The sequence below is a fragment of the Mycolicibacterium psychrotolerans genome, from assembly GCF_010729305.1.
Classification (GTDB): Bacteria; Actinomycetota; Actinomycetes; order Mycobacteriales; family Mycobacteriaceae; genus Mycobacterium; species Mycobacterium psychrotolerans.
In genome coordinates, this window is sequence record NZ_AP022574.1 from 3,226,550 (window position 1) to 3,281,405 (window position 54,856).

Annotated in this window: 59 protein-coding genes, 1 tRNA gene, 5 pseudogenes and 1 other annotated feature (2 of these 66 cut by a window edge); of the genes and pseudogenes, 35 read left to right on the forward strand and 30 right to left on the reverse strand. The window is 66.4% G+C overall.

Going from position 1 to position 54,856, the window contains the following annotated elements:
- The 4 genes from G6N45_RS15710 to G6N45_RS15725 form a co-directional block, all read right to left on the reverse strand.
- Positions 1-23: the start of a cytochrome P450 gene (locus tag G6N45_RS15710; RefSeq protein WP_163723117.1), read on the reverse strand. 1,189 nt of this gene lie to the left of the window's left edge; only the first 23 of its 1,212 coding nucleotides appear in the window; its start codon is at positions 21-23; its stop codon lies off the left edge, out of view.
- Positions 24-142: 119 nt separating this feature from the next.
- A complete protein-coding gene (locus G6N45_RS15715; RefSeq protein WP_163723118.1) occupies positions 143-553 on the reverse strand; it encodes a CBS domain-containing protein in 411 nt (136 codons plus the stop codon).
- Between the two features lie 70 nt (positions 554-623).
- Positions 624-1,289 carry a response regulator gene (locus G6N45_RS15720; protein ID WP_163723119.1) on the reverse strand — a complete coding sequence of 222 codons (666 nt, stop codon included), beginning with the start codon at positions 1,287-1,289 and terminating at the stop codon, positions 624-626.
- Complete coding sequence (locus tag G6N45_RS15725) at positions 1,282-2,838, reverse strand: sensor histidine kinase (RefSeq protein ID WP_246229120.1); 1,557 nt, start codon at positions 2,836-2,838, stop codon at positions 1,282-1,284. Before G6N45_RS15725 ends, G6N45_RS15720 begins: the two co-directional genes overlap by 8 nt.
- Before the next feature lie 145 nt (positions 2,839-2,983).
- Between G6N45_RS15725 and G6N45_RS15730 the strand changes: the two genes are divergently transcribed.
- The 4 genes from G6N45_RS15730 to G6N45_RS15745 are packed head-to-tail and all read left to right on the forward strand — an operon-like array spanning position 2,984 to position 6,425.
- Positions 2,984-3,973, forward strand: coding sequence for a Bug family tripartite tricarboxylate transporter substrate binding protein (locus G6N45_RS15730; protein ID WP_163723121.1), 990 nt, complete (start codon positions 2,984-2,986; stop codon positions 3,971-3,973).
- Positions 3,970-4,494 carry a tripartite tricarboxylate transporter TctB family protein gene (locus G6N45_RS15735; protein WP_163723122.1) on the forward strand — a complete coding sequence of 175 codons (525 nt, stop codon included), beginning with the start codon at positions 3,970-3,972 and terminating at the stop codon, positions 4,492-4,494. Before G6N45_RS15730 ends, G6N45_RS15735 begins: the two co-directional genes overlap by 4 nt.
- Positions 4,495-6,036, forward strand: coding sequence for a tripartite tricarboxylate transporter permease (locus tag G6N45_RS15740; protein ID WP_163723123.1), 1,542 nt, complete (start codon positions 4,495-4,497; stop codon positions 6,034-6,036).
- On the forward strand, positions 6,033-6,425 hold the full coding sequence (locus tag G6N45_RS15745) for a universal stress protein (RefSeq protein ID WP_163723124.1): 393 nt from the start codon (positions 6,033-6,035) through the stop codon (positions 6,423-6,425). The genes G6N45_RS15740 and G6N45_RS15745 overlap by 4 nt, the downstream gene beginning before the upstream one ends.
- On the opposite strand, the gene G6N45_RS15750 is transcribed toward G6N45_RS15745, so the two are convergent.
- The 3 genes and pseudogenes from G6N45_RS15750 to G6N45_RS15760 form a co-directional block, all read right to left on the reverse strand.
- Positions 6,406-6,747, reverse strand: coding sequence for a Rieske (2Fe-2S) protein (locus tag G6N45_RS15750; protein ID WP_163723125.1), 342 nt, complete (start codon positions 6,745-6,747; stop codon positions 6,406-6,408). The two genes, G6N45_RS15745 and G6N45_RS15750, sit on opposite strands and share 20 nt — an antisense overlap.
- Positions 6,744-9,211: pseudogene (gene nirB / locus G6N45_RS15755) on the reverse strand (nitrite reductase large subunit NirB). The gene G6N45_RS15750 and the pseudogene nirB overlap by 4 nt, the downstream one beginning before the upstream one ends.
- A 2-nt stretch (positions 9,212-9,213) precedes the next feature.
- Positions 9,214-9,567: a hypothetical protein gene (locus G6N45_RS15760; RefSeq protein ID WP_057148655.1), complete on the reverse strand. Its 354-nt coding sequence runs from the start codon at positions 9,565-9,567 to the stop codon at positions 9,214-9,216.
- Positions 9,568-9,796: 229 nt separating this feature from the next.
- On the opposite strand from G6N45_RS15760, the gene G6N45_RS15765 reads away from it, so the two are divergent.
- The 9 genes and pseudogenes from G6N45_RS15765 to G6N45_RS15805 all read left to right on the forward strand — a co-directional run bounded on the left by G6N45_RS15765 (position 9,797) and on the right by G6N45_RS15805 (position 21,965).
- Entirely contained in the window at positions 9,797-11,203 is a 1,407-nt protein-coding gene (locus G6N45_RS15765) for a NarK family nitrate/nitrite MFS transporter (protein WP_163723126.1), read from the forward strand.
- Positions 11,200-15,150: a bifunctional nitrate reductase/sulfite reductase flavoprotein subunit alpha gene (locus G6N45_RS15770; RefSeq protein WP_163723127.1), complete on the forward strand. Its 3,951-nt coding sequence runs from the start codon at positions 11,200-11,202 to the stop codon at positions 15,148-15,150. The genes G6N45_RS15765 and G6N45_RS15770 overlap by 4 nt, the downstream gene beginning before the upstream one ends.
- 30 nt (positions 15,151-15,180) lie before the next feature.
- Positions 15,181-16,071, forward strand: a pseudogene (locus G6N45_RS15775) (DUF222 domain-containing protein); the annotation flags it as partial.
- 31 nt (positions 16,072-16,102) lie between these two features.
- Entirely contained in the window at positions 16,103-17,521 is a 1,419-nt protein-coding gene (locus G6N45_RS15780; protein WP_163723129.1) for a recombinase family protein, read from the forward strand.
- Between the two features lie 98 nt (positions 17,522-17,619).
- The gene (locus G6N45_RS15785) at positions 17,620-17,859 is read left to right on the forward strand and encodes a hypothetical protein (RefSeq protein WP_163723130.1); all 240 of its coding nucleotides are present in this window, start codon (positions 17,620-17,622) and stop codon (positions 17,857-17,859) included.
- Complete coding sequence (locus G6N45_RS15790; protein ID WP_163723131.1) at positions 17,856-20,294, forward strand: phage/plasmid primase, P4 family; 2,439 nt, start codon at positions 17,856-17,858, stop codon at positions 20,292-20,294. The genes G6N45_RS15785 and G6N45_RS15790 overlap by 4 nt, the downstream gene beginning before the upstream one ends.
- A gap of 124 nt (positions 20,295-20,418) precedes the next feature.
- Positions 20,419-20,637, forward strand: a complete 219-nt coding sequence (locus tag G6N45_RS15795) for a hypothetical protein (RefSeq protein WP_163723132.1) — start codon at positions 20,419-20,421, stop codon at positions 20,635-20,637.
- A gap of 514 nt (positions 20,638-21,151) precedes the next feature.
- Positions 21,152-21,337 (forward strand): helix-turn-helix domain-containing protein, encoded by a 186-nt coding sequence (locus G6N45_RS28405; protein WP_407664339.1) that lies wholly within the window; start codon positions 21,152-21,154, stop codon positions 21,335-21,337.
- A 16-nt stretch (positions 21,338-21,353) separates the two neighbouring features.
- Positions 21,354-21,965, forward strand: coding sequence for a hypothetical protein (locus G6N45_RS15805; protein ID WP_163723134.1), 612 nt, complete (start codon positions 21,354-21,356; stop codon positions 21,963-21,965).
- A gap of 876 nt (positions 21,966-22,841) precedes the next feature.
- On the opposite strand, the gene G6N45_RS15810 is transcribed toward G6N45_RS15805, so the two are convergent.
- The gene (locus G6N45_RS15810; RefSeq protein ID WP_163723135.1) at positions 22,842-23,228 is read right to left on the reverse strand and encodes a hypothetical protein; all 387 of its coding nucleotides are present in this window, start codon (positions 23,226-23,228) and stop codon (positions 22,842-22,844) included.
- Positions 23,206-23,412 (reverse strand): excalibur calcium-binding domain-containing protein, encoded by a 207-nt coding sequence (locus tag G6N45_RS15815; RefSeq protein WP_163723136.1) that lies wholly within the window; start codon positions 23,410-23,412, stop codon positions 23,206-23,208. Before G6N45_RS15815 ends, G6N45_RS15810 begins: the two co-directional genes overlap by 23 nt.
- Positions 23,413-23,581: 169 nt before the next feature.
- Here G6N45_RS15815 and G6N45_RS15820 point away from each other — a divergent pair.
- From G6N45_RS15820 to G6N45_RS15830, 3 genes and pseudogenes are all read left to right on the forward strand, one after another.
- Positions 23,582-23,865 (forward strand): annotated as a pseudogene (locus G6N45_RS15820) (helix-turn-helix domain-containing protein); the annotation flags it as partial.
- A gap of 184 nt (positions 23,866-24,049) precedes the next feature.
- A complete protein-coding gene (locus G6N45_RS15825) occupies positions 24,050-25,144 on the forward strand; it encodes a hypothetical protein (protein ID WP_163723137.1) in 1,095 nt (364 codons plus the stop codon).
- A gap of 88 nt (positions 25,145-25,232) precedes the next feature.
- Positions 25,233-26,408 carry a hypothetical protein gene (locus G6N45_RS15830; RefSeq protein WP_163723138.1) on the forward strand — a complete coding sequence of 392 codons (1,176 nt, stop codon included), beginning with the start codon at positions 25,233-25,235 and terminating at the stop codon, positions 26,406-26,408.
- A gap of 76 nt (positions 26,409-26,484) precedes the next feature.
- On the opposite strand, the gene G6N45_RS15835 is transcribed toward G6N45_RS15830, so the two are convergent.
- The 4 genes from G6N45_RS15835 to G6N45_RS15850 form a co-directional block, all read right to left on the reverse strand.
- Complete coding sequence (locus G6N45_RS15835) at positions 26,485-26,862, reverse strand: DUF2510 domain-containing protein (protein ID WP_163723139.1); 378 nt, start codon at positions 26,860-26,862, stop codon at positions 26,485-26,487.
- Between the two features lie 719 nt (positions 26,863-27,581).
- Positions 27,582-27,959, reverse strand: coding sequence for a hypothetical protein (locus tag G6N45_RS15840; protein WP_163723140.1), 378 nt, complete (start codon positions 27,957-27,959; stop codon positions 27,582-27,584).
- A gap of 196 nt (positions 27,960-28,155) precedes the next feature.
- Positions 28,156-28,524, reverse strand: a complete 369-nt coding sequence (locus G6N45_RS15845) for a CDGP domain-containing protein (RefSeq protein ID WP_456093950.1) — start codon at positions 28,522-28,524, stop codon at positions 28,156-28,158.
- A gap of 530 nt (positions 28,525-29,054) precedes the next feature.
- Entirely contained in the window at positions 29,055-29,360 is a 306-nt protein-coding gene (locus tag G6N45_RS15850) for a hypothetical protein (protein WP_163723142.1), read from the reverse strand.
- Positions 29,361-29,876: 516 nt separating this feature from the next.
- Here G6N45_RS15850 and G6N45_RS15855 point away from each other — a divergent pair.
- Positions 29,877-30,230, forward strand: a complete 354-nt coding sequence (locus tag G6N45_RS15855) for a hypothetical protein (RefSeq protein WP_163723143.1) — start codon at positions 29,877-29,879, stop codon at positions 30,228-30,230.
- On the forward strand, positions 30,227-30,679 hold the full coding sequence (locus G6N45_RS15860) for a hypothetical protein (RefSeq protein WP_163723144.1): 453 nt from the start codon (positions 30,227-30,229) through the stop codon (positions 30,677-30,679). Before G6N45_RS15855 ends, G6N45_RS15860 begins: the two co-directional genes overlap by 4 nt.
- Before the next feature lie 142 nt (positions 30,680-30,821).
- Here G6N45_RS15860 and G6N45_RS15865 read toward each other — a convergent pair whose 3' ends face one another.
- The gene (locus tag G6N45_RS15865; protein WP_163723145.1) at positions 30,822-31,394 is read right to left on the reverse strand and encodes a hypothetical protein; all 573 of its coding nucleotides are present in this window, start codon (positions 31,392-31,394) and stop codon (positions 30,822-30,824) included.
- Between the two features lie 172 nt (positions 31,395-31,566).
- Here G6N45_RS15865 and G6N45_RS15870 point away from each other — a divergent pair, with 172 nt between their 5' ends.
- The 4 genes and pseudogenes from G6N45_RS15870 to G6N45_RS28410 all read left to right on the forward strand — a co-directional run.
- Positions 31,567-32,061 (forward strand): hypothetical protein, encoded by a 495-nt coding sequence (locus G6N45_RS15870; protein ID WP_163723146.1) that lies wholly within the window; start codon positions 31,567-31,569, stop codon positions 32,059-32,061.
- A gap of 364 nt (positions 32,062-32,425) precedes the next feature.
- Positions 32,426-32,794: pseudogene (locus G6N45_RS15875) on the forward strand (DUF222 domain-containing protein); the annotation flags it as partial.
- 47 nt (positions 32,795-32,841) lie between these two features.
- Positions 32,842-34,082 (forward strand): IS3 family transposase gene (locus G6N45_RS15880; protein ID WP_163723147.1). Its coding sequence is split into 2 segments (ribosomal slippage): positions 32,842-33,124 and positions 33,124-34,082, totalling 1,242 coding nucleotides; the frame shifts between segments, so codons are not numbered across the junction.
- Positions 33,117-33,233: a sequence feature (AL1L pseudoknot), on the forward strand. (Overlaps the previous gene by 117 nt.)
- Positions 34,083-34,106: 24 nt before the next feature.
- Positions 34,107-34,331: pseudogene (locus tag G6N45_RS28410) on the forward strand (HNH endonuclease signature motif containing protein); the annotation flags it as partial.
- 511 nt (positions 34,332-34,842) lie between these two features.
- On the opposite strand, the gene G6N45_RS15885 reads toward G6N45_RS28410, so the two are convergent.
- From G6N45_RS15885 to G6N45_RS15940, 12 genes are all read right to left on the reverse strand, one after another.
- Positions 34,843-35,676 carry a hypothetical protein gene (locus tag G6N45_RS15885; protein ID WP_163723148.1) on the reverse strand — a complete coding sequence of 278 codons (834 nt, stop codon included), beginning with the start codon at positions 35,674-35,676 and terminating at the stop codon, positions 34,843-34,845.
- Positions 35,677-35,685: 9 nt separating this feature from the next.
- Positions 35,686-35,883, reverse strand: coding sequence for a ribosome modulation factor (locus tag G6N45_RS15890; protein WP_163719584.1), 198 nt, complete (start codon positions 35,881-35,883; stop codon positions 35,686-35,688).
- A gap of 108 nt (positions 35,884-35,991) precedes the next feature.
- Positions 35,992-36,471: a hypothetical protein gene (locus tag G6N45_RS15895; RefSeq protein WP_163723149.1), complete on the reverse strand. Its 480-nt coding sequence runs from the start codon at positions 36,469-36,471 to the stop codon at positions 35,992-35,994.
- A 75-nt stretch (positions 36,472-36,546) separates the two neighbouring features.
- Positions 36,547-37,377, reverse strand: a complete 831-nt coding sequence (locus G6N45_RS15900; RefSeq protein ID WP_163723150.1) for a phage major capsid protein — start codon at positions 37,375-37,377, stop codon at positions 36,547-36,549.
- Between the two features lie 138 nt (positions 37,378-37,515).
- The gene (locus G6N45_RS15905) at positions 37,516-38,103 is read right to left on the reverse strand and encodes a hypothetical protein (RefSeq protein ID WP_163723151.1); all 588 of its coding nucleotides are present in this window, start codon (positions 38,101-38,103) and stop codon (positions 37,516-37,518) included.
- Between the two features lie 44 nt (positions 38,104-38,147).
- Entirely contained in the window at positions 38,148-38,414 is a 267-nt protein-coding gene (locus G6N45_RS15910) for a hypothetical protein (protein ID WP_163723152.1), read from the reverse strand.
- Positions 38,415-38,612: 198 nt separating this feature from the next.
- Entirely contained in the window at positions 38,613-38,894 is a 282-nt protein-coding gene (locus G6N45_RS15915) for a DUF7213 family protein (protein ID WP_163723153.1), read from the reverse strand.
- The gene (locus tag G6N45_RS15920) at positions 38,891-39,184 is read right to left on the reverse strand and encodes a hypothetical protein (RefSeq protein ID WP_163723154.1); all 294 of its coding nucleotides are present in this window, start codon (positions 39,182-39,184) and stop codon (positions 38,891-38,893) included. Before G6N45_RS15920 ends, G6N45_RS15915 begins: the two co-directional genes overlap by 4 nt.
- Positions 39,181-39,585: a hypothetical protein gene (locus G6N45_RS15925; protein ID WP_163723155.1), complete on the reverse strand. Its 405-nt coding sequence runs from the start codon at positions 39,583-39,585 to the stop codon at positions 39,181-39,183. Before G6N45_RS15925 ends, G6N45_RS15920 begins: the two co-directional genes overlap by 4 nt.
- A gap of 600 nt (positions 39,586-40,185) precedes the next feature.
- Positions 40,186-40,611 carry a hypothetical protein gene (locus G6N45_RS15930; protein WP_163723156.1) on the reverse strand — a complete coding sequence of 142 codons (426 nt, stop codon included), beginning with the start codon at positions 40,609-40,611 and terminating at the stop codon, positions 40,186-40,188.
- 221 nt (positions 40,612-40,832) lie between these two features.
- Positions 40,833-41,030: a hypothetical protein gene (locus G6N45_RS15935; RefSeq protein ID WP_163723157.1), complete on the reverse strand. Its 198-nt coding sequence runs from the start codon at positions 41,028-41,030 to the stop codon at positions 40,833-40,835.
- Positions 41,027-41,272 (reverse strand): DNA-binding protein, encoded by a 246-nt coding sequence (locus G6N45_RS15940; protein WP_238886465.1) that lies wholly within the window; start codon positions 41,270-41,272, stop codon positions 41,027-41,029. The genes G6N45_RS15935 and G6N45_RS15940 overlap by 4 nt, the downstream gene beginning before the upstream one ends.
- A 145-nt stretch (positions 41,273-41,417) precedes the next feature.
- Here G6N45_RS15940 and G6N45_RS27825 point away from each other — a divergent pair, with 145 nt between their 5' ends.
- Together G6N45_RS27825 and G6N45_RS15950 are read left to right on the forward strand one after the other, a co-directional pair.
- The gene (locus G6N45_RS27825) at positions 41,418-41,978 is read left to right on the forward strand and encodes an XRE family transcriptional regulator (RefSeq protein ID WP_179965185.1); all 561 of its coding nucleotides are present in this window, start codon (positions 41,418-41,420) and stop codon (positions 41,976-41,978) included.
- On the forward strand, positions 41,920-43,113 hold the full coding sequence (locus G6N45_RS15950; RefSeq protein ID WP_308207029.1) for a site-specific integrase: 1,194 nt from the start codon (positions 41,920-41,922) through the stop codon (positions 43,111-43,113). Before G6N45_RS27825 ends, G6N45_RS15950 begins: the two co-directional genes overlap by 59 nt.
- A 26-nt stretch (positions 43,114-43,139) precedes the next feature.
- On the opposite strand, the gene G6N45_RS15955 is transcribed toward G6N45_RS15950, so the two are convergent.
- A tRNA-Leu gene (locus tag G6N45_RS15955) sits at positions 43,140-43,225 on the reverse strand.
- 75 nt (positions 43,226-43,300) lie between these two features.
- On the opposite strand from G6N45_RS15955, the gene G6N45_RS15960 reads away from it, so the two are divergent.
- Together G6N45_RS15960 and G6N45_RS15965 are read left to right on the forward strand one after the other, a co-directional pair.
- Positions 43,301-44,635 (forward strand): M20/M25/M40 family metallo-hydrolase, encoded by a 1,335-nt coding sequence (locus tag G6N45_RS15960; protein ID WP_163723159.1) that lies wholly within the window; start codon positions 43,301-43,303, stop codon positions 44,633-44,635.
- Positions 44,636-44,663: 28 nt separating this feature from the next.
- Positions 44,664-45,203: a YbhB/YbcL family Raf kinase inhibitor-like protein gene (locus tag G6N45_RS15965; RefSeq protein WP_163723160.1), complete on the forward strand. Its 540-nt coding sequence runs from the start codon at positions 44,664-44,666 to the stop codon at positions 45,201-45,203.
- A gap of 1 nt (position 45,204) precedes the next feature.
- Here the strand turns inward: G6N45_RS15965 and G6N45_RS15970 are convergent, their stop codons facing one another.
- Genes G6N45_RS15970 through G6N45_RS15980 form a run of 3 tightly spaced genes read right to left on the reverse strand, consistent with a single transcriptional unit; the run spans position 45,205 to position 47,500 of the window.
- Positions 45,205-46,266 carry a quinone-dependent dihydroorotate dehydrogenase gene (locus G6N45_RS15970; RefSeq protein ID WP_163728530.1) on the reverse strand — a complete coding sequence of 354 codons (1,062 nt, stop codon included), beginning with the start codon at positions 46,264-46,266 and terminating at the stop codon, positions 45,205-45,207.
- A complete protein-coding gene (locus G6N45_RS15975; protein ID WP_170312451.1) occupies positions 46,266-46,529 on the reverse strand; it encodes a DUF5703 family protein in 264 nt (87 codons plus the stop codon). Before G6N45_RS15975 ends, G6N45_RS15970 begins: the two co-directional genes overlap by 1 nt.
- Positions 46,526-47,500, reverse strand: coding sequence for a YncE family protein (locus G6N45_RS15980; protein WP_163723161.1), 975 nt, complete (start codon positions 47,498-47,500; stop codon positions 46,526-46,528). Before G6N45_RS15980 ends, G6N45_RS15975 begins: the two co-directional genes overlap by 4 nt.
- A 183-nt stretch (positions 47,501-47,683) precedes the next feature.
- Here G6N45_RS15980 and G6N45_RS15985 point away from each other — a divergent pair, with 183 nt between their 5' ends.
- The 9 genes from G6N45_RS15985 to G6N45_RS16025 form a co-directional block, all read left to right on the forward strand.
- Entirely contained in the window at positions 47,684-47,995 is a 312-nt protein-coding gene (locus G6N45_RS15985; RefSeq protein ID WP_179965187.1) for a hypothetical protein, read from the forward strand.
- A gap of 45 nt (positions 47,996-48,040) precedes the next feature.
- Positions 48,041-48,871, forward strand: a complete 831-nt coding sequence (locus tag G6N45_RS15990) for an undecaprenyl-diphosphate phosphatase (RefSeq protein ID WP_163728536.1) — start codon at positions 48,041-48,043, stop codon at positions 48,869-48,871.
- On the forward strand, positions 48,868-49,566 hold the full coding sequence (locus G6N45_RS15995) for a histidine phosphatase family protein (RefSeq protein WP_163723162.1): 699 nt from the start codon (positions 48,868-48,870) through the stop codon (positions 49,564-49,566). Before G6N45_RS15990 ends, G6N45_RS15995 begins: the two co-directional genes overlap by 4 nt.
- 27 nt (positions 49,567-49,593) lie before the next feature.
- Positions 49,594-50,181, forward strand: a complete 588-nt coding sequence (locus tag G6N45_RS16000; RefSeq protein WP_048417687.1) for an Rv2134c family protein — start codon at positions 49,594-49,596, stop codon at positions 50,179-50,181.
- Positions 50,165-50,974 carry an Rv2133c family protein gene (locus tag G6N45_RS16005; RefSeq protein WP_163723163.1) on the forward strand — a complete coding sequence of 270 codons (810 nt, stop codon included), beginning with the start codon at positions 50,165-50,167 and terminating at the stop codon, positions 50,972-50,974. Before G6N45_RS16000 ends, G6N45_RS16005 begins: the two co-directional genes overlap by 17 nt.
- 17 nt (positions 50,975-50,991) lie before the next feature.
- Positions 50,992-51,759 (forward strand): 3'(2'),5'-bisphosphate nucleotidase CysQ, encoded by a 768-nt coding sequence (locus G6N45_RS16010; protein ID WP_163723164.1) that lies wholly within the window; start codon positions 50,992-50,994, stop codon positions 51,757-51,759.
- 90 nt (positions 51,760-51,849) lie between these two features.
- The gene (gene mshC / locus G6N45_RS16015; protein WP_163723165.1) at positions 51,850-53,088 is read left to right on the forward strand and encodes a cysteine--1-D-myo-inosityl 2-amino-2-deoxy-alpha-D-glucopyranoside ligase; all 1,239 of its coding nucleotides are present in this window, start codon (positions 51,850-51,852) and stop codon (positions 53,086-53,088) included.
- 28 nt (positions 53,089-53,116) lie between these two features.
- Positions 53,117-53,995, forward strand: a complete 879-nt coding sequence (locus G6N45_RS16020; RefSeq protein ID WP_163723166.1) for an SDR family oxidoreductase — start codon at positions 53,117-53,119, stop codon at positions 53,993-53,995.
- Positions 53,996-54,012: 17 nt separating this feature from the next.
- On the forward strand, positions 54,013-54,856 hold the 5' portion of the coding sequence (locus tag G6N45_RS16025; RefSeq protein WP_163728539.1) for a DUF1254 domain-containing protein. Its footprint extends 581 nt past the window's final position; 844 of the gene's 1,425 nt are visible here — the first part of the coding sequence; it begins with the start codon at positions 54,013-54,015; the stop codon falls past the right edge of the window.

Below are 54,856 nucleotides of genomic sequence, written 5' to 3' on the forward strand. Positions count from 1 at the left end.
CCGGTGTCGATCGCGTTGGTCATGCTGCATCCCCCGCAGTCGGTGGTGAATTCGACGGGATCCACCCTCGATCATCGGGGAGCGCCGCACGTCAGTGGTGCGGTACTGCATTCGATCGGGCGCCGCTACTGCACCGTGTCGGCTACTCTCCGGCGGCGCCCGCTGTGTAGATCCCGAGCAGGTCGCGAGCCGACACCACGCCGACCAGTGCGCCGTCGCGCTCCACCAGCATGTGCCGGATGTAGTGCTCCATCATCCGCTCGGCGACCTCGTCGATGGTGTCGTCGGCACTGGCCCAGACGAGCTTGGTGCTGGCCACCTCCGCGGCCGCGACGTCCGCGGGATCGCGTCCGGCCGCGACGACGCGGACGATGTCCCGCTCACTGAGTACCGCCGACGGGACGTCGCCGTCGCCGAGAACGACCATCCCGACGTCGTGGGTGACCAGGGCCCGCGCCGCGTCGGCGACGGTGGCCCCGACGGGTACGCGGACGACCGGGCCGCCGGTGACCGTCGAGACGTCGAGGGATCCGATGGACTGAATCTCTGTCATGCCCACACGATCACGTCAGCGCCGGCACAGCTCTAGTGACCTCGGACCTCAATCGGGCAGACAACGGTCCTCACCGCACTATCCGGTACCGGCGTTCAGGGCGGCCCACGCCGTACTGCAGCCGCAGTTCGACCGTCCCGGCGCTCAGATAGTGCTCGAGGTAGCGCCGCGCGCTGACCCGCGAGATCCCGACCAGATCGGCGCATTCCGCGGCGGAGACCTCGCCGGCGTTGCGCACGGCGGCGAGCACCAGCTCACCGGTCTCGGCGCCCAGACCCTTGGGCAGCACCTTTGGCGCCGCCGCCGACGGACTGCCGAACAGTGAATCGATCAGCGACTGATCCACCCCGGCTGCGGATTCCAGCGCGTCGGCGCGGGCCGCGAACGCGGTCAGCTTGGCCTGCAGCTGGTCGAATTCAAACGGCTTGATCAGGTAGTCGGCGGCACCACCGTCGAGTGCGCCGCTCACGGTGTCGAGTTCGCGGGCCGCGGTGATCATGATGACCCCGACGCCGTCGCCGTCGGACCGCAGTCGTTGCAACACTTCGAGCCCGGTCATGTCGGGCAGGTACACGTCGAGCAGGATCAGGTCGGGTCGCAGATCCTGCGCGGCGCGCAACGCATCGGTGCCCGTGCGTGCCACCCCGACCGTTCGGAACCCGTCCACCCGGTCGACGAAGCGGCGGTGGATCTCGGCGACCATGAAGTCGTCGTCGACGACGAGCACGTCACGCATGGGTCCTTGCCCCCTGCAGCCGCACCGTGAAGTGCGCTCCGCCGCCGGGGATGTCGGTGACCTCCACGCTGCCGCCGTGCTGCGCGGTCACCAGGCGCACCAGCGCCAGACCGATGCCCCGGCCCCCGGGCACATCGGATTTCGAGGTGACCCCGCGCGCGAAGATCGCCTCGCGCAGATTCTCCGGCACCCCGGGTCCGGAGTCGCGCACTTCGATCCGCAGGCCGTCGCCGTCGTCGATCGCCACCTCGACGCGCCGGCGCGCCGACCCGACCGACACGTCCACCGCGTTGTCGATGAGGTTGCCCAGCACAGTGATCACGTCGGTGGCCAACGCCGGATCCAGCGGGGCGAGGTGCGACTCGGGCGCCAGCTCCAGCGCCACCCCGCTCTCGGCGGCCAGCGAGGTCTTGGCGATCAGCAGCGCAGCCACCGCGGGATCGGAAATCCGTTGTGTCACCGCGTCACTGATCTCGGCGCGACGGCGCGTCAACGCGCCCACCAGATCACGCACCGCATCGTACTCACCCAGCTGGACCAGACCGGAGATGGTGTGCAACTGGTTGGCGAACTCGTGCGTCTGCGCCCGCAGCGTGTCGGTCACGCTCTTGTGCGACGACAGCTGCCCCTGCAGCGCCGCCAGTTCGGTGCTGTCGCGCATCGTGGTGACCGTGCCGATCCGCTCGCCGCCGCTGGTGGCCGCGCGCCGGCTCAGCGCCAGCACCCGCGTCTTCGTCGCGACCACGGTGTCGGTATCGGACCGGCCGGCCTCGCCGGGCGTCAGTAACGCCACCACCGACGGGTCGATGCCCACCGCGTCCACCCGTCTGCCGACCGCGTCGGCGCTCACCCCGAGCAACTCCTGGGCGCTGTCGTTGAGCACGGTGATCTCACCGTCGTTGTTCACCGCGATGACGCCCTCACGAATGCTGTGCAGCAACGCTTCCCGATGATCGGCCAGGCTGGCGATCTCGGCCACCTCCAATCCGCGGGTGTGCCGCTTGATCCGGCGCGACAGCAGGTAGGACGCGACCAGCCCGAGCGCGGCGCCGAGTCCCAGATAGAACAACAGCCGCTCACCGGCCCCGGAGAGCAGCGCCCACACCGACGGATAGCCCTCGCTGACCGACGCGACGGCCAGCACGTCGCCGTCGGTGGACAGGATCGGCACCTGACCCACGAGGCTGTGGGTGCCATCGATGTCGGCGTCGCCGAACCAGGCCCGGCCTTCGTCGGCCCGGCTCGGCCCCAGGTCGACACGCGCCCCGATGCGAGACGGGTCCGAAGAGACCCGCACCGTGCCGTCCGGGGCGAGGATCTCGGCCAGGCTCGCACCCGAGAGCGCGACCGCACGATCGACCTCCGGGGCTAGCGTGCGGCCGATCAACGGGTCGGGCGGTACCTGTTCGATCCGGTCCCGCACGATCGGGGTGGACGCCATGTTCTCCGCGACGGCGATCATCCGCCCGCCGCGCGCCTCACGGAACTCGCTGGTGGACTGTGCCACCGACACCGCGGCGACCGCCACGAGCACCACCGCGACGACCATCAGCTGGAACGCCAGGAACTGCGCGGCCAGGCTGCGGAGCAGCGGGATGTTCTTAATGACCAATACTTCCTTTGCGTTCTTATGGGTGACCTGAGTCACTGCCGGGGTCCAGTATTGCTGAGCATCACAAGTGATTGGGGACGACATGTTCACATCCGGCAGCCGTGGACCGAGCATCGGTCTGCTGCTCGTCGTGGTCGCCGCGCTGCTGCTCTCGGCATGCGGAGTCACTCGCGGCGAGGACACGGGATTGCATCGTCTGCGCATGATGGTGCCCAACAGCCCGGGTGGTGGCTACGACCTCACCGCCCGCACCGCGGTCAAGATCATGGAAGACGACAAGATCACCGGACGCGTCGAGGTCTTCAACGTCATCGGCGCAGGCGGCACGGTCGCCATGGCACGCCTGATGAACGAGAAGGGCAACGGCGACCTCATGATGATGATGGGCCTCGGCGTGGTGGGCGCGACGTTCACCAACGGCTCCAAGGCCCGCGCCTCCGACGCCACTGCCCTGGCCAAGATGGTCGAGGAGCAGGAAGGCATCCTCGTGCCGGCCGATTCGCCGTTCAAGACGGTCGCCGACTTCGTCGCCGCCTGGAAGGCCGACCCCGCCAAGGTCACCCTCGGCGGCGGCTCCAGCCCCGGCGGACCCGACCACCTGTTCCCGATGGAGACCGCCAAGGCGGTCGGCGTCGATCCGACGAAGGTCAACTTCGTGTCCTACGACGGCGGCGGCGACCTGCTGACCGCGCTGCTGGGCAACAAGATCGCCGCAGGCACCTCCGGGCTCGGTGAGTACGTCGACCAGATCGAGTCGGGCCAGGTGCGGGTGCTGGCCGTCTCGGGCGACAAGCGCGTCGAAGGGGTCGACGCCCCGACGCTGAAGGAGGCCGGCATCGACCTGATCTTCACCAACTGGCGCGGAGTGCTTGCGCCGCCGGGTATCTCGGAGGAGGACCGGGCCGCGATGGTCAAGGTGCTCGAGGAACTGCACGCCACCGAGGCGTGGAAGGAGGCGCTGGTGAAGAACGGCTGGAGCGACGCCTTCATGACCGGTCAACCGTTCGAGGAGTTCCTCGAGGCACAGGATCGGCGCGTGGAGACGACGCTGACGGATCTGGGGCTGGTATGAGCGACACACGGGAGACTCAGGGGCCGCGCGCTGCGGTCCGTCCGGACTACGCGCAGTACGTCGTCTGCGCGGTGATGGTGATCGTCGGCGCGTTCCTGATCTACGACGGCGTGTCGATGCCCGGCGGCTACGCCGAGGTGGATCCCGTCGGGCCCCGGCTGTTCCCGATCGCGATCGGCGTCGGGCTGTTGGTGATGGCCGTCGTGCTGGCCGTCGCGATCCCGCGCGGTCTGCGCGGCGAGGCGGACGCGGGGGAGGACATCGACCCCGACATGCCGAGCGACTGGCGCACCGTCGGCCTGCTCGTCGGGTTGTTCGTGCTGCTGATCGTGCTCGTGGAGCCGCTCGGCTGGGCGATCGCCGGCGCCCTGTTCTTCGCCGGCTGCGCCACGGTGCTGGGCAGCCGGCACTACGTCCGCAACATCGCGATCGGCGCCGTACTCGCGCTCGGGACGTTCTATGCGTTCTACTCCGGGCTCGGGATCCCGCTGCCCGCAGGCATTCTGGATGGGATTCTGTAAATGGAGAACTTCGACTGGTTGATGCAGGGGTTCGCCGAGGCCGCCACCCCGATGAACCTGCTCTACGCCGTGATCGGTGTGCTGCTGGGCACCGCGGTCGGCGTCCTGCCGGGCATCGGGCCCGCCATGACCGTGGCGCTGCTGTTGCCGATCACCTACAACGTTAGCCCCAGCGCGGCGTTCATCATGTTCGCGGGCATCTTCTACGGCGGCATGTACGGCGGTTCCACCACGTCGATCCTGCTGAACACCCCGGGTGAGTCCTCGTCGGTGATCACCGCGATCGAGGGCAACAAGATGGCCAAGGCCGGCCGCGCCGCGCAGGCGCTCGCCACCGCGGCCATCGGATCCTTCGTCGCCGGGGCGATCGGCACCGCGCTGCTGGCCGCGTTCGCGCCGGCGATCTCCCGGTTCGCCGTGACACTCGGTGCTCCGTCCTACCTCGCGATCATGCTGTTCGCGCTCGTCGCCGTCACCGCGGTGCTCGGCTCGTCGAAGATGCGCGGGCTGATCTCGCTGCTGCTGGGCCTGGCGATCGGCATCGTCGGCATCGACTCGCTGACCGGTCAGCCGCGCGCCACGTTCGGCATCCCGCTGCTCAGTGACGGCATCGACATCGTCGTGATCGCGGTCGCGGTGTTCGCCGTCGGCGAGGCACTGTGGGTGGCCGCCCACCTGCGCCGCCGGCCGGCCGACGTCATCCCCGTTGGTCGGCCGTGGATGAGCAAGCAGGACTTCCGACGGTCGTGGAAGCCGTGGCTGCGCGGCACCGCATTCGGATTCCCCTTCGGCGCGCTGCCTGCCGGCGGCGCCGAGCTGCCGACGTTCCTCAGCTACATCACCGAGAAGAAGCTGTCCAAGCATCCCGAGGAGTTCGGCAAGGGCGCCATCGAAGGTGTCGCCGGTCCGGAGGCCGCCAACAACGCCTCCGCGGCAGGCACATTGGTGCCCATGCTGTCGCTGGGGCTGCCGACCAACGCCACCGCCGCGGTGATCCTGACCGCGTTCGTGTCCTACGGCATCCAGCCCGGCCCCACGCTGTTCGAGAAGGAACCGCTGCTGATCTGGACGTTGATCGCGAGCCTGTTCATCGGCAACTTCCTGCTGTTGGTGCTGAACCTGCCGTTGGCGCCGCTGTGGGCGAAGCTGCTGCGCACGCCGCGGCCCTACCTGTACGCCGGCATCCTGTTCTTCGCCACGCTCGGTGCGTTCGCGGTGAACCTGCAACCGCTGGACCTGGTGCTGCTGCTGGTGTTCGGCTTGATGGGTCTGATGATGCGGCGCTTCGGGTTACCGGTGCTGCCTCTCATCATCGGGGTGATCCTCGGGCCGCGCATCGAGCGGCAACTGCGCCAGAGCCTGCAGCTCGGGGGCGGTGACTGGAGCAACCTGTTCACCGAGCCGGTCGCGATCGTCACCTACGTGCTGATGGCACTGCTGCTGCTGGCGCCGCTGGTGCTGCGGCTGATGCACCGTAGCGAGGAGACGCTGCTGGTGGTCGAGGACGACAAGGACCAGAGAGAGAAGGCGGCGCACTCGTGATTGTTGTGGGATACACCGCGGATCAGTTCGGCCACGCCGCCCTCGAGCACGGTATCGCCGAGGCGACGCTGCGAGGCACCGATCTCTACGTCATCAACGCGACGTCGGGCGAGTCGTACGTCGACTCCCGCTTCGCCGGACAGGACGAGGTGCACGACGTCGAGGCCCGGCTCGCCGAATGCGGGGTCGCCTACGAACTCGCCCAGCCGGTGGGGGTCGACGCCGCCGAGGAACTGCTGACCGCGATGAACCGTGACGACGCGCAGCTGCTGGTGGTCGGTATCCGGCACCGCAGCCCGGTCGGCAAGCTGCTGCTGGGCAGTGTCGCGCAGAAGCTGATCCTCGAGTGCCCGAAGCCGGTGCTGGCGGTCAAACCGCCGGAGGAGTGACGGGCCAGAACGTGACGCGGATGGCGCCGTCGACCACCTCGACCGGGTAGCTGCGCACCGACAGGTCGGCGCCGGATGTCTCACTGCCGGAAGCCATGTCGAAGGTGTGGCCGTGCAGCGGGCACACCACCACGCAGTCATCGGTCAGCCCGTCGGCGAGCGGTCCGCCTCGGTGCGGGCAGACGGCGTCGATCGCACGCAGCGACCCGTCGCGGAGCCGGAAGACCGCCACCTGAGTGCCGTCCACCGCGAACGTACGGCCCTCGCCGGGGGGCACCAGGTCGACCGGTCCGACGTCGATGCTCACGCCCAGATCGCTCATCGCACCGGCACCCGGGGGAGCGGCAGCAGCGGCAGCGACGACCGGAACTGTCCCGGGGTCCGAGGTTCCGCGCCGTCACGCCACGGATCCCAGTACGCGTCAACCGACTTCTGCATCCGGGCGTCCAGCCCGGCGAGGAAGGCGTCGTCGGCATCGTCGATCAGCACCGCTCGCAGGTGCTCGATCCCGACCCGCGGCACCCACTTGTACGTCCGCTCCAGCCAATTCGCGCTCTCGCGGTAGTACTGCAGGAAGCGGCCGGTCAGCGTGATCACCTCGTCGGCGGAGTCCACCGTGGCCAGCAGATCGCCCTTGCGGATGTGGGCGCCGGCCGCGCCGCCGACGTAGACCTCCCAGCGGCCACCGTCCACCGCGACCACGCCGAGGTCCTTGCACAGCGCCTCGGCACAGTTGCGCGGGCACCCGGTGACGGCCAGCTTCATCTTCGCCGGGCTCGCCAATCCCTGGTAGCGCTCCTCGATCGCGATGCCCAGCGCGGTGGAATCACCGACGCCGTAGCGGCAGAAGTCGCTGCCCACACAGGTTTTCACGGTGCGGAAGCTCTTGCCGTAGCGTAGCCCGACGGCATGTCGAGATCCGCCCACACCGCGGGGAGATCCTCCTTGCGCACCCCGAGCAGGTCGATGCGCTGCCCGCCGGTCAGCTTGATCATCGGGATCTCGTACTTCTCGGCGACGTCGGCGATCTTGCGCAGCTGGGCGGCATCGGTGACGCCGCCCTTCATCTGCGGCACCACCGAGAACGTGCCGTCGCGCTGGATGTTGGCGTGCACCCGGTCGTTGATGAACCGGGCGTCGCGCTCGTCGACGAACTCGTCGGCCCACATCATGTCCAGCAGTGACGCCAAGGCCATCTTCGACCCGGCGTCCTCCCTGCCGTCGGGTGCCAGCGCGGCGAACACCGACGACACCGAATGCAATTCGAGCTCCCGGATGTGGTGCATCAGCGTCGGCTTGTCATAGGGGATGCCAGGCACATACCAGGACGCCGACGGATCCTCGGTGACCGCGCCGCCGGCCGCCCATTCGACCACCTGGCACACCAGCTCCTTGCAGGAGCCGCACCCTTTGCCCGCCTTGGTTTTCGCCATCACACCGGCGACCGACGTCTCGCCGTCCTGCACGCACGCCACCAGCGTGCCCTTGGACACGCCGTTGCAGTTGCACACCTGCGCGTCGTCGGCCAGTTCGCCGACGCCGATCCCGACCTCCGGGGTGCCGATGTCGAACATCAGCGCCACCCGCTCGTCGGGCAGCGGCAGGCCACTGTCGAACGCCTGGGTCAGGAACGACACCTTCGAGACGTCGCCGACGAGGGTGGCGCCCACGAGCTTGCCGTCGCGGATCACCACCGTCTTGTAGACACCGTGCTTGGGTTCGCTGTACTGCACGAACTCGTCGTCGGGATGCTCGGGTGCCTTGACGCCCATCGACGCGACGTCGACACCGGCCACCTTCAGCTTCGTGGCGACCCGGGAACCGTGATAGGACGACGTCAGATCCGCACCGGTGAGGTGGTCGGCCAGCACCTTGGCCTGCTCCCACAGCGGCGCCACCAGTCCGTACACCTGGCCGCGGTGCTGGGCGCATTCACCGACGACGTAGACGTCGTCGTCGTCCACCGAGCGCATGTGGTCGTCGGTGACGATGGCACGCTCGACGGTCAGCCCGGCCCTCTGGGCCAGGCCGACATTGGGCCGGATGCCCGCGGCGATCACCAGCATGTCGCAGTCCAATTGGGAGCCGTCGGAGAACCGGATCCGGCTCAACCGGCCGTCGGTGACGATCACCTCGGTGGTGCGTTTGTCGGTGTGGACGCCGATACCCAAAGACTCCACCGACTTTCGCAGGATGGATCCCGCAGGATCGTCGAGCTGCGCGTTCATCAGCGTGGGGCCGGCATGGACGACGTCGACCGTCAGGCCGCGGTTCTGCAGGCCGCGTGCGGCCTCAAGGCCCAGCAGTCCGCCACCGATGACGACGGCCTTGCTGCGGGTGCCCGCCTCGGCGATCATCGCCGCGGTGTCGTCGAGGGTGCGGAACCCGAACACGCCGTCGGCCAAGGTCTTGTCGTCCGCCCACAGCCCCGTCATCGGGGGGAAGAAGGAGCGGCTGCCGGTGGCGAGGATGAGTTTGTCGTAGTGCAGTGTGCTGCCGTCGTCGGCATGCACCAGATGCGCGAACGTGTCGAGACGGACCACACGCACCCCGGCCCGTAGGTCGATGTCGTTGTCGGCGTACCAGTCCAGCGCGTTGAGGTAGATCTGTGTCGGATCATCCGATCCGGCAAGCACATTCGACAACAAGATGCGGTTGTAGTTGCCGTAGGGCTCGTCGCCGAACACGGTGATCTGAAACTGCTCGCCGCCGCCGCGGGCCAGGATCTCCTCGAGCGCGCGGACACCGGCCATCCCGTTGCCGACGACCACCAGGCGCTGCGCCACGGTCAGACCTCCACCAGGCCGAGATCGACGATCACCGATCCGCTCAGCCCGTCGGGTGCGGCCACGTACAACTCGAGCACGGTGTCGGCGAGCAGATCCTCCACCACCCGCAGCGCGACATGGGTGGCGCCCTTGGCGGCGATCGGGAAGTAGCGCATCGGCGCACCGTCGCGGTAGAGGATCACGCTGATCATCTGCTTGGTCGAGTTGCCGCCGCGAAAGTAGACCGGCTGCGCGGTGGCACCGGCGGGCACCACGTACCGCAGCGCGTCGTCGAGGGGCACCGGTTTGTCGTAGCCGCGGCCGTCGAACGCGAAAGCGCCTTGCAGGAAACGGGGACTGCTTCCGTCGGTCATCACTGCAAGCTAGGAGCAGCGTGTTTCCGGGTCGTTTCACCGCGGAGTCACACGTGGATCTCCCTGATCACACCGGGCATCGCCTCACGGTGAGCCGGCAGGCCGTGTGAGGTCGAGTTTTCAACGCCGACACCATGGCGCAACGGAGGCGGAATGGCCTGGCAGTTGACTTCAGAACAACCGCGAACAGCACCGATGTGAGTCCCGGACCATCCAGCCAGGAGAAATTATGACCGTCACCGACAGCGACTCGACGCAGGCAGTCGCCGTAGCGCCGCCCGATACCGCGCGAACCCACCGGGGCAAGCACTGGATCGACGATTGGCGGCCGGAAGACCCTGAATTCTGGTCGACGGTCGGTAAGCCGATCGCCCGCCGCAATCTGACCTTCTCGATCTTCGCCGAACACATCGGCTTCTCGGTCTGGCTGCTCTGGAGCATCGTCGTCGTTCAGATGACCGCGGGACCGGGCGGCGTCCCCGCCGCGTCGGGCTTCGCGCTGACGACCTCGCAGGCGCTGTGGTTGGTCGCGGTGCCCAGCGGGGTCGGAGCGTTCCTGCGATTGCCGTACACCTTCGCGGTGCCGGTGTTCGGTGGGCGCAACTGGACCGTGGTCTCCGCTCTGCTGCTCGTCATCCCGTGCCTGCTGCTGGCGTGGGCGGTCAGCAACCCGGACATTCCGTACCCGCTGCTTCTGCTCGTCGCCGCGACAGCCGGTTTCGGCGGCGGCAATTTCGCCTCCTCGATGGCCAACATCTCGTTCTTTTACCCGGAGAAGGAAAAGGGCTGGGCGCTGGGGCTGAACGCGGCAGGCGGCAACGTCGGTGTGGCGGTCGCGCAGAAGGTCGTCCCGATCGTCGTGACGATCGGCGCCGGTGTGACGCTGTCGCTGGCGGGTCTGTTCTACGTGCCGTTCGCCGTCGCTGCGGCGGTGTGCGCGTTCCTGTTCATGAACAATCTCAGCGAGGCCAAGGCTGACGTCAGGCCCGTATGGCAGTCCCTGCGCCACGCCGACACCTGGGTGATGTCGCTGCTGTACATCGGCACCTTCGGCTCGTTCATCGGGTACTCCTCGGCGTTTCCGACCTTGCTGAAAGCTGTCTTCGGTCGTGCGGACATCGCGCTGACGTGGGCGTTCATCGGGGCCGGGATCGGCTCGATCGCAAGGCCTTTCGGCGGCTGGCTGTCTGACCGCATCGGCGGCGCACGCATCACGGCGCTGAGCTTCGCGATGCTCGCGGTAGGCGCCGCGATCGCGCTCTGGTCCGTGCAGGCCAAGAACATGCCCGTGTTCTTCATCAGCTTCATGCTGCTGTTCGTCTCCACCGGGATCGGCAACGGTTCGACGTACCGCATGATCTCCAAGATCTTCAAGATCAAGGGTGAGGACGCCGGCGGGTCGCCGGAGACGATGGTGTACATGCGTCGTCAGGCGGCAGGCGCCCTCGGCATCATCTCCTCGGTCGGGGCGTTCGGCGGCTTCATCGTGCCGCTGGCGTACGCGTGGTCGAACTCGCAGTTCGGCAACATCAAGCCGGCGCTGTGGTTCTACGTGATGTTCTTCATCGTGTTGCTCGGCGTCACGTGGTTCTTCTACCTGCGCAAGAGCACCCGGATGGGGCAGGCCGGGGTGTGACCACCCGGACCGCCTGCTCGTACTGCGGGGTCGGGTGCGGGATCTCAGTCCAGACCCGCACCGACCCCGCCACGGGTGCGCCGGTGATCGCCAGGGTCACCGGGGACAAGCTGCACCCCACCAACGCGGGACGGTTGTGCACCAAGGGCGCGACGCACGCGGAGATGATGGCCGCCACCGACGGTCGGTTGACGACGGCACTGCTGCGACCGTCCCGCGACGCCGACCCGGTGGCCGCCGACGTCGACGATGCGCTCGCCGAGGCCGGCCGGCGACTACGTGCCATCGTCGACGAACACGGACCGGACGCGGTGGCACTGTATGTGTCCGGGCAGATGTCGATCGAATCGCAATACCTGGCAACCAAACTCGCCAAGGGTTATCTGCGAACCCTGCACCTGGAATCCAATTCGCGGCTCTGCATGGCCAGTGCGGGCACGGGGTACAAGCAGTCCTTCGGTGCCGACGGACCGCCGGGCTCCTACACCGACTTCGATTGCACGGACCTGTTCTTCGTCATCGGCTCCAACATGGCGGACTGCCACCCCATCCTGTTCCTGCGGATGGCTGACCGGCTCAAGGCCGGGGCCAGACTGATCGTCGTCGACCCCCGCCGCACCACGACCGCGGACAAGGCCGACCTGTACCTGCAGATCCGGCCCGGCACCGATCTGGCGCTGCTCAACGGCATCCTGCATCTGCTCGTCGAGAACGGCGCCATCGACGAGGAGTTCATCGACGAACACACCGAGGGCTGGGAGGTGATGCCGCAGTTCCTGGCCGACTATCCGGCCGACCGGGTCGCCGCGATCACCGGACTCGCGGAAGCCGACATCCGCGCCGCGGCCGCGATGATCGCCGATGCAGGGGAGTGGATGACCCTGTGGACGATGGGGCTCAACCAGAGCACCCACGGCACCTGGAGCACCAACGCGATCTGCAATCTGCACCTGGCCACCGGCGCGATCTGCCGGCCCGGTAGCGGGCCGATGTCGCTGACCGGGCAGCCCAACGCGATGGGCGGTCGCGAGATGGGCTACATGGGCCCCGGCCTGCCGGGGCAGCGGGTGGTGTTCTCAGCCGAGGACCGGTCGTTCGTCGAGGCGCAGTGGGATGTCGAACCCGGCACAGTCCGCAGCGCCGCAGGCCCCGGCACCGTCGAGATGTTCCACCGGCTCGCCGCGGGGGAGATCAAGGCGGTGTGGATCATCTGCACCAATCCGATTGCCAGCATGGCGAATCGGGACACCGTGGTGGCGGGTCTGCGCGCCGCCGAGCTGGTGATCGCCCAGGACGCCTATGCCGACACGGCTACCACCCGCTACGCCGACATCGTCCTGCCCGCCACGCTGTGGGCCGAGGCGGACGCGGTGATGGTCAACTCCGATCGCACGCTCACGCTGCTCGCTCAATCCATCCCGCCGGCAGGCGACGCGCGCCCGGATTGGGAACTGATCTGCGGCGTGGCGCGCCATCTCGGCTTCGGTGACGCCTTCGACTACAAGTCGAGCGAGGAGATCTTCGACGAGATCCGCCGGTTCGCCAACCCGCGCAACGGATACGACCTGCGCGGCATCAGCTACGAGCGACTGCGCGGGGCGCCGGTGCAGTGGCCCTGCCCGCCGCAGGACAGCCTCGTCGGGTCATCCGACCGCAACCCGATCCGCTACCTCAACGACGGTGTCTCCCAGACGCTGTTCACCGACGCCGAAGGGCGCCGGCCGCGGTTGGCGTTCGCCACCCCGTCCCGGCGCGCGGTCTTCCTGCCCCGGCCGCATCTCGACGCGGCCGAACTCCCCGACGACGACTACCCCATGGTCCTCAACACCGGTCGCCTGCAACACCAGTGGCACACGATGACCAAGACCGGAAAGGTGGACAAGCTCAACAAGCTCAACCCCGGTCCGTTCGTCGAGGTCCACCCCGACGACGCCGCGGCGCTCGACATCACCGACGGCCGTGACGTCGAGGTGGTGTCGCGGCGGGGCCGGGTCGTTCTGCCCGCCGTGGTCACCGACCGGGTGCGGCCGGGCAACACCTGGGTGCCGTTCCACTGGAACGACGAACACGGTGAGCATCTGACGGTCAATGCGCTGACCAACGACGCCGTCGACCCCGACTCTCTGCAACCCGAGTTCAAGGTCTGCGCCGTGGCGCTGCGGCCGATGCCGGTCGCCGCCCCTGACCTCACCGAACACGAGAATCTCTATCTGCAGGGCTTTTTCGCCGGCATCGAGCAGGGGCGCCCGGGCGTACCCCTCCTGCCCGCGGACGCGCCGGTGAGTGCGCGCACCCGGGTGTACATGGACGGCCTGCTGGCCGGGCGATACTCGCGCGCCCCCGACGAACCCGCAACGGCGGGCCCGCTGGTGTTGTGGGCGTCGCAGACCGGCACCGCCGAGGAGTTCGCCGCCTCGCTGGGCAGGCGCCTCTCGGCAGGGCGGCTGTCGGCGATGGACGATGTCGATCCCGCCGACCTGGCCACCGCGGGCGACGTGGTGATCGTCACGAGCACATTCGGTGACGGCGGACCACCGGATAACGGCGCCGGCTTCTGGGAGCGGCTGGCGTCACCGAATGCGCCCACGCTGGACGGCGTGCGCTACACGGTGCTCGGCCTCGGCGACCGCTCATACGACAACTTCTGCGGGCACGCCAAATCGCTGGACGCCCGGCTCGCCGACCTGGGGGCGACCCGGGTGCTCGACCGGGCCGACTGCGAGGCCTACGACGACGAACCGATGGCGCGGTGGGCGGATTCGGTCGCCGAGGTGATGGCCACGGCGCCGGCCGATACTGCGCCGGCCGATACCGCTCCGACCGCGCCGGCGATCTTCACCCGGGCGCAGCCGGTTTCGGCTCCGCTGTGCCGCAACGTCCGGCTCACCCCGGGCGACGCGGCCAAAGAGGTACGGCAGTTCGGGTTCGACCTCAGCGCACACGACGTCACGTATGCCGCCGGCGACTCGCTCGGCGTCTTCGTCGCCAATTCCGCCTTCGTCGTCGAGAAGTGGCTGTCGGCAACAGGATTCACGGGCAGCGAGGAAGTCGTCGTCGACGGTCGCCGGATGTCGTTGCGGGAGGCGCTGGTCGGGCACTACGACATCTGCAAGGTGAGCTCGAATCTGGTGAGCTTCGTCGCCGAGCGCTGCCCGGATGCGGCGGCGGTCAGGCGCCTGCGCCGGGACCGCGCCGCGCTGGACAGATGGCTGGTGAACCGCAACGGGCTGGACCTGGTGGCCGAGTTCGGTGTGCGCGCCGACGTGGAGCTGTGGCAGGAGGTGCTGGTGCGGCTGACCCCGCGGCAGTACTCGATCTCGTCGAGCCCGTTGGTGAGCCCGCACGAGGTACAGCTGACCGTGTCGGTGGTGCGCTACCGCGGGGCGGACGGCAGCCCGCGCGGCGGGGTCGGCTCGGCGTATCTGGCCGATCTGCCCGACGGCACCCCGGTGTCGGTGTTCCTGCAGCGCTCGCCGCACTTCCGCCCGCCTCAGGACACGGCGACGCCGATGATCATGGTCGGGCCGGGGACCGGCATCGCGCCGTTCCGAGCCTTTCTCCAGGAGCGCCGGGCGCTGGGCCACACCGGCCCCAACTGGTTGTTCTTCGGCGATCGGCACCGCGCGCAGAATTTCTACTACCGCGACGATCTGCTCGACATGGTCGACGACGGCTTCCTCAACCGGCTGGATCTGGCGTTCTCCCGCGATCAGGACCAGCGGGTGTATGTGCAGCACAAGATGCTCGACTACGGCGCCGACGTCTGGCGCTGGCTCGAGGACGGGGCGCACCTCTACGTCTGCGGGGACGCCACCCGGATGGCCAAGGACGTCGACGACGCGCTGACGGCGATCATCCGTACCCACGGCGGGATGAACGAGGAGGCCGCGCGGGCGTACAAGCGAGAACTGGTGGGGGACAAGCGCTACGTGCGTGACGTCTACTGATCTCGGCGTCCCGTTTTTGTCGGTGGTCGAATGTATGTTCGAAGTATGTCGGGGACGGATCTGCAGGCCGCGGTGGCGGCGCTGGTGGATGCTGTCGACACCCTGGCTGGCTGCGACTCGGACCTGGCCACCGGCACCGAGTTGGTCGAGGTGCTCGACGAGCTGGAGACCGTGTGGTGCCGGCTGCCCGCGCTGCGCCACCGGCTGCTGGCCCGGCTGCAGGTCGAGACCACGCCGCAGCAGATGGGCGCCAAGAACTGGAAAGACGTGCTGGCGATCCGGTGGCGGATCTCCACCGCCGAGGCGCATCGCCGCCTGGGCGACGCCGCGCTGCTGGCGCCGCGCCAGCCGGTGACCGGGCCGCCGCTGCCGCCGGTCCTGCATGCCACCTCGGTCGCCCAGGCCCAGGGGTTGATCAACGCCGAGCATGTCGAGGTGATCCGCAAGTCGGTGGCGAAGCTGCCCGGTTTCGTCGATGCGGTGACCCGGGAGCAGTTCGAGGTCGATCTGGTGCGCACCGCGGTCGGGGCCGGACCCAAAGACGTCGAGAACGCCGCCGACCTCACCCTGTTCCTGCTCGATCAGGACGGCCCCGAACCCGATGACACCGAGCGTGCCCGCACGCGTGGGGTGACGAAGGGCAAGCAGCGCCGCGATGCGATGACCGACCTGCAAGCGCGGTTGACCCCGGAGGCGTGGGCGGTGTTCGAGGTGCTGTTCGCCAAGTACGCCGCCCCGGGTATGTGCAACCCCGACGATCCCGAACCGTGCATCTCGGGCACCCCCAGCCAGGCCCAGATCGAGGCCGATCACCGCAGCCTGGCCCAACGCCAACACGACGCGCTGCTCGCCATCGGCCGCATCGCCCTGATGAGCGGCGATCTCGGCCAGTTGAACGGGTTGCCGGTGGCGGTCATGGTCGTCCACTAAAAACGCTGTAAGATTGATGGCTATGGACGCCTGCATTTACACCCGCATCTCCCACGACGCCGCCAAGAAAGGCGGTGTCGACGCCGAACCCAGCGACGATGAAGGGATGGGCGTTGCCCGCCAGGAGGAGGACTGCCGCGCCCTGGTCGACCGCAACGGCTGGACCGTCGCGCACGTCTACACCGACAACGACATCTCGGCGTATTCCGGCGCAGTGCGGCCCGACTTCGAGGCGATGCTCGACGCGCTCAAGCGCGGCCAGTACGACGTCCTAGTGTGCTGGCACACCGATCGCCTGTATCGCTCCATCAAAGACATGGAGCGGATCATCGAAGTATGCGAGCTGGCCGGGGTGCCGATCCGCACCGTCAACGGCGGCGACCTCGACCTGTCGCACGCCACCGGCAAGGCCATGGCCCGCATCCTCGGTAGCGTCAGCCGGATGGAGTCCGAGCACAAGGCCGAGAGGCAGCGCCGCGCCAACGTCCAGCGCGCCCAGGCCGGTGGCTGGTGGTCCTCGCACCGGGTGTTCGGCTACACCGAGGACGCGAAGCTTCTGGAATCCGAGGCGGCGATGATCCGGCAGGCCGCCACTGATGTGCTCGCGGGGATGTCGCTGAAGGCCATCGCTCGACGCTGGAACGATTCCGGTGTCGCCTCTACCCGCAGGGCGGCGTGGAACTCCACGCGGATCAAGCGGTTACTGCTCAATCCGCGGTATGCCGCGCTGCGGTCCTACCGTGGCGCGGTGGTCGGCCCCGGCGACTGGCCCGCCATCATCGACGTCGACACCCATCACGGGCTGTCCGCGGTGTTGCGCGACTCAGACCGCGGCACCCGCATCTCCTACGAACGCAAATACATTGGGTCGTTCCGGTATCTGTGTGGGCGCTGCGGGGCACCGCTGCAGCACACCATGTCCACCCACGCCGACGGGCGCAGCTTTTCGTGCTACCGATGCACCGCGGCGGCACACCTCTCGCGCAGCCAGCCCGAGCTGGACGCCTACGTGGAAGCCGTTGTGCTGTCCCATCTTCGTGACGACACCAAGCTGGCGGCGATCCTGGCTGATCGCCGCGACGCCGTCGATCTGAACGAACTGCATGCCCGCCGGACCGCCCTGGTGGAGAGCAAGGACGAACTGGCGACCCTATTCACCGACGGGGTGCTCGACGGCCCCGCGGTGCGGCGCGAGTCGGCGAAGATCAGCGCCAAGATCAGCAGCATCGACACCGTGCTCGCCGAGCAGGCCCGTCGCAACCCGGTCGCTGAACTGCTCAAGGATGGACCGGAGATGATCGAAACACGTTGGACTGCAATGTCTCCCGACATGAAGGGCAAGATCATCGACCGGGTCTGCACGGTGACGGTGAACCCGTCGCCGCGGGGCCGCTACTTCAAGCCGGAGTGCATCGACATCACCCCGCTGTTTCCGTCGTGATCGGGACGAACTTCGGCACAAGGGTCCTGCTTTAAGACGAAAACTGCTCTAAGCTATAGCTACTAACAGGCCCGTCCCCTGAATAAAAGGAGACGGCGTTGCCTGTCCTCTCACACGAAGCCCGCCATCACCGCGCCCGCGTCGCCGCACTGTCGCGTGACCGCGGGTCCGATGATCCCGAACTCACCCAGGCCCAGGACGACCTTCGCAACGCGATGCTGCGCGAGCGGGCCAAGAAGATCGTCGACGACTGGGCACCGCTGACCGATCAGCAGCGCCAGGACATCGCCGCCATCCTGCTGACCGGATCATCCCGCGGAAGCGGCGACGCCGCATGACCTTCGACAGCGGCGAGGGGCCGCCCGAAGAAGACGGCGACCCCGGAACGAATTCCGAGGCCACCACCACGACCGCCACAGCCGATGACCAAGATCCTACCGCCCTCACGGTGCCGCGGATCGACCCTGACATGTCGCCAGTCGAGATCGCTCACCATCTCCATGAGTGCGGGTTCCATGCGTTCCCGACCGACCACCCCGACCAGCCGATCTGCATCGGCAAACACGGACCCGCGACCCCCTGCGACGGGATACGCGGCAAGCATCCCGCCGTGAAGTTCGGAACATGGGCAATTGTGCCCACCCCGAAGATGATCGATCTCGAATGGGACATGCACGGCGGCCTCGCCAACACCGGCATCGCCTGCGGCCCAAGCGGACTCGTCATCCTCGATGAGGATCAGGCCGGGGAACTGAATCGCTGGACAGTCACCTACGGCATCAACCTGCCCGACACCTACACCGTGACCACCGGTCGCGGTGAGCACCGGTACTACAGGTGGAACCACGCTGTACGACGGATCGGCAACAGCGCAAAGGCCATGACGGACTTCAAGATTGATGTCCGTGGTGACGGCGGCTACGCCATCGGCGAAGGGTCACACCACGCCTCCGGTGCCGCCTACGTCGGCAACGGGTTGCCGGTGGCCAACCTGCCCGACGAGGTTGCCGAGATCCTCCTCGCGGGCACCAGCGAGGAAAAGCCGCACCATCATCGCGATCAGGGCTCCTCCTGGGACGCGAACACCAGCGACGCCAACGTCGCCAAAATCGGGTACCCGAAGCGCCACAATGCGCTCATCGCCTACGCGGGTCGGCTCCGCAAGACCGGCCTGGACTACCACGAGGCGGAGCCGGTGTTCCATCAGCGGTGGCTGCTCTGCGAACAGCCCACCGGCCAGATCCCCGAAGCGACGTACCACAGCGCCGACTGCCCCTACCCGGTCACCTGGGATGAGGGCAAGGGCAAACTGCGCGACGTTTTCCATCGATACCCGCCGGGCCAGGGCGACGACATCCCCGAGCAGCCCGCCGACAAGCCTCGCCCCGACGCGGGTCAGTGGGACACCGAGAAGCATTCCGGCCACCTCGGGATGGCGGTCAAGATGGGCGCGCAGTACGCGGGGAAGTTGCTCTACGTCAACAAGATCGGGTGGCACCGTTGGGACGGTAAGCGGTGGGCACCCGACGGGGACGGGCAGGCACGCCGGGCGGTTCACGCCGTAATCAAGCGCGACCGCCGAATCATCAAAATGCTCAAACTGCCTGATGAGGAGGAGCAGAAGCGGCTCCGGCAGATCGCCCGGTACGAGAGCGCGTCGGCGATTACCGGCATCCTCACCGAGGCCGCTGCGCTGAAGACGTTCTCGGTCACCGTGGACGTGCTCGATGCCGACCCCTACTTGTTCAACTGTGCCAACGGCACCCTGGACTTGCGGACGATGGACATGCGGCGGCACGATCCGGCCGACCGCATCACCAAGATCGCCGTAGCTGCTTATGCCCCGACGCCGGCCGGCAACTGCAGCACCACGACTTGGACGTCGTTCCTCGCCACGGTGCTGCCCGACGAGGAAGTCCGCGACTACCTGCAGCGTCTGTGCGGCCTGTCGCTGATCGGGGAAGTCAACGGCGACAAGCAGATCCTGCCCATCATCACCGGGGGCGGCGCTAACGGGAAGACCACCGCCATCGAAGCGGTCACGTTCGCGTTGGGCGATTATGCGATGACCGCCGAACCCACCCTGCTGATGGACAAGCGTGGCGACGCCCACCCCACAGGCGTCGCCGACCTGATGGGCCGCCGGTTCGTCAGCGTCTGCGAAACCGAGCAGCACCGTCGCTTCAACATCGCGCTGGTGAAATGGCTGACCGGTGGGGACACCATCAAGGCCCGATTCATGCGGCAAGACTTTTTCTCCTACACCCCGTCGCATCTGATGATGCTGGCGACCAACCATCTGCCCCGCATCGATGACGACACCCCGGCGGTGTGGCGGCGGATTCGGGTCATCCCGTTCACCGTTCAGATCCCCGACGCCGAACAGGACAAGAACCTCAAGGACCACCTTCGCGCCGAGGCCGACGCGGTGCTCGCATGGATCATCGAGGGTTGGAAGGAGTATCGGCAGCGCGGTGGGCTCGCCGAGCCGGACGGCGTCCTGGTCGCCACAGACGGGTACCGCAACGACTCCGATGCGGTGGGACGGTTCATCGAAGATGAGTGCGATGTCGGCGGTGCCCAGTCGGCGGTCACCACCCAGGCACTCTTCGAACGGTGGGAGCGGTGGGCGTCGGCGGACGGCTCAGCGGCGGGCAGCCGCATCGCGTTTGGGCGCGCACTCGACGCGAAAGGCTATCCCGCAGAGACGAACACCCACGACCGGCTGCGGCGGACAATCTGCCTGAAGTCGCAGATAGAGGACGTTACATGAGCCTGTCTGCGCGCATTGCGCACAATGTTCATTACTTTCTATGCACGCGCCCGCGTAAGAAACTGACGAGGAATACGCGCAATACGCGCAAGCGTCCCCCCGCGGCAGTAGACAGGTCGAAGCCGTGAACCGCCGGAACCGCCGGGCCAGTGGCCCGGGCCGTCGCCTCACCCTGACCCCCGCCGACATCCGGCGGGTGACCTCCTGCCCCGACTGCGGCTCCGAGGTCGAAAGCATCGAGCTTGAGCCCAGCGTGTACGAGGCGGTCGTCCGGCACGACGACACGTGCCCGTGGTTCGCGGCGTTCCAGCGCGACCGCGGATACGGGGTGAGGTTCTGGTGAACGGACTCGCCGTCGGCGAGCTGCTCACAGCACTCGCCAGGAACACACCCCTGCTCCCCGGGGCGGTGTGCACTCGCCACGTTGAGGTGTTCGACGACGAGACGCCGCAAGGCATCGCCGCCGCCACAGCGCTCTGTGGCAGATGTCCGGCCCGCGCCCCGTGCACGCCGACTGGGCGGCCAGCATCGACTCCAGACGGCTCGGCGGCGTCATCGCCGGGGAGCATCACCGATTCAATTCCAGAAAAGTCCGGGAGCTTAAGATGAGCGCCTTCATTGGTCCCTCCCGCGAGGGCTGCGAGGTGGGCTGGGATGTGCGGATCGGTCGACATCTGACTCCCGACGGGTCCGTCGTGGTCCCCCCTCGAATTGCCGCCTGGCTCGAAGACAAGGCGGGAGTGTTGAGTGATAGGCGAATCCTTCTCCGTGGGACTGACCCGGAGGCGTATTCGGTACTGGCGGCAGTCCACGTCGCTGCGCTCCGCCACCGTTCCGGATTCGGAACTGAATCTGCCATGTGGCCTACTAGTTCTAGAGACTTGGAGACGTGGGTGACAACTGCCGAGGCCGCGAGGCAACTGAGTGTCACCGACAGGGCAGTACGGAAACGTATTGCCGCCGGTCACCTTCCGGCGACCAAGCACGGCGGTCGATGGCTGCTCCACAGCAACGACATTCAGATCACCCAGGCGCTGGCCTGAATACAGGGAGTATGTAATGCAAATCAGCGACTTCGACGGCAAGAGGGCAGCAGTTGCCTCGGTACAACGTCAACTCGACGAACAACTAGACGCCATACGGCGCAACCGGTCTCTTAGCGATGCTGGCCGGAAAGCGGAACTCGCGAAAGTCGTTCTGGCCGCGCGCGCCCGTGTCGACAAGATGCGGTCAGACTTCGCGGCGGAACGCAAAGCGCGAAGCCACAACCTGCACAAGATTGTGTTCGGAGACTTGACCGACGTCCAGGCATCCGCGGTCATTGCCCACCGAGACGCTCAAGACCGAGCCGCCCAACTCGAGACCGCTGACGATGCGAGGGCGATGCTGCAGCGTGCCAACCAACGTGGGGACGAGTCCTTGGCCGGTGCCGTGGCAGAAACTGCCTTTCGACGAGGATGGATCGAGGTCGCGCGGGATTACGCGAGAGAGGCAGGCAAGAGCGGCGCACTTGACTTGCTCATCGACACCGCGGCTGGCCGCCTCACCAACCTGGCCGAAAGTGCGGTCTTCAGAGTGCAAAATCCCGGAGAGCTCAGTGGTGCAACAGAACCAGTCTTGCAGAAGGCGGCAGAGGTCCACGCACCCGGCATGGGACCAACCAACTGGTAACAGACCCGACCCGCCGGTTTCGTTGGTTACGTTCCGCTGAAGGGACCGTAATCGGCTGCTTAGCAACGGCTATACCTCATACTGGCGGTCGCCACGCTTCGCGCAGGGGAACCCACTACCCAATCGCAAGAAGGACGCTTCGAGTAATAGCTCGTCGAGGCAGGGCCGACCCGCATAGGGCGCAGCCACCTACCCGGCTGGCGTCGCCGAATGACGGCCAAGGTGCATCAGTCCCCTTGGACAATTAAAAGGCGGCTGGTCGGATCACCACATTTGACATATGGCCATGGGCTCGTAGGGACCCCACCCTTTCTCGGCCCAATACTGTTGCTTTTCGGGCACTTCGGCAAGTTGCTCGTCGTCTTGCTCAAACAACAGACCATTTGGGGCGTAGGTTTCGCACGCTACCCATGAGGCCGTACCCAGAGGGACGGTGATGTATTTGGTGTCCGAGGGCACCATGACCTGCTGTCCTGGACATGCTCTGTAGAACTTCCCTCTGACTTCGAAAGCGGTGCAAGGTGTGGCGCTATTGCTAACTGTGAAGGTGCCGCCGCCAACAGTCTCGTGATCAGCCGCCGCCTGGGGGGCCATCGTCACCGCGCAGGCCGCTACCGCCGCCGCAACAAGGAGCTTGGCAATCACGAGTTAGTCGCCGTAGAACAGCGTGTAGTGACCGGGTCCCGTTTCGTAACAGAACGAACGGCTTGCGCCTGGCGCAGCCATGGCATTGGCTTGCCGCGCCGCTGCCTTGCATGCCGTCTCGTTCACCCCGAAAGCGATGTACTGATCCGCGGCAGCCGTGGGCGCACTAAATACGCCTAGGGCCAGGATGGTGGCCGCGATGCCAAATATCTTCACAACGTCGTCCCTTCTTTAGTCGCCGACGTACATGCGTGCGTGGCGCTCGCAGAGATACATCGAGGCGTAGGTCATGAAACGCCAACCATCGTCGGTGATCCTGTTATCGACCGTGTTCCCGCCGTGGAAGTACACCACCGCAGCCGTGAACGGCTCCTTGGGAAACTGATCCATGACTTCGCACGCCCGATAGCCTCCGGCAAGGATCTTTTCGTCCGACAAGACGCGATCCGGCATCACGTACATCGGCAGGTGGGAAGTCGCCTGGATGTACTGCTGCTCGCCACGCGGGCCATCCGCGTGCGCGAGGCCACCCGTCAGTGCCAGCGCGGACAGCGCCGATGTGCCAGCCGCAACAGCGATGGATTTCGCGAGCAACTCAGCTCTCGCAGCCGATGCCATCGTGGTCCTTGTCCAACCACGGGCCGTAGTACGGCGACGAGGAAGGTATGTCCGTTTGGCCGTTTGCACGCGCCTGGGTGCAGTTGGCGAACGGCGTCGATCCTGGCTGCGCGTTAGCCGTGGCAGCCCCCCCGAGCGGAAGTGCGCAGATGACAGAAGCGATGAGTAGTGACTTATGAATCATGTATGGCCCCCCGGATAAGGGTGAAGTTCCCCCAACCCCACCGAAGAATAAACCCGCGCGCACCAAGATCACAAGTTTGCTGTAGTCACCGCGAAAGGGCGTTGGCAACTCCACCGCCCGTCGAGGAAAGCCGGATGGCTCTTGCAGACCTTGGGCGCAATCGTCCGGTCGAGAAGGTATCGACACCTCGACCGCGCGGATGGTGGCAGGCGTTCTTGCTAGTCTCGCCGGTCTTGAGTTGGAGTTGGGTCGTGAACGCCGCTCTGCGGCACGGGAACCGCTTCGGCGCGAGGGCAGTCCGTTGGCCGCCTGAAGGCGCTTGGATCATGAAAGGCGGCGCTGGCGCAACGGATGCACGCCAGCGGCGAGAGCGCAACGCTCATTGCCGCGACTCTTGGCGACAGTCGGGCAACCGTGTATCGCGTGCACGTCGCCGACAGCAGCACTGAGTAAGAGCTGCGACGATCGAGCCTTTAAATCGATGCGCTGCACGAGCGGCTGCGGAGTCCCTGAAATCGGCCAATTCCCCAAGGGAGAGCCATCGCACGCGCAAGGAAACCGACGACCCTCTTTTAGTAAGGTCTCGGCTATGGCGGGGGATTCACCGGTTCCGGTGGCGAGCACACAACTTGAACGCATGTCCGCTGAGACGCGTCGGGCACTGGGGGAGCTAGCAGACCGGCTGCGCGAGTCGCCGCCTGACACAGCGATTCAGGAAACCCAGGATCGACTCATTGAAATCCAGGGGCGCATCAATGGTGTCGTCGAAAGCCTGCCTGAGCAGGCGCAGGAGCGCGCTCGTGGTCTCCTCCAAACCGCGCTGGACGCGGAACGGATAGCCAAGCTTCTGGCTGGCGAGTTTTTGATTAACGTCCATGACGGTGGCCGGTCGGATCACATCCAAGGCACCTTTGGTCAGTTAATTGGGCCCGATGAGCTGCACTCTCTGGCTAGTCAGAGTGACACGACTTCCGCATACATCAGCACAAAATCCTCGGACTCTGCTGTGCTGACGCACCTCGACGGTTATGGCAAGTTCCTGAATGACTGGTGGCTCGTCGCCGTCATGCCGGTGGCCGAACTCCTCAGCAGGGCTACAACAAGCACAACCCAGATCTCGATCGGCGTCAGGGAAACCCCAGTAGTCCGAGAGGCCATCACGGAAAGCGAGAGGCTTCGTCAACAGCGTCTTAGTAGTGATCTTGAGGAGACGTTGAACAGCGCGAAGACTGCGACGACCAATGTTGGCGAGAGCGAGCTGACAAAAGCGTTCTCCGACGTGCAGAGCGAGGCCGAATGGGCGGTGCGTCGGTGGACGCTCAGCGTCTTCGTCTTCGTCTTAATCGGCGTGCTGACGCCGTTCATCGCCATCAACGTTGACATCGAGGCCCTGAAGCAACTGACCGAATTGTCGGGCCTCTTGATCAAAGTGTCGTCTAGCCTGCCGTTCTTCGGCTTGGCCGCGTACAGCGGTCACATCGCCGCCCAGCATCGTGAGACCTCCCGGCACTTGACCATTTTGAACGCCCAGATCAAGTCGGTACGCGCGTATAGCAATGAACTGCCGGATTCCAATCGGTTGGAATTGATGACGGCACTTGGGCACCGGGCGTTTGCCGATCCCGGCTTCGTGTCAAAGGACAAGGGGAACGTCACCCTGGTGCCGGACGGCGCGACAGATTTCCTGAAGCAGTTGCGGGGACTCATCGCAGACACGAAGAAGCCGGAGTAATCACAACCGCCCGGCGTGTGCTGGGCAGCTTCGTACCTAGTTCCTTGCGTACCCAGTTCGTCAGCCCCGCCATCTAGACTCACGCTTCATGGGGAGATACAGGGGTGGCAGCAAGTCCTGGGAGCAAGCGGACGCCGCCGGTCGTACGCTGGATAGCCGGCAATTCCCTGAGTTGAGCGCGGTTTTCTATACGGCCGACCCGTCGGAGTTCATCAAGATGAGGGTGAAGATGCTCTCGCTGATGGGGAGCCCAGATGTGTTCCTAGCCCCGGCATTCGCGATTGACCGTCGAATCGGGTCGATGGCGTTCGGTGGAAGTGAAGTGCCTTCGCATGAGGAGCGCCAGCGGTATCTGAGGACGGAGGCAGTGACGGTCGTCCACCACGCCTCCGAAGCGCTGCTGCGACTATTCTTCGCTCACGTTGACCACCCTGAGTGCCCTTGGTTGAGTATGTCATCATCGCTTAGCCCTCGTGAGTTCAAAGAGCAGGTCGAGGAAGCCTTGAACCTTGGATTCAAGCAGCCCGACATCGCGCAAGTGTTTCTCGGCGGCTCGGACCCGGACGACGCGGGTATCGAAATGACGGCTGAGGACTTCACAACAACCGTCGAGTCTCTCGAAATGTTGCTAGTCGACTGTGCCTGGCGTTTCACCGGCGACGCATTCCTATATAACGCCGTCAAGCACGGACTGTCGGCCATCGATCTTGATGACGAGGAAGCCAAGATGGAGTGGGAGGGCCACGATGGTCAGCGCCTGCGGATGCACAAAGGTCCTCTCCATGTCTACTTGCATCGGAAACTTAGCCCCAACGCGAAGGTGAGCGATGGGCAGTGGTTCCTCGGTCTTGATGACCCAAATCCCCAGCGCGACATGATGATAACCTCGCTGATCACGTACGCGATTGACTCGCTTTGGGCGGTTGCTCGCCGCCAGTACTTGGGCACACCGGGCTCAGTCTGGTTCATCGGAAAAGGTTCGATCGAACTTGCCTTATATGCTCCCATTGAAGCTGCCGCGAATCTTGTTCGCCGAGTCGCTCACGAACTCGTCAAGGTGAGACCGGACGGTGACGTGGACGGGACCAACCATCATATTTCGATTCACCACATACCCGACGATTGGAACTTGGAGGAGCCGGAGCACCAGCCCGCGATGAGACCCATCGACCTTCCGCTACGCGAGCGTGATCGGCATACTCCGACCGCTAGTCCTCTTGCGTACTTACCAATTGTGCCGAGGGGTTTCGCGCAGGGAAGCTGATTAACGAGCGCGACGCTTGCCCATTAAGGCACATGCAGTACATCACGACCCTCGCGTGACGGGTACCACGCTCTTATCATGGGTGAGCGCCATTCGATTGCGTCGGCTGTTGTACGGCTTCGGCGTTGGGACGCGGAGGGCCATACCCCTGTGGTCGCCAGCTCGCACTCGGGCGGTGCGTATGTCCCGTCCACTGGAACCCGTCGAACCATCGGTATTGCTCATGATCCCAGGGATCGATGAACCAACCAGCGTTGGCCGCTCGTGCACCTTCCCTGACGTTGGCGTAATCCAGTGCGGCGATCTGTTGGCGCTCCAGCTCCATCATTCTCGCGTTCTGAGCCGCCTGTATCCGGGCAGCGTTCCGGGTCTGTCTGGTATATCGAGCGGTGCGTTCCTGATCACTGCGAAAATCCACAATCCCCAGCGTCGAGATGCTCGCCGCCTTCCTCATGATTCCCATGCTTTTCGCCTCCCGCCGCTCGCTCTGCCCGGGCTCCTAGACAACATTCAACAAGCGGTATTCGTCGATTCCTAGTGTCTTCTATCGTTAGCTCAGAGGGCCTTTTGACCCATTGCAATGCAGTCGCCTCCCGCTGGTCGGCGCGCTCCGCGAGCAGTTGGTGGCCTCCGAGCCCGTGGGCTGGCTGGTCCGGCCGCCGCCAGCGCGGGCTCCGCAGACACAAGTCCCCGGAGAAGCTGTCGCGCGCCCGGCTGAAGGTGCTGGGACTGCTGCAGGCTGAACACTCAGGCCTGGCAACATCCAGCCCCCTCCTCGGTGTGGACCCGAGCAGTCCGACGAAGCGTTCGGCAATGTTTGGAGTGCCGCTGGCACAGGTTGCCAGCCATCGCGACCGAAGTCATATGGGCGATCCCGAAAGTCAGTTAGTGCAGGGTGATTCGGCTCCCTGCAACGGTGGTCACGACTCTTCAGCGCACTTTTTGAGCGACCGAACCGGGTTCGCAGCACGGTTCGCATCGGCTACGGCTCCTCGAATCCACAGGCCATCGTGAGAATCGGCATCGGGGCCAGTTGAAGCCTGCCTCCATGATCCTCCGGAGGGCCGCCCAACACCCTCTGCATCGTCTTGAGGGCGAGGGATGTGAACACTCTCGGGCTTCGATCCAGGTCGGCCGGCCTTCGGCGATGGAACGGACAGCGAGGTCGGCGTGCTAGCCAATCTCTACGGGTCGCCCCAGATCCCGTGACAAGACCCGCGACGCTTCCTGCATCGACGCGTTGCCCGATTGCAGGAACTTGAGTGCATGCTGCATCTCTTCGGGACTGATATCGTTCGTGCCCTCTACGCAGAAGTGCATCGACACATCGTAATCAGACAGTGCCGCTTGCAACTTCGTGGCGAAGGGCGGATCAGGCGGCGGCATATGTCCCTGCAAACCAGCAACGCCGTCGTGATACTGCGAGCAAGCCGCATACATTGCGGGAATGTCTTCAGCCTCTCCTGCCGTCGAAATGGCACCAGCTGCCGTCTCAATCGCATTGACATGGTCGCCCACCTGGGTCCACCAGGTCACGAGCGCCTCGTTCATCGGCGTTGTAGGTGGCGTAACGGTTTTGATTACTGTGGATGGTGCAGCAGTCACGGTCGACGGTGAACCAGTCACCGTCTTCGTACTAGTGGTGCCTGTTTCGACCCCCGAACTGCACGCTGATAATGCAAGCGCAACCGCAACAATGAGTATTCGTGGTGACAACACTGCCACCTCCCTTCCTTGCCCGTGTGCCCTATGCGATGTGCCCCGGCTCATCCGGCAGCACTGTGTTCGGTGTCAGCATGTAACTCTCGTACTTGTTGAACTCCGGCACCCATTCCGGCGGGTAGTAGGTGCATTCATACGAGGAGCAGTAGCTGTGCCCTGGAGCGAGATAGGCCGGCGCGTAGAACTGCCGTTGACGGAACCAGGATCCGTCGGGCCGGACCTCGCTATCGCAGATCGTGCGGGTCGTAGCCTTTAGCCCGAACATCATCCAGAGCTGCTGGACGCAACCCGGTTGAATCGGTGCAGCTAGCGCTGGGGTTGCGACTGCGGACAGCCCACAGAAGGCCAACGGCATTACCAACGACATCTTGAGTGGGTGCATTGTCGTTGTCATGGTGCCTCCACCAGAAGCGTTGTCTACGACGCTCCTCTGAGTCGCCGAGAACTCGGTAGAGCACTCGGACTCTTATCGCAAGGCCCGAAGGCTTTCGCAGTGCTAGGGCTACGCGGAGGGAATGCGGCCGCGACGGGAAGTGTCCGGCGCAGCGGCGGGCAGAAGGCTTAGGGATACCCCCGTCGGGCACATCAAACGCCCCATCGCTGCTAGTCAGGGGCGTTCGCTAGCAAACCCTGGCCGACGCATATGCCCTGCCAGCGGGTGGGGGGAGACCCCTAGCTACCGGGCCAGTTGGCGCGGTAGACATAGCGTCTCCCGGTTCGCGTATCGAGCTGGCTTCGCCCAGAACCACTGAGCATTTCGGCTTAAGCAGTGGTCGGCTCTTCCTCACCTGGGTCCATGACTTCAAAGTGTGCACCGCAGTGCGCACGTTGTCCTCCGACAATTGGCACCGGATAGGTGAATTGACCCAGGAGGAAACCCCGGGCTTCACCCGGGGCTTCCGCCTAGCGCCGACTTAACGAGGATCAGGGGAGATTGCCCTGGCGGTTCCCCGCGACTGCCGAGTTGTTTAGGCCAGTCTGGTAACCGTCGGCACCACCGGCCTGGTTGAGGCCAGGACCGGTGAAAGCGCCGAACGCTCCGGAACCGGCACCGGAGCCGTTCTGCGCACCCACCTCGACAGCCTGCTGCCGTCCGGGGTTGGCGTCATAGCAGGCAGCGCCGGTACAACCGTTAGGTCCTGCCCAGGCCGTGGCTGCCAGGGCGATGCCAGGCACCGCCAGGGCACCGGCCACCGCAAAGCCTGCGATCGTCTTCTTTGTGAATGTCATAACTTCTGTCCCCCACTGTTGGATGTGGTGTGATTGCTGACAGAGCCGAAGCTATTCCAAACCGACGGTCGGCCATAGTGCCGAAGGTCCCAACTTACGGATCTCGAACTTTCGGACGTTACTGCCTTCGTTCGACAAGTGCGCTTCATGCCTCCGCTTCGTCGGCAAAATCTTGTCCTGAGGTGCACGTCCTCGGCAAGCACACCACAATTTGCTGCATCGTCAAAAGCGCACGTAGTTCACTCGTTAGAGCGGCCAAGACGGACCATGCTCTGAAACCCCATTCCACATGCTGGCTCCAGCCGGGGGTCGTCCACAGCGCAGTGCCATCGGTGAGCTTGCCGGTCGGCCCATATTGGGATTTCCGGCCCAGCATGTCCTGAGCACACGATGTCTACCGGCGGTAGACAGCCAGATCTGGCGGAAAGGCTTGCAAGGTCATAAACCCAAAGGCGGGTTTATGACCTTGACGCCGCGCGCTGGCCCCCAACCCTCACCAAGAGGATCATCATCACCATGAACCCCACCGCGGGCCGGCAACTCCGACGCGATCTCGACGCGGTCCTGGCCGCTGCCGTGAAGCAGCGCGGCCCCCTGGTCTTCGACGAGGTGGAGGAGATCGCGATCGCCGAGGCGATGATCGCCGCCGACCGCGCCGAGCAGCTGCGCGCCGCGTTCGACGATGAACTGGCCGGTGAGGCCCGCTCCTCGGCGCTGACCCGGCTGAGCGCCGAGGCACGCCAATGCTCGGTGCTGGCGGTGACGCTGGCCCGCTCGGTAACCAAAGAGCTGCTCGCGCAACCGAAGTCGGAGATGCACCAGCGGGCGGTGCGGGCCCGGTGGGACAACCGCGGCGCGAGGCACGGGTGACCCGCCGCCCCAGCGCCGACCAGGACGTGGGCCAGCTCTACGGATGGCTGGTCGACCGCGAGCAGCGCGCCTCCTGGTCGCCAGGCCACACCCTGGCGTGGTGCCCCGAGTCGGCGTCCTACACCGGCACCGCCGAGCGCCAGGCGGCGCTGGAGGCTGGGTTGCCGGTCGACCTCCCGGTGAGCGCGCTGCCGGGGTGGGCCCGCGTCGGTGAAGCACCGCGGTGGTGGCGGCGGGCCACCGTGTATCCCGACGGCACCGTGACGTTCCGCGACGACGAGCTGGCGTGGATAGTGGAGAACGGATGTAAACCGGCGGATGTGGCACAGATCACACCGCAACGGCCTCATCCGCCACGCCGTATGAGCTGCGATAACGCGGCGACTCGCGTGCTATCCCTTCCAAGTTGCGGCAAATGCCATGAAGATGATTTCCAAGGTTCGAGGTAGCGCCGCACTGACTCAAAGGTGCGGCCCCCGCTGCAACGGGGGCCGCCTCGAACTCCACCTGACCGCGAGACACCTCATGGAAATGACGACCCCGAGCGGGAATGAAGCGGCTTGCGACAGGCAGGAAGGGTCATTCATCGGTCTATACATGCGCCGTCACGTTGATGATATTCACTCGGAATAACGGGACCGTCGTCTTGCCGCCGATCTGGGTGTCATAGGTAAAGGAACCCACGACCTCGACGTACATCGTCACCTGGTCGCCCGCCACAATGTTGGCGATGATCGACGGGTCGTTCGCTGTGATCACCGCGTTCGTCTTGTAGGCCTCCTCAGCATGTGGCTTGCCCATGACGATGGCGCGGAAGGCATCCGGGCCCATCGCGGCGTCGGCCTGCGTGACAGAGCCGTAGATGATGATCTTGTGGCCTCTGGCGGAGTCTGGATCTTTCGTCACCAGGATGGCGAAGTCGCGTGCCGAGAGGGGCTGATACATCGTCGGGTCCAGATCGGTGACCGTCGGCGTGTGAGCGGTACTAGCTGGCGACTGCTGCGGCGCGGAGACAGTGACCGTCGGCGTGTGAGCGGTGCTGGTCTGCGAGTGCTCCGGAACTGTGACCGTGACCGTTTCGGTGCGGGCCGTATCTGTCGTCCCCCCACACCCAGCGGCCAGGAGAGCGGCCAGGAGAGTGGCGAACTGGGGCTTAAAAGGCATCGTGTGTCCCCCCAGACATTTTCCTTGGTCGCAAAGCTTGATGAGACGCGTCAGGGTGCCTCACCGGATAGAGCCATAGGTCCCACCTAGAGTCCCCTCGCACAGTTTTGCCCGACCGGTCGAGCGTGTCGACTCGAGGAGAGACAGAAAAGGCCCCTACGGTTGAGGGTTGATGAAACTGCCGTCTGCCCGCTCTGCGTCCTGCCATTTCGATAGTGAGCACGGGGAGCCGGTCGTCCCAGAAGAACCTGGGGTCATTCATGCCTTTCTACTCGATCTGGACGCACTGACCCGAACCCAGCAGTGGGTGTTGAACCGGAATGACGTCGCATTTCTCGACAAGCCGGAGGAGTCCGCGTGCGGCACTCGTGTGTCGCTCGTGTATCCGATGCCCTTCAACACCGACGACCCCGATGTGTGTCCGAGTTGCACGACGATGGCCACCTTCTGGCATACCGACCGCGAAGAGTTCCAGGTGCGCGTGCGGTTACGCCACAACCGCAGGGTCGCCCGCGAGGCTGAACGGGCGGCTAAGGCTGAGAAAAGCACCGACCTACTGAAGCGATCGCTGAAAGCAGGGGGACTCCTCCCCGGCGACGACGAGAGTCCCGATACCTCGGTGCATCGGGCTCAATCGCCGCGACCCGACGGGTTCCATCAGAGATAGGGATGACCAAATGCATTCTGCTGATCGTCTATGTCTCGGCTCTGCTCGCTGAAGCTATCGGTAACTGGTTCGCCTCGAAAGACGTATTCCGGATGGTGAAGGTGCGCCCAGGTCTCCTCGAACCTCAACAGCCTGAGGATGGAAGATCGCTCGCGGTCCGGTCGCCATCGGAGTGGGTGCCGCCCTAGGTGCGGCGGGGAACATAATGTCGATGTTCATCGGCTAAACAGCGACACACGGAATGGCGCACAGAAGGCACAGCCCTTTGTGGGCATCGTTGGAACAGCTCCTGGCCTGTATCGCAGCGTTTCACCCCACGGAATGCAGTTGACGACATCGGTTATAGGGGTTTTGTCGCACGACCACCGTGATCATCCGCACCACCCTGCAAGACCTGGAATCCCGGGCGGGGATCGGCGTCACCGGCGGCGGCACCCGGCTGCCCATCAAAGACGTCATCCGGATGGCCGGACACGCCAACCATTATTTGGCAGTGTTCGACCAAGCCACCGGATCCGCGCTGGACCTGTTCCGCACCCGCCGTATCGCGTCGCCGGCGCAGCGGATCATGCTCATCGCCCGCGACGGGGGCTGCACCAAACCGTGCTGCACCGTCGGCGCCTACGGCGCCCAGGTCCACCACGTCTCCGCCGACTGGGCTGATGGCGGCAACACCAACATCAACGACCTCGGCCTGGCCTGCCCACCGGATAACCGCAGCGTCAAAGACGGCTGAACTACCCCAGGTTTTGTTCCGATCTTTATAGGAGGATCAGGAACATGCCCCGTCAGTATTCGCCGGAGTTTCGCGATCGTGCGTTACGGATGTTGGACACCACGATGGAGGCCTCGGAAGTATCGGAGTTCGAGGCGATTAAGTCTGTGTCGAGCAAACTCGGCATCTCTGAAGAGTCGCTGCGTCGATGGCGGCGCAAGGCTCAAGTCGATGCCGGGGAACGACCCGGGACGTCCAGCTCCGAGCACGCCGAGATCCGCCGCCTCAAGCGAGAAGTTGCCGACTTACGCAGAGCCAACGAGATTCTGAAGTCTGCGTCTGCGTTTTTCGCAGCGGAGCTCGACCGCCCCGCGACGAAATGATCGCCTACATCGATGCACATCGCGATCAATTCGGGGTCGAGCTCATCTGTCGTATCTTGCGGGCAGCAATCCCGGGATTCCTCACCTCCCGGGGCTACCGAGCCGCCAGGACCCGCCCGCCCTCAGATCGCGAAATCCGCGACGAACAGCTGATCGCGGACCTGCGTGTGGTGCACCGGCAGAACTACTCGGTGTACGGGGTCAAGAAGATGCATCAGGCCATGAAACGTCGCGGCTGGCACCTAGGCCGCGAACAGACCCGACGCTTGATGCGCAAGGCCGGCCTGCGCGGTGTGCAGCGCGGAAAGCCGGTGTTCACCACCGTCACCGACCCCGCTGCCGCCCGGCCCGCTGACCTGGTCAACCGTCAATTCAAGGCCCCGGCACCCAACCGGTTGTGGGTCGCCGACATCACCTTCGTACGCACCTGGCAGGGATTCTGTTACACCGCCTTCGTGACCGATGCCTGCACCAAGAAGATCGCCGGCTGGGCCGTCTCGGCCACGATGCGTACAGACGACCTGCCGCTTCAAGCATTCAATCATGCCGTGTGGCAGTCGAATACCGATCTATCCGAGTTGATTCATCATTCCGACCGCGGATCGCAGTACTTATCGCTGACCTATACCGACCGACTGGCCGAACTCGGCATCGCACCCTCGGTCGGGTCCCGCGGCGATAGTTATGACAACGCCCTCGCCGAAGCCGTCAATGCCGCCTACAAGACCGAACTGATCAGCCGCGCTAAACCATGGCGGTGCGTGGACGACGTCGAGCTCTCGACTGCCGCATGGGTGGCCTGGTACAACCAGGAACGCCTGCACGAAGCCCTCGGCTACGTTCCACCAGCCGAGTACGAGGCCGCCCTCACCGGCGCCTCATACCCCGCGAGCCAGCCAACCCCGGCCCTCGCAACCGAGTAGGAACAAAACCCGGGGTAGTTCACCCCACCCGCCCACCTCGACACCGGCCAAACACGCATCAACACCTACCACCGCCCCGAACGCCTCCTACGCCCACCCGACGAACCCGAGGAGCAGGAGGAGCGCGAGGTTCACGACGCTGCCGCGCCGGCCGAGCCGGTCAAGTCGACGGACGCAGAGCCTCCCACCTCAGCCGACGAACCAGGCGAACCCGGCGGACCGGCACCTCCGGACGGCCAGGCGGCCTGAGTGTCGCGAATCTTGAACACTGACAACGGGATCAGCGTCTCGAGCGGTAACCACCCGAGATAGGTGCGGCATACAAGCGTGGTCAGCCACGGCAGGCGCCGGCCAGGACGCCGACGTACGGAAGCGGCAGTGTGAACGGCGCCTATCGCGCGCCGTTAGCGAAAACGCAAGTTCACGTGTGTGTCCGAGGGGGGACTTGAACCCCCGCAGACCTCCCAGGTCAGGCGCGCGAAACGCTCTCTAGCTGCCGGAATACATGACTGTGGTTCACGCGGGTTGTCCCGGATTCAGAGAATTTTGTGTCCAAAGCGTGTCCAGGCCGACGCACCTTCTGTGCCGTGCTGCAAGACCTGGCCGGCGCGCTGTAGACGCTCGGGGCGAGCGCTCAGCGGCCTTGCGTGGGTGGACGCTCGACTGGTCGCCGGCACCGTGCCGTTCGACGTCTGCACCGCGACGGATCCGGTCGGTTTCCTTTGTCTTGGCCGCGGGTGCTGCATAAGCCGGTGGCGGACTACGGGAACGAAAGCCGCAGCCACCGCGCCCTGTCGGCGGCTGCTTGCTCCATCTGCTCGAACGGGTTTTTCCCTCGGCGCTCCACCAGGTCGACTAGATCCTTCATCAGCCATTGCGCGTGCAAACTCGGGTACAGCAGTTTCCCCGGATCGCTCGTCACTCGCGCCTTGAGCACGCCCGGTTCATCTGTCTCCTGAAACATGTCCTCGTCGGCCATTCCGAGATACACCCACGGCCGGCCGTGCGCGTACCCAGAGCACATCTGCCACGAAAGCAGCGGTTTCGACGTCGGCGCATTCGCGTCCGCGTAAGTGACCGCCTCAGTGCTCCGGTATCCGCCCGTCACGTCGGCCTGAACGGCGCCGCGACCGGCGATTGACCGTAGCCGCGCATACTTTGCTTTCTTCGTCGCCGCGTCAGACAAGCCGAGTGATTCGAGCGCGGGGTGCTGGTCGTGAAAGTTTTTTGCGTGCCAACGCAACACGCGTTCGACACGAACAGTTCGTTTCGCCGGGTGCAAGATCCAGAAAGCCGACGACAACACTTCGAGTGCGCCACGAACCATGGTGAACGGCGCGGCGCTGTGAAGCATGTTGAGGTCGAGGAGAAGTGACTTCATTGCGTGCAGGTGATCGACCCCGGCGACGATACACATCTGCACCGCGTGCGAAACCTGGTAGGGATCGCTCGCGCGGTCATCGCCCGCAAGCGGCGATCCCGGCGATACTGCGAAGTCCATCGGGTCGTTGACCCGTTCCATCATTCGATCGACGTCAGCGGCGAAGGTCGCCCACAGCGCGTCAATCTTTTCCTGATCTAGACCGTCCCCCATGCGCTGCGATCAGTTCAAACGCGATGCGGCACGGTAGCGCTGCATCGCCGGCCCGGTTTCGATCCTCACCCGCAGCATCCGCCGGTAACCCGCGAACCAGAGTTTCGGCAGCACCAGCGATTCGCCGCCGGCGTAAGGGTTGGGGTCGCCAGGTTCAGCCAGCGACCCGGAGTACAGCGCGAACATGTACTCAGCGCGCTTCGACACCCACCAAGCATGCAGGCACGCGCGCCCAGAACGTCGGACCCACGCCGACGACGAGCGCCAGGACCACGACGTCGACTCGGCCGGCCGGACCCCGCCGTCTCGCGGGGATCACCAGGTGGCGTCGAGGCCGCGCTCGAACAGTTCACGCGCAGACAGCCGAGGCCCGGCCGGCGGGAACAGGTCGATCACGAACGCGCCGCCCTCGTCGCCGGTGCGACACAGCTGTTTCAGCTGGTCGATTTCGGCCTGGAAGAACATGCCCTTCCGCGGCTGCCGCGTGTCGACAGTCTGGCCGTAACTCATCGTCTGCTGTGTGGTCACGGCGCCGGTGCCGGCCTCGTTCCAGCGGAGCACGGCGCCGCGCAGCTTCGACTTCACGAACCCGCGCAAGTGCGCCGGGAAGTCTGGTTTCAGGATGCAGGGCGCATGAAAAGCGGCCTCCCCGATCGCATCGTCGATCATCTCTTGCGCCTTGGCCGGCGCGATGGTCGCGAAGTTTTTCAGGTCGTCCGGCGTCAACAGCGGCGCCGGTTGTGGCTCGGTCATGGTCGCGGCCTCCCGTTCATGGGTGACGACGGCCGGCAGCAACCCCGGCCGTCGTCACCGTTGTGTGCGCGCGGCGCCCGCCCGAGAAAGGGGAACCGCGGCACCAGGCGCAGGCAGTTACAGGACAGTCAGCTTCGCGACGCGCGTCGCGTGCTGGATCGACCAGCCCAGGCGCCACGTCACGCGCACGCCGATGGAGTCCGAACTGAAATAGGCGTCGTCGCTGCGGGCCAGCCGAACCGGACTCTGCGCCCCGATCACCGCGGACTGGTCGACGACGAGTAGCGATCCAGCGGGCATGGCCGGCGTGACGAGAACCGGCAGACCGAGCAGCGCCCGAGTAGCGGCCACTGTGCCGGCGCCAACCAACGACTCATTGCTGTCGGTCGCCCGCTTCAGCTTGCTCAGCGTCGCCCACGCCGTCGGATTGGCGATTACGTGAGTCGCCGTGCCGCCGTCAAGTTCGATGAAGGACACCGCGTCGACCAGCTGGTCGAGGTCATCGCCGATCGGCGTCTCGAAGTCGATGATTCCCGGTGTGTTGAGCAGACCGGTCGGGCCGGGATCGGCTTCGAGGTTGCCGAGATAGGCGGCGTTGGCCTTGGTGACGACGCTGCGCGACAGCGACTCGACGACCATCCGCGCGGCCTCGGGCTGCGCCAGCGTCTCGAAGCTGTACTTGCCGAGCGCAGCGACCTTCCCGGTGAGAACGACGACCTCATCGAACTCCTGGTTCGCGTCAGGGATTTCTGCGCCTTCGGCGACGAAACCGACGACGCCATCGTCGGCGACGAACGGAACACGGATTGCCGGTTCGTCGCCCTCTATCGCACCGACGACGGTCGCCGTTTGGAGGATGAGCGCGTCGGGCACGACGTCGGCCGGTACGAACGCGGTCTGGTCGGGTGCCCAAGCCTTCGGGCTGGTGGGGGTGGTCTGAATTGCCATGATGAAACCTCTTCTGAGAGAACGGATTTTACGAACTCACAGGAGGCGCCTGGCCTGGACCTGCAACCCACGCGGTGGGTGTTGCTGCGGCCGGGGGTGCCCTTCCCGAGGCGTGACCCCCGGCCTCAGCACCCGAGTCTAGCCGTCGCGCCCGTCACGCCCCATGACCGCGCCGACCATCGCGTCCAGCCCGGACGGCCTGGGCGGACGTCCAGGGCTGCGACCCTCACCCTTGACGTAGTTGCCCCGCGGCGGCGGGTTCGGAATGCCCAACTGCTCCCGTGCCGCGCCGATCGCCTGTGACACCTTCGCCTCGTCGACGGTGCCGTCGTCGCTCAGCAAGTCGCCGAGTTCCGCAGACGCCCACAGTGCTGCCGGCCGCAGATCATCGGCCGTCGCCAGCCGGTCGACTTCGGCCCGTTGAAGGGCTGCGACGGTCGCCTTGAGCGTGTCGCGTTCGGCTTCGACGTCGCGAAGCCGCCGGCGGTACTTGGCCGCTTCGCGATTGCCCTTGCCGCCGGCGTCTTCGCCGCCGTCGTCGTCCTGGTCGTCGTCCTGGTCCTCGCTGACGGCGTCGGCCGGCGCCTCGGGGGGTTCGGGCGCCGCGGCCGGTTCTGGTGCGCCCTGCGCCACGCTGGCCGGCTCCGCGGCCGGCGGCGCGTTATCGCGCGGAGCGCCGTAGTTCTCGGTCGTGCCGGTGTCGGCGGTGCTGGTATCGGTGCTCATCGTCGTCTCTCTCGGTTGATTGATGTTGCGCTTCGCAGCGGTCTTCACGACTCGCCCCGCCCTGCGTACGGATCGAACAGTTCGACGCCGGGATACTCGCCGGCTTCGACTGCCGCCGCGATGCCGATCCGGTCGGCGTGCGCTCGGTCGAGCAACAGGCTGTTGAACTGGAAGGTTTGAACCGACCGGCCGACCATCAGCGGCCGGCCATCAGCGTCGGTCACAAAGTCGACGTCGATGCTGGTGAACCGTCCGGCGCCCAGGTTTTTTACCCAGCGCTGGGAGTAGTCCTCGACGGCAGCCAGCGTCATCTCGTAGCGCGGACCTGGCGGGCGCTCGCCTACATCGCCGAACAAGTCCCGAACCGCAGCACGCAGGTCGTCTCTGTCCATCATTTTTCTTGATTCCTCTCGGTTGTTTTTTCTTCGGGGGATTTCAGGGGGGGCATGTCGCCCTTGCCGCGAGGGGCGGCGTGGGTGGGGGTGGGGGTTCCTCCCCCTGGGTCGCGGTCATGGCTTGTCGTCGCCGTCGTCTAGGGCGCGGTCGAGCAGCTTGCCGGCTTCGGCGACCAGCGCGCGGGTGGACGCGGGCTGTGATCCGGCGCGCGGGTAGACCTCGACGTAGCAGGTTCGGGCACCGTCGTCTCCGACGGCCGGGACGCCGACGATCAGGACGGCATCGACGGGGACGTCGTTGGGATCGCTGTCGTCGTCTCGGGTGGCGTCGAATAGCGCTGTGATCGCGTCGTCGAGCAATCCGAATGCGAACGCTTCTTCGTGGGCTGTGCTCATGGCTTCACCGCACCGGACGTGTTCACGATCTGGCCGGCGATGACGCCGCGTGGACGCTGTGCGGCCGGCAAAGCATCCAGCCACGCTCGGCAAGGGTCTAGTGCTGGACAGGCCGCGCACTGGCGCAGAGCGGCGCTGCGGGCGTCGTCGAGTTCGGTGGTGGTGATCTGGCCGGTCATGCGGTGCTCGCCGATGGTCCGCTCAAACAGGTCGCTCTTGTGCTTGCATCTGGCACCGTCCAGGTCCGGGATGCTTTCGAGCAGCGCGCGCATGGTGTTCCAGTCAGTCATACGCGCAGCGCTTTCGCGGACACATGCTGGCGCACAAACCCAGCCCAGTCGGTTTCGCGAACCCAGTTCTTTTCCATCAGGTGCGCGGTCCAGACCAACAGTTCCTCGTGAGTGCTGACACGGCCGACGTCGAACTCGTAGCCGGCGTCGTCAGGGTGCGGGTTGCACGCGCTGTGATGCACACGCCACGGCGCACGATCAGGAAACGTGAGCAGCGCCGCGCAGCTGATGACTACTCCCAGTCGTCCTGCTGTGCGCTGGTTGGCTTCGACTTCAAGCCTCCAAATCGCAAGCGCTTCGCGGTACTGACGTAGGTCGCCGTTGGTTACCCCGACGTGGCCGGTGCCGGGTCGGACCGGCTTGTTGCAGACGGCGCAGCTGTACGTGATCTTGGGCGTCATGCTCAGTCCTCGGTGTCGTCGGGTTGGTGGATCGGTTCGGAAAACGATCGGGTCGGCTGAGTTGGCGCGGCCTGGTGCTCGACGTCGGGCCGGCGCAGCCGGCAGCTTCGGGTGCGGCCGGCGGACGGGGCAGCAAGGCGCATGCGGACGACGCACGGAATCGGGCGGGTCTCACCGTTGGGGCGCGTGCACCACCTGTGCGGCGGCGCCTGGCAGTTCGGACATTCCTGGTCCATCGCCGCATCGGCGTAGACCGCTTCGAATATTCGCGACCTCACAACGCGGCCACCTCATTCCACGCGCGCGCGGTCTGTGGGTCACCTGGAAGTCCCCGGTTTGCGTAACCCCGTACGCAGATTCGGCAGGGGAATTCGAGCGGTCGTGCACGCCAGTGCATGACCGGATGGAGTATCCCTAGGTACGTGGGTATTCCTATGTCGCACCCACGGGGGTGCACCTTAGGTGCACGGAAACCGTGCAGCATCGAAAGGTGTTGAGGTGCACCCCTAGTCGTGCACCTCAGCGGGTTTCGTGGTGCACGGTATCCGTGCACCTCAGCGGGTTTCGTGGTGCACGGTATCCGTGCACCACGACCGGCCGTCACAGCTGCGCCTTCTGTTTGGACGGGAGCACGATTGGCTCCTTTGCGATGACCAGTTCTTCATCGGTGAAGCGGCGCCCGCCGGCACAGATCACGTAGGCGCACCGTTGCTTGACGTTCTGCCCGTCGCGGATGAACCCGCGCCGCACTAGTCGGCCGTCGTCTTCGGCCCGCTGTATGGCGGCGCTGGCGCGGTCTCGGTTGAGACCCCATCCGAGTTCGACAGAGATCTGCGTGGCCGACGTCTCCCAAGCTTTCTGGTCCGCCCTGGTGGACGCGCGAGACAGCATCAGCAGGATCACGGCCAGGCCGTCGGAGCCAAGCGCGCGGTGGTGCGCGCCGACGCGAATCAGTTCGTCGGAGACCACGGTGTAGCCCTTGCGCAAGGGGTCGCCGAAGACCTGAATTGGGTTGCGGTGTCCCATCGCGTCATACCACCCCGCCACGAGGCTGCGCGGGCGTCATGGTGCGCTCGCCTTATCGCGGTGGGACCTGTGGCGCTCGCCCGCACGCGTGCCAGCGACCGCGACCGAACGGCCGGCGCTCCGTACCCAGTCGACCAGGACGAACCCGTCCCACTCGTCGCCTGCCATCACGCACCCTTCGCTTCATCGTTGGTAGAACCAGAACCCTGAGGCCGCGGCGCCTACGGGCCGTCGGCGACCTGTTGAATGACGGCCCGGTATTCGCGCGTGGCGCGGCCCATGTGGTCCCTCACCACGACGGTGATCACGTCGCCCGTCGCGGTGACGCGTGCGGTCGAATCCCAGTCGTCGGCCTTCTTGATCGGGAACACTTCGCTTGCCGCCGCGAGGCGGGCCGCGATCTGCTGCGCTTCGCTCATCGGGCACCGTCGACACGATTCGACGCCAGGAAGGCGAGCACGTCGGCCCGCAGGTAACGAATCCGGCTTCCGATGCGGGTGTACGGGATTCCCTTGCGCTGGTATCGGTCCTGGGCAAGCGCGCCCTCGGTCGTGCCAACGACCGCGGCTACGTGCTTGCCGGTCGACACTGGTGGGAGTGCTTCTGCGGGGATCGACCTGTCGAGGTCGGCGATGAGGCGGTCCAGCGCGGTCGGGGTCATCGAAGTTGTCACCATGCGCCCTTTCGGGATTGATCGTCGAGATGATCATTTTTGATCGTCATGGTTATCAGGTTGAATCACAGCCATGTAATTGTCAAGAGTGAGTAGGTGACAGATCAAAATTGATCACCTAGTGTCGTCTGGTATGGCGGAAGGTCAGGACAAGGCGGGTCGCCGGCTAAATGCGACCGGCGAGACAGTGCAGGCGAACATCAGGCGGATTCGAGACGACGTGCTGCGAATCCCAGTCACGGAACTTTCGCGTCGACTGGAAGAACTCGGCCGGCCGATACCACCGCTAGGTCTGCGGAGGATCGAAGACGGGACACGTCGGGTGGACGTTGACGATTTAGTGAGTATTGCTGTGGCGCTTGAAGTTTCACCGATCACTCTCCTGATACCCGATTCCGAGGATCGCGGCGAGCAGGTGGTCGTGACCGGCGGCGGCGAGCACACTTCCGAGGAGGTCTGGAAGTGGCTGCGGGCTGAAAGACCGCTGGCTGACGTCGGCGACGCATCGGGTCTGCTCAACTGGGCAGCGGCAACCTTCCCGTCGTGGCGGCGAGTCGAGTACCTAGAGGGTGCGCTGGCACTGATCGAACTCGGGCAGGTCGAGTCCGAAATGAAGGCCGGCGGCGAACGCGCCGATGCTGCGCGACAGAAATTGGCTGACATGTACCGGGAGTACGGCCTTGGCGACGACTAAGCGCTACCAGACCGCGGCCGGCGAGCGATGGGAAGTCCGTTACCGTCAACCAAACGGAATCACCAGCCGCAAAAGAGGATTCACCACGAAGCGTGACGCATCTGCGTGGGCGTCGAAGGTTGAAACGACGAAGGCCGAAGGTGCCTTCGTGTCGCCGGCGCGCGGCCGCGTGACGGTCGGCGATCTGTCGGTGCAATGGCTGGCACGGCAGGAGGCATCCCTAGCGCCGTCGTACTACCGAACCATCGCCTACGCCTACCCCAAGCACGTCGCGGCCAAGTGGGACCGGGTGCCGGTGGGCAAGGTCGACACCCTGGACGTGAAGGCGTGGGCCGCGGCCATGACTCGCGACGGGTCGAGCGCGACCGTGGTCAACCGCGCAGTGGGCATCCTGGCGGGCATCCTCGACGACGCCGTTGAGCACCGGGCGCTGGCGTTCAATCCGGCCCGCCGGTTCAAGCGCGGCGAGAAACCGCAGAAGGCACCGAAGCGCCACGTCTACCTCACCGAGGCGGACGTGTGCCGGCTGGCCGAGGAATCCGGCCGCTACGCCGACCTGGTGCTGATCCTGGCATTCACCGGGTTGCGGTGGAGTGAGGCAATAGCGTTGACCGTCGCCGACGTCGAGTTTCTGAAACGGCGAATCTCTGTACACCGCCAGGAAGTTCAAGTCGGTCAGGAGTTTAAAATCGGGCCGACGAAGGGCAGGGAGAAGCGCACGGTGCCGGTAGCGGCGTCGGTGCTGTCCCGGCTGGCGGTCCGGTGCGAGGATCGCGGCGCCGACGATCTGCTGTTCCCGGCCCGAGGCGGCGGACTTTTGAAGCGGCCAAGCTACGACTCGACGGGATGGTTCAACAGGGCGGTCGAGCGCGCCGAAGTGCAGACGATCACCCCGCACGATCTGCGGCATACGTGCGCGAGTTTGGCTGTCAGTTCGGGCGCGAATGTCCTTGCGGTGTCGCGGATGCTGGGCCACAAAGACCCAAGCGTCACGTTGAGGATTTACGCCGACCTGTTCGACAGCGACCTGGACGCGGTGGCCGTCAATCTGGACGCGAGAATTTCGGGGAGTGTCCAAACCGTGTCCAAGGCACCCGTCGACCGTCGTCGGCCGCGGCGCATAACCGCCGTCTAGCTGCGGCGATGCGAGATCGTTCGTTGTGTCCGAGGGGGGACTTGAACCCCCACGCCCGTTAATAGGGCACTAGCACCTCAAGCTAGCGCGTCTGCCATTCCGCCACTCGGACCAGTTCGAAGGCAGCTTAGGTTAACGGATCGGCGGCCTCGGACCCAAACCGGGACCGGGTGGTAGGAAAGGGAGCGTGAGCGGTCCCCAGACTCCCAGCGACGAGGTCGTCGACATCGTCAGTGCCCTCATCCGCTTCGACACCTCCAACACCGGTGAACTCGCCACCACCAAAGGCGAGGCCGAGTGTGCCCGATGGGTGGCCGGCCAGCTGGAAGAGGTCGGCTTCACCTGCGAATACATCGAGGCCGGGGCACCCGGCCGGGGCAACGTGTTCGCCCGCCTCAAGGGCGCCGACTCTTCCCGCGGAGCGCTGATGCTGCACGGCCACCTCGACGTGGTGCCCGCCGAGGCCTCGGACTGGAGCGTCCACCCTTTCTCCGGCGCCGTGGAGGACGGCTACGTGTGGGGACGCGGCGCGGTCGACATGAAAGACATGGTCGGGATGATCATCGCGGTCGCCCGTCACTTCAAGCGCGCCGGCATCGTCCCGCCCCGTGACCTGGTGTTCGCCTTCGTCTCCGACGAGGAGGCCGGCGGCAACTACGGCTGCAAGTGGCTGGTCGAGAACCGTCCCGACCTGTTCGACGGCGTCACCGAGGCGGTCGGCGAGGTCGGCGGCTTCTCGCTCACCGTGCCGCGCCGCGACGGCGGCGACCGCCGGCTCTACCTCATCGAGACCGCCGAGAAGGCGATGATGTGGATGCGCCTGACCGCGCGTGGCCACGCCGGCCACGGATCGATGGTGCACAACGACAACGCCGTCACCGCCGTCGCCGAGGCCGTCGCGAAGCTCGGCCGCCACCGTTTCCCGATCGTGCTGACCGAATCGGTCGAGCAGTTCCTGGCCGCGGTCAGCGAGGAGACCGGCTACAGCTTCGACCCCAGCTCGCCGGACATCGACGGCGCCGTCGCCAAGCTGGGCTCTATCGCCAAGATCGTGGGCGCGACCCTGCGCGACACCGCGAACCCGACGATGCTCAAGGCCGGCTACAAGGCCAACGTCATCCCGGGCACAGCCGAGGCGGTGGTGGACTGCCGGGTGCTGCCCGGCCGGCTCGCTGAGTTCGAGCGCGAGGTCGACGAACTCATCGGTCCCGACGTCTCGCGGGAATGGATCACCGAACTGCCTTCGTACGAAACGCCTTTCGACGGTGAGCTGCTCGAGGCGATGAATGCCGCGATCCTGGTCGCCGACCCCGACGCCCGCACCGTGCCCTACATGCTCTCCGGCGGCACCGACGCCAAGCACTTCGCCAGGCTCGGCATCCGCTGCTTCGGCTTCGCGCCCCTGCGGCTGCCGCCCGACCTCGACTTCGCCGCGTTGTTCCACGGCGTCGACGAACGGGTACCCGTCGACGCGTTGACCTTCGGTGCGCAGGTACTCGAGCACTTCCTCCTGCACAGCTGACAACCACATCGCGAAAGGACTGTGTCACATGGCTTTTGACTACGACCCCTACTCCTTCCTTCCGGAGCTCCCCAGCTTCACGCTGACCTCGCAGTCCTTCGAGGACGGCGCGGTCTGGGGCAACGACCAGGTCAGCGGAATCATGGGGGCGGGCGGCAACGACGTGTCGCCGCAGCTGAGCTGGTCGGGCTTCCCCGAGGAGACCCGCAGCTTCGCCGTCACCGTCTACGACCCCGACGCACCCACCGGTTCCGGCTTCTGGCACTGGGCGGTGTTCAACCTGCCCGCCACGGTCACCGACCTTCCCGCCGGCGTCGGCGACGGCAGCAGCCAGGGTTTCCCGGGTGACGCCGTGACGCTGGCCAACGACGCCGGACTCAGGCGGTTCATCGGCGCCGCGCCTCCGCCCGGGCACGGTCCGCACCGCTACATCGTCGCCGTGCACGCGGTCGACGTCGAGAAGCTCGATGTGCCCGCCGAGGCCACGCCGGCCTATCTGGGCTTCAACCTGTTCAGCCACGCCATTGCCCGCGCGCTGATCACCGGCACCTACGAGAACAAGGGCTGAGTCACCGGGCCGCCGAGCCGACTGCCTCGGCGAGGCTGTGAACACCGTTGGCGTGCAGCCGGTCGGCGATGCCCTCGTTGACCGACCGCGCCCACAGGCCGCCGCCGTAGACGAAGCCGGTGTAGCCCTGCAGCAGCGACGCGCCCGAGATGATGCGCTCCCACGCATCGTCGGCGGTCTCGATGCCGCCGACGCTGATCAGCACCAGCGAACTGCCGACGCGCCGGTGCAGCCGGCGCAGCACCTCCAGCGAGCGGCGTGCCACCGGCGGGCCGGAGATGCCGCCGGCGCCCAACTCGTCGACGCCCGGCGTCGACAACCCGGACCGCGAGATCGTGGTGTTGGTGGCGACGATGCCGGCCAGTCCCAATTCGACGGCCAGGTCGGCGATCTCGTCGATGTCGTCGTCGGCGAGGTCGGGCGCGATCTTCACCAGCACCGGGGTGGACGTCTCGGCGACCACCGCCGCCAGGATCGGGCGCAGCGACTCGACCGACTGCAGGTCGCGCAGACCCGGTGTGTTCGGCGAGCTGACGTTGACCACCAGGTAGGCGCACAGCGGCCCGAGCAGGCGCGCGCCTTCGGCGTAGTCGTCGACGGCCCGCTCCGGCGGTGTCACCTTGTTCTTGCCGATGTTGACACCGATCGGCACGTCGGGATGCGCGCGGGCCAGCGTTCGGACCATCGCCGCCGCGCCGTGGTTGTTGAACCCCATCCTGTTCAGCAGCGCCCGGTCGGCGGGCAGCCGGAACAGCCGCGGCGCCGGATTGCCGGGCTGTGGCCGCGGGGTCACCGTTCCCACTTCGGCGTGCCCGAAGCCCAGCGCGCCCCAGGCGTGCACGCCGAGACCGTCCTTGTCGAAGCCGGCCGCCAACCCCAGCGGGGCGGCGAACCGAACGCCGAAGACCGAGCTGGCCAGCGCCGGATCATAGTGGGACAGCCTGCGCAACAACGCTTTTCGCGCAACAGGCGGCGCGGTGGCCGCCCGCAGGCCTGCGAACACGACCGTGTGGATACGCTCGGGGGGAACCAGGAACATCGCGCGCCGCAGCGCCGCGTACATCACGGCGCCGGCAGGTCGGGGCCCGGCGCAGCATCCCCGCGCTTCTTGCGGCGCAGCAGCACTCGCCGGCTGCCATCGGTGTAAAGCCGCACGCGGGTCAACTCCCAACCGCGGTACTCGGCTTCGATCGACAGCCGCACCGACGCGCTGACGCGGGTCACATCGGGGGGCAGGCGCAGCGGGATCCATTCGTAATCGCCGGGATCGTCGGCGACGGCCTTGCTCCACGCCGCGGGCATCCTGCCCCGCGAACCCGCACTCACTGGCCAGCTCCCGGGATCATCTGGACACCGCCGCCCGACCCGGACACCACATACAGGGTGCCGGTCGCATCGTCGAAAGCCAGAGTGTTGGGTTGCTGCACGGTTCGATAACGCACCTTCTCGACGGGAATCCCGGTCGCCAGATCGTAACCAACGACGGTGTTCGTCGCCGTCTGGGCAACCCAGGCGAGTCCGGATTTCTTCCCGCCCGACGCGGTCAGCCCGTACGGCGCGTCGGGCACGGGATAGCGCTGCCGCAACATCAGCGGGTCCACGCCGTAGACGAGCAGTTCGCCGCCGCGGGTGTCGGCGACCAGCACCCGTCCGTTGGGGTCGGCGGCCATCGTGGTGGCGCCCTCGCCCGCGCGAAGCGCGTGCTCTGCACTGGTGCCGTCGGTGTCGAGGCTGGTCACCGAGGTTTGTCCGCGGTCGAGAACCACGGCGGTATCGCCCTGTGTGACAAGGCCGTCGACCCGGGCGAGGATCTTCAACGACGCGCCCACCGCGGTATCCGACAACATGGTGTACACCGTGCCGTCGGCGCTGCCGAGCACCAGCCGGCCGTCGCTGCGGCGCGCGATCGCGGTGAAGTCGACGTCGTCATGGTCGGTCACCGCCACCCGAGACGCCCGGCGCGCCGCGACGTCGACGACGAAGTAGCCGCCCCGGGTGGACACCGCCACCCGGCCCGGCCCGTCGGCGGTCATCGCGGTCCCGCCGCCGGGGAGCCCGATCGGGGTGGCGGCGCGGCCCGGCGCGAGCGCGGTCACCGTGGCGCGATCGGGGGCGCCGAGGCTCAACGTGACCAGGGAGCGGGTGGAGGCGTCGTACACGGCGGCCCGGGCGCCAGGCAGCGGAATCACCGTGCCGGGCAGATCCGCGGTGGCCGGGGGAGAGTCGGCCGCCCGGGCCGGTGCGATGGTCGGCGGCGGCGCATCGGCAGGATTCGACGAACACCCGCCGACCAGCATGATTGCCGAAACGACGAGGCCGAAACGAATCGGCTGACAAAAGCGGTTTGAACGGCGCTGCAAGGGGTAGCTTCCGGTCGTGCGTTCAGATCTTGATCGAACAGCCAGTGTATGCAACCCGGTCAGACACGACCGGTGGCATCTGCGGGGTGCGGTGGCCCCTGCGGCGGTATGGTACATACCATGACCCTCGCGACGGACCGCGAAATCACCCCGGAGGGTTTCGCGGTCGAGGACATCACCACTGGTGTACACGCCAGTGGCTTCGGCCAGGTCGGCGACGGCCGCAGCTTCTCCTTCCATATCGAGCGTCACGAGTTGGTGGTCGAGGTGTACCGGCCGCGGCTGCGCGGCCCGGTGCCCCAGAGCGAGGACGTCGTCGCGGTCGCGACGCGCAAGCTCACCGACATCGATCTGACCGACGAGCGGAGCATGACCGCCGTGGTGCGCGACGCTGTCGCGGCGGCGCAGCCGGTTCCGCGGAACGGTCGCTGACGCTGCAATCACGGTACGGTCGTCGTCGTGACGGACGTCCCTGCCATGTCGTGGCTACAAGTCGTGGTCCTGTCGATACTGCAGGGGCTCACCGAATTCCTGCCGGTGTCGTCCTCGGGGCACCTGGCGATCGCGTCCCGGATCTTCTTCGACGACGACGCCGGAGCGTCCTTCACCGCAGTCAGCCAGCTGGGCACCGAAGCCGCCGTGCTGCTGTACTTCGCCCGCGACATCGGCCGGATCATCAAGGCCTGGTTCAACGGCCTGTTCGTCGCCGCCCACCGCAGCACCGAGTACTGGCTGGGCTGGTGGGTCATCATCGGCACCATCCCCATCGGTGTGGTCGGCCTGGTGTTCAAGGACCAGATCCGCACCGGCGCACGCAATCTCTGGCTGGTCGCGACGGCGTTGATCGTCTTCTCCGCGGTGATCGCCGCGGCCGAGTACTACGGCAGACAGACCCGCCGCGTCGAGCAGCTCACCTGGCGCGACAGCGTGACCGTCGGTCTGGCGCAGTGTCTGGCGCTGGTGCCGGGTGTGTCGCGGTCCGGCGCCACCATCAGCGCCGGGTTGTTCCTCGGTCTGGACCGCGAGCTGGCGGCGCGGTTCGGCTTCCTGCTGGCCATCCCGGCGGTCTTCGCCTCGGGACTGTTCTCGCTGCCCGACGCCTTCGAACCCGTCGGGGAGGGCATGAGTGCCAGCGGACCCCAGCTGCTGGTCTCGACCGTGATCGCGTTCGTCGTCGGATTCGCCGCGGTGGCGTGGTTCCTGCGGTTCCTGGTTCGCCACCGCATGTACTGGTTTGTCGGCTACCGCGTGGTGCTCGGCACCGTGGTGCTGATCCTGCTCGGCACCGGGGTGGTGGCGGCGACATGACCGTTCTGCTGTTGCGCCACGGCCGTTCGACGTCGAATACGGCGCACACGCTGGCCGGCCGCTCCGAAGGCGTCGACCTCGACGACCGCGGCCGTGAACAGGCCGAGGCGCTCGTCGAACGCATCGGCTCGCTGCCCATCCGCGCGATCGTGCGCTCGCCGCTGCTGCGGTGTGGCCGCACGGTGGAACCGCTGGCCGCCGCGTTGGGCGTGGAGCCGGTGATCGACGACCGGATCGCCGAGGTCGACTACGGCTCGTGGACGGGACGCAAGATCGGCGAGCTGGTCAAGGAGCCGCTGTGGGCGGTGGTGCAGCAGCAGCCCAGCGCCGCGGTGTTCCCCGATGGCGAGGGCCTGGCCGCCGTGCAGGCGCGTGCGGTGTCCGCTGTGCGTGAACACGACCGCCGGCTGGCCGAGGAGCACGGGGGTGACGCGCTGTGGGTCGCGTGCACCCACGGTGACGTGATCAAGGCGGTGCTGGCCGACGCGCTCGGCACGCACCTGGACAGCTTCCAGCGCATCAACGCCGACCCCGCGTCGGTCAGCGTGGTCCGCTACTCCGCGGTGCGCCCGTTCGTGATCCACGTCAATCACACCGGCCCGGCGCTGAACTCCGCGTTGATCGCCCCGCCGCCGCCCGAGAAGACCGACGACGTCCCAGCAGGCGACGCCGTGGTCGGCGGTTCTGCCGGGTGAGCCGCGCACGGTATTTTGGAACCTGCCATGCCCCGTGAAATCCACGTCTTCCGCACTCCCGACCGCTTCGTGGCCGGGACGGTCGGTCAACCGGGGAATCGGACGTTCTACCTGCAGGCCGTGCACGACACCCGGGTCGTGTCGGTGGTGCTGGAGAAGCAGCAGGTCGCCGTTCTCGCCGAGCGGATCGCGGCGCTGCTGCTGGAGATCAACCGGCGCTTCGGGACACCGATCCCGCCGGACACGGGTGAGGTCGAGGACCTGAGCCCGTTGGTGACGCCGGTCGACGCGGAATTCCGGGTCGGCACGATGGGACTCGGATGGGACTCGGAGGCCCAGACGGTCGTGGTGGAGTTGCTCGCCGTGTCGGACACCGAGTTCGACGCGTCAGTGGTACTCGACGACGCGGAGGAGGGTCCCGACGCGGTACGGGTGTTCCTCACCCCCGAGTCGGCGCGCGAGTTCGCGACGCGGTCGAATCGGGTGATCTCGGCGGGACGGCCGCCGTGCCCGCTGTGTGACGAGCCGCTCGATCCCGAGGGCCACATCTGCGTCCGCACCAACGGTTACCGGCGCGGCGCGCTGGGCGGGTCCGACGATGTCGACGACGTCTGAGGTCCTCGATCGCGGCGACCTGACCGTCCTGGGACGAATCCGCTCCGCGAGCAATGCGACATTCCTGTGCGAGTCGACCCTCGGCGAGCAGGTCGTGCACTGCGTCTACAAACCCGTGCGGGGCGAGGCGCCGCTGTGGGACTTTCCCGACGGCACGCTCGCCGGGCGGGAGCGGGGCTCCTATCTCGTTTCGGCTGCGCTGGGTTGGAACCTGGTGCCTTACACCATCATTCGTGACGGCCCGGCCGGGCCGGGGATGGTGCAGCGCTGGGTGGACCAACCCAGTGACGACGAAGGCGACGAAACGGCAGCATCCGGGCCCGATCTGATCGACCTGTTGCCCGCCGGAGCGATCCCGCCGGGCTTCCTGCCCGTCCTGCAGGCCTACGACTATGCCGGCGACGAGGTCACCCTGGTGCACGCCGACGACGATCGGCTGCGCCGCCTCGCGGTGTTCGACATCCTGATCAACAACGCCGACCGCAAGGGCGGCCACGTGCTCTCCGGCGTCGACGGACAGGTCTACGGCGTCGACCACGGGGTGACCCTGCATGTCGAGGACAAGCTGCGCACCGTGCTGTGGGGCTGGGCAGGCAAGCCCGTCGACGACGACACCCTGACCGGCGTCGCGTCGCTCGGCGAGGCGCTCCGCGGCGAGCTGGGAGCCGAGCTGTGCTGCCACGTCACCCCCCGTGAGGTGGCGGCGCTTCGCGCCAGAGTCGTTGCGCTGCTGCGCGATCCGGTGATGCCCACGCCCGACCGGCGCCGCCCGATCCCGTGGCCGGCGTTCTGACGTGATCTACTGACCCGGTGACACTCACCGACGCAGCGCTGGCCGCCACCGTGGCCGCCGAGGCCGGTGACCTGCTGCTGTCCATGCGGGAGCAGATCGGGTTTTACGACCCCTACGACCTGGGCGATGCCGGCGACATGCGGGCCAACACGCTGATCCTCGACCGCCTGCACCGGCATCGGCCCCAGGACGCCGTGCTGTCCGAGGAGGCCGCCGACGACGTCTCGCGCGTCCACGCCGACCGGGTCTGGATCGTCGACCCCGTCGACGGCACCTACGAATACTCGATGCCCGGGCGGGCCGACTGGGCCGTGCACATCGCGCTCTGGCAACGCGACGGTTCGGCCGGGGGAGCGATCACCGACGCCGCCGTCGCGCTGCCGGCCCGCGGCGAGGTCTACCGCACCGACACCGTGACAGCTCCGCCGCCGCGCACCGACGGGCCGATCCGGATCACCGCCAGCGCCAGCCGGCCGCCCGCCGTGCTGTGGCGGATGCGCGAGGAGCTCGACATCCAACTGGTGCGCATCGGCTCGGCCGGCGCCAAGGCGATGGCCGTGGTGCGCGGCGACGTGGACGCCTACGTGCACGCCGGCGGCCAGTGGGAATGGGATTCGGCCGCGCCCGCCGGGGTGCTGTGGGCAGCGGGCCTGCACGCGACGCGCCTCGACGGCAGCCCGCTGGTGTACAACCGCCGCGACCCCTATCTGCCCGACCTGCTGATGTGCCGGCCCGAGGTGGCCGACACGCTGCTCGAGGTGATCTGGTCGACCTATCGGCGCTGACGGCTGGCGCGATCGGGAACGACCGGGAACGAAACGGGAATGAAACAGCCCTCGGCGTTGTCGCAGAGGCTGATGTCTAGAGTCGAAGCCATGCAATCGTGGTCCGCGCCGAGCGTGCCGGTGCTCGCTGGTCGGGGTCCGCAACTGCGGCTCTACGACAGCGCCGACCGCCAGGTCCGGCCGGTGAGTGCCGGCTCCACCGCGACCATGTACGTCTGCGGGATCACCCCGTACGACGCCACCCACCTGGGGCACGCCGCGACGTATCTCACCTTCGACCTGGTGGCCCGGGTGTGGCTGGACGCCGGTCACGACGTGCACTACGTGCAGAACATCACCGACGTCGACGATCCGCTGTTCGAACGCGCAGAGCGGGACGGCATCGACTGGCGCGAGCTCGCCGACCGGGAGACCGATCTGTTCCGTGAGGACATGGCCGCGCTGCGGGTCGTGCCGCCGCGCGACTACGTGGCGGCCACCGAGGCCATCGCCGAGGTCATCGAGGTGGTGGAGAAGCTGCTGGCCTCAGGCGCGGCCTACGTCGTCGACGATCAGCAGTACCCCGACGTCTACTTCCGCGCCGACGCGACCCTGCAGTTCGGCTACGAGTCCGGCTACGACCGCGACACCATGCTCGCCCTGTTCGCCGAGCGCGGCGGCGATCCGGACCGGCAGGGCAAGACCGACCCGCTCGACGCCCTGCTGTGGCGCTCCCAACGTCCCGGCGAGCCGAGCTGGCCGTCGCCGTTCGGTCCGGGCCGGCCCGGCTGGCACGTCGAATGCGCGGCGATCGCGCTGAGCCGCATCGGCACCGGCCTGGACATCCAGGGCGGCGGCAGCGACCTGATCTTCCCTCATCACGAGTTCTCCGCCGCCCATGCCGAATGTGTCTCGGGGGAGCGGCGTTTCGCGCGTCACTACGTGCACGCCGGCATGATCGGCTGGGACGGGCACAAGATGAGCAAGAGCCGCGGGAACCTGGTGCTGGTGTCGCAGCTGCGCCGCGACGGCGTGGATCCGGCGGCGATCCGGCTGGGACTGTTCGCGGGCCACTACCGCGAGGACCGGTTCTGGAGCCTGGCGGTGCTCGAGCAGGCCCAGCAGCGTCTGCACCGGTGGCGCAGCGCGACCTCGCTGGACGGCGCGCCGGATGCCGCCGACGTCGTGGCCCGAGTGCGGCGATATCTCGCCGACGATCTTGATACCCCCAAAGCGCTTGCGGCGCTGGATGGTTGGGCTACCGATGCATTGTCCTACGGCGGGCACGACGGGACCGCGGGGCAGACCGTCGCCACGGCGGTCGACGCGCTGCTGGGAGTTCAGCTGTAACACCCCGGCGGTGGAGTAGGTTGCCGCCATGGGATCGGTGGCCGGCAAGACAGTCTTCATCACAGGTGGGGCGCGCGGCGTCGGCGCAGAGGTGGCCCGCCGCCTGCACGCCAAGGGCGCCAATCTCGTTCTCACCGACCTCGACGGGGCCGCGCTCACGTCGCTGGTCGACGAGCTGGGCTCCGGGCGGGTGCACGCCGAGATGGCCGACGTGCGCAGCCTGGCCGCGATGGAGACCGCGGCCGCGAACGCGATGGAGCGGTTCGGCGGCATCGACGTCGTGATGGCGAACGCCGGCATCGCCTCCTACGGGTCGGTGCTGCAGGTCGACCCGGAAGCGTTCCAGACCCTGATGGACGTCAACGTGATGGGGGTGTTCCACACCGTGCGGGCCACCCTGCCCTCGGTGCTCGACCGCCGCGGCTACGTGCTGATCGTGTCGTCGCTGGCCGCGTACGCGGCCGCACCCGGGCTGGCGCCCTACAACGCGTCCAAGGCCGCCGTCGAGCACTTCGCCAATGCGCTGCGCCTGGAGGTGTCCCACCGCGGCGTCGACGTCGGATCGGCACACATGTCCTGGATCGACACGCCGCTGGTGCAGGACGTCAAGGCCGATCTGGCGACGTTCCGGGAGATGCTGACCAAGTTGCCGTTCCCGCTGAACAAGACGACGTCGGTGCAGGCCTGCGGACAGGCCTTCGTCGCCGGCATCGAGGGCCGCAAACGACAGATCAACAGTCCTGGCTGGGTGGGCGCCCTGCGACTACTCAAACCCCTGCTGTCCACGCCGCTCGGTGAGCGGCCCGTCCGCACGTTCGTGCCCGGCCTGCTCCCGCGGATGGACGCGGAGGTCGCCGCGCTCGGCCGCTCGATGGGTGCCCGCACCAAGGATCTGGAGACCCGGTGAAGATCAGAGTTCTGCTCATGGCGGCCGCGATGATCGTCGTCGCCGGCTGCAGCGGACAGGCGAGTGACCAGTCGCAGAGTTCGTCGTCTTCGCCGTCGTCGTCGACGACACCGGCGCCGGTCACCCCCGAGGAGGCCAGGGCCATCGCCAAAGAGGCTTACATCTACGGCTTCCCGATCGTCGACAACTATCGCGTGCAGTACACCTACTTCGTCGACAAGCAGGACCCGCAGTACAAGGGCGGCTGGAACCAGGTGCACAGCACTGCCCGGGTGTTCACCCCCGAGGACACCACGGTCCAGACGCCCAACTCGGACACGCCGTACTCGGCGCTCGGCGCCGACCTGCGCACCGAACCGCTGGTGCTGACGGTCCCGCCGATCCAGCAGGACCGGTACTACTCGCTGCAGTTCGTCGACGGCTACACCTCCAACTTCGCCTACGTCGGGAGCCGCACCACCGGCAACGGCGGCGGCAAGTACCTGCTGGCCGGCCCGGACTGGAAGGGCGAGAAACCCGCCGGGATCGACGAGGTGATCCGGTCGGACACCGAACTCGCCATGGTGCTGTACCGCACGCAGCTGTTCGGGCCGTCCGACATCGACGAGGTCAAGAAGATCCAGGCGGGATACCAGGCGGCGCCGCTGTCGGTGTTCCTCAACCAGCCCTCGCCGGCGCCGGCCCCGCCGATCGATTTCGTGCCGCCGCTGACACCCGACCAGCAGCGCACGTCGCCGCAGTTCTTCGAGATCCTGAACTTCGCGCTGCGGTTCGCGCCGACGCTGCCCGAGGAGGCGCAGCTGCGCGAGCGCTTCGCGAAGATCGGTATCGGGCCCGACGGCAACTTCGACGCCGAGAAGC

Coding starts and splice junctions, on each gene's coding strand:
- G6N45_RS15715 (WP_163723118.1), bottom strand. CDS start 553: ATGACAGAGATTCAGTCCATCGGATCCCTCGACGTCTCGACGGTCACC.
- G6N45_RS15720 (WP_163723119.1), bottom strand. CDS start 1,289: ATGCGTGACGTGCTCGTCGTCGACGACGACTTCATGGTCGCCGAGATC.
- G6N45_RS15725 (WP_246229120.1), bottom strand. CDS start 2,838: ATGGTCGTCGCGGTGGTGCTCGTGGCGGTCGCCGCGGTGTCGGTGGCA.
- G6N45_RS15730 (WP_163723121.1), top strand. CDS start 2,984: ATGTTCACATCCGGCAGCCGTGGACCGAGCATCGGTCTGCTGCTCGTC.
- G6N45_RS15735 (WP_163723122.1), top strand. CDS start 3,970: ATGAGCGACACACGGGAGACTCAGGGGCCGCGCGCTGCGGTCCGTCCG.
- G6N45_RS15740 (WP_163723123.1), top strand. CDS start 4,495: ATGGAGAACTTCGACTGGTTGATGCAGGGGTTCGCCGAGGCCGCCACC.
- G6N45_RS15750 (WP_163723125.1), bottom strand. CDS start 6,747: ATGAGCGATCTGGGCGTGAGCATCGACGTCGGACCGGTCGACCTGGTG.
- G6N45_RS15760 (WP_057148655.1), bottom strand. CDS start 9,567: ATGACCGACGGAAGCAGTCCCCGTTTCCTGCAAGGCGCTTTCGCGTTC.
- G6N45_RS15765 (WP_163723126.1), top strand. CDS start 9,797: ATGACCGTCACCGACAGCGACTCGACGCAGGCAGTCGCCGTAGCGCCG.
- G6N45_RS15780 (WP_163723129.1), top strand. CDS start 16,103: ATGGACGCCTGCATTTACACCCGCATCTCCCACGACGCCGCCAAGAAA.
- G6N45_RS15790 (WP_163723131.1), top strand. CDS start 17,856: ATGACCTTCGACAGCGGCGAGGGGCCGCCCGAAGAAGACGGCGACCCC.
- G6N45_RS28405 (WP_407664339.1), top strand. CDS start 21,152: ATGTGGCCTACTAGTTCTAGAGACTTGGAGACGTGGGTGACAACTGCC.
- G6N45_RS15805 (WP_163723134.1), top strand. CDS start 21,354: ATGCAAATCAGCGACTTCGACGGCAAGAGGGCAGCAGTTGCCTCGGTA.
- G6N45_RS15810 (WP_163723135.1), bottom strand. CDS start 23,228: ATGGCATCGGCTGCGAGAGCTGAGTTGCTCGCGAAATCCATCGCTGTT.
- G6N45_RS15815 (WP_163723136.1), bottom strand. CDS start 23,412: ATGATTCATAAGTCACTACTCATCGCTTCTGTCATCTGCGCACTTCCG.
- G6N45_RS15825 (WP_163723137.1), top strand. CDS start 24,050: ATGTCCGCTGAGACGCGTCGGGCACTGGGGGAGCTAGCAGACCGGCTG.
- G6N45_RS15830 (WP_163723138.1), top strand. CDS start 25,233: ATGGGGAGATACAGGGGTGGCAGCAAGTCCTGGGAGCAAGCGGACGCC.
- G6N45_RS15835 (WP_163723139.1), bottom strand. CDS start 26,862: ATGAGGAAGGCGGCGAGCATCTCGACGCTGGGGATTGTGGATTTTCGC.
- G6N45_RS15840 (WP_163723140.1), bottom strand. CDS start 27,959: ATGAACGAGGCGCTCGTGACCTGGTGGACCCAGGTGGGCGACCATGTC.
- G6N45_RS15845 (WP_456093950.1), bottom strand. CDS start 28,524: ATGACAACGACAATGCACCCACTCAAGATGTCGTTGGTAATGCCGTTG.
- G6N45_RS15850 (WP_163723142.1), bottom strand. CDS start 29,360: ATGACATTCACAAAGAAGACGATCGCAGGCTTTGCGGTGGCCGGTGCC.
- G6N45_RS15855 (WP_163723143.1), top strand. CDS start 29,877: ATGAACCCCACCGCGGGCCGGCAACTCCGACGCGATCTCGACGCGGTC.
- G6N45_RS15865 (WP_163723145.1), bottom strand. CDS start 31,394: ATGCCTTTTAAGCCCCAGTTCGCCACTCTCCTGGCCGCTCTCCTGGCC.
- G6N45_RS15870 (WP_163723146.1), top strand. CDS start 31,567: ATGAAACTGCCGTCTGCCCGCTCTGCGTCCTGCCATTTCGATAGTGAG.
- G6N45_RS15885 (WP_163723148.1), bottom strand. CDS start 35,676: ATGGGGGACGGTCTAGATCAGGAAAAGATTGACGCGCTGTGGGCGACC.
- G6N45_RS15900 (WP_163723150.1), bottom strand. CDS start 37,377: ATGGCAATTCAGACCACCCCCACCAGCCCGAAGGCTTGGGCACCCGAC.
- G6N45_RS15905 (WP_163723151.1), bottom strand. CDS start 38,103: ATGAGCACCGATACCAGCACCGCCGACACCGGCACGACCGAGAACTAC.
- G6N45_RS15910 (WP_163723152.1), bottom strand. CDS start 38,414: ATGACGCTGGCTGCCGTCGAGGACTACTCCCAGCGCTGGGTAAAAAAC.
- G6N45_RS15915 (WP_163723153.1), bottom strand. CDS start 38,894: ATGAGCACAGCCCACGAAGAAGCGTTCGCATTCGGATTGCTCGACGAC.
- G6N45_RS15920 (WP_163723154.1), bottom strand. CDS start 39,184: ATGACTGACTGGAACACCATGCGCGCGCTGCTCGAAAGCATCCCGGAC.
- G6N45_RS15925 (WP_163723155.1), bottom strand. CDS start 39,585: ATGACGCCCAAGATCACGTACAGCTGCGCCGTCTGCAACAAGCCGGTC.
- G6N45_RS15930 (WP_163723156.1), bottom strand. CDS start 40,611: ATGGGACACCGCAACCCAATTCAGGTCTTCGGCGACCCCTTGCGCAAG.
- G6N45_RS15935 (WP_163723157.1), bottom strand. CDS start 41,030: ATGAGCGAAGCGCAGCAGATCGCGGCCCGCCTCGCGGCGGCAAGCGAA.
- G6N45_RS15940 (WP_238886465.1), bottom strand. CDS start 41,272: ATGACCCCGACCGCGCTGGACCGCCTCATCGCCGACCTCGACAGGTCG.
- G6N45_RS27825 (WP_179965185.1), top strand. CDS start 41,418: ATGGCGGAAGGTCAGGACAAGGCGGGTCGCCGGCTAAATGCGACCGGC.
- G6N45_RS15950 (WP_308207029.1), top strand. CDS start 41,920: ATGCTGCGCGACAGAAATTGGCTGACATGTACCGGGAGTACGGCCTTG.
- G6N45_RS15965 (WP_163723160.1), top strand. CDS start 44,664: ATGGCTTTTGACTACGACCCCTACTCCTTCCTTCCGGAGCTCCCCAGC.
- G6N45_RS15970 (WP_163728530.1), bottom strand. CDS start 46,266: ATGTACGCGGCGCTGCGGCGCGCGATGTTCCTGGTTCCCCCCGAGCGT.
- G6N45_RS15980 (WP_163723161.1), bottom strand. CDS start 47,500: ATGCTGGTCGGCGGGTGTTCGTCGAATCCTGCCGATGCGCCGCCGCCG.
- G6N45_RS15985 (WP_179965187.1), top strand. CDS start 47,684: ATGACCCTCGCGACGGACCGCGAAATCACCCCGGAGGGTTTCGCGGTC.
- G6N45_RS15990 (WP_163728536.1), top strand. CDS start 48,041: ATGTCGTGGCTACAAGTCGTGGTCCTGTCGATACTGCAGGGGCTCACC.
- G6N45_RS15995 (WP_163723162.1), top strand. CDS start 48,868: ATGACCGTTCTGCTGTTGCGCCACGGCCGTTCGACGTCGAATACGGCG.
- G6N45_RS16000 (WP_048417687.1), top strand. CDS start 49,594: ATGCCCCGTGAAATCCACGTCTTCCGCACTCCCGACCGCTTCGTGGCC.
- G6N45_RS16005 (WP_163723163.1), top strand. CDS start 50,165: ATGTCGACGACGTCTGAGGTCCTCGATCGCGGCGACCTGACCGTCCTG.
- mshC (WP_163723165.1), top strand. CDS start 51,850: ATGCAATCGTGGTCCGCGCCGAGCGTGCCGGTGCTCGCTGGTCGGGGT.
- G6N45_RS16020 (WP_163723166.1), top strand. CDS start 53,117: ATGGGATCGGTGGCCGGCAAGACAGTCTTCATCACAGGTGGGGCGCGC.